This window comes from Nisaea sp. (assembly GCF_017640745.1).
Lineage (GTDB): Bacteria > Pseudomonadota > Alphaproteobacteria > Thalassobaculales > Thalassobaculaceae > Nisaea.
Genome location: NZ_JAEPQA010000002.1, coordinates 113,865 through 170,157 on the forward strand (window position 1 = coordinate 113,865; position 56,293 = coordinate 170,157).

Sequence of the window (56,293 nt, forward strand, 5' to 3'; positions counted from 1 at the left end):
GTCGCGAGCGCGATCAACTTCACCTCGCCGATCATCGTGACAGCCCTCGCGGTTCCCTTTCTCGGCGAGAAGGTCGGCTGGCGCCGCTGGGTCGCTGTGCTGGTCGGCTTCGGTGGCGCGCTGATTATCATCCGTCCGGGCGGCGCCGAGAGCCACTGGGCGATGCTCTGCGTGCTCGGGACGGCCTTCTTCTATGCCGTCTATCAGGTTCTCACGCGAAAATATGCGAGCAGCGACTCCGCCGAGACCTCGATCACATATATCGCGCTGATCGGCGCGTTGATCCCGAGTTTTATCCTTCCCTTCGACTACAAACTGCCGGACAACGCGCTCGATTACGGTCTATTCGCGCTGGTCGGTTTCCTCGGCGGGCTCGGGCATTTCTTCGTCATCAAGGCCTTCCGACTCGGCGAGGCCTCGCTGCTCTCGCCCTTCAACTACGGTCAACTCCTGATGGCGACGCTGCTGACCTACCTGCTGTTCGGAACCCTGCCGGACGCGATGACCTGGCTCGGCGCCGGGATCATCGTCGTCAGCGGGCTCTATATCACCTACCGGGAAGCCAAGCGTACGCGCACGCCAGGCGTGGCGACAGAGGCGGCGGCGGCGCGTTGAATCAGAGGCCCAGCTTCGTTTTCAGCCGGCCGGCGACCCGGTCCATCAGAGGCTTCCAGTCGAGGCCTTCTTCGGCGGTTCGCCGGTGGATGTGGATGCTTGGCCAGAACGGTACCTGATCGGTTCCGAGGAACGTCCAGTTCGCCGCATGAACCATGGCTTCGGCGGGTTTGCCGAGTGCTCCCGCGAGGCTCATCAGCAAATTGTTCGGAACGACGACTGCATCGAGTGCAGCCATCAGCGCGACGGTGTCGTCGATGTCATTCGTCAGATCGAGACCGTCCGGTCGGATGATTTCGACCGCGTTCGCTTTCTCCATACCGGCGACTTCGTCTTCGGAATGATCATATTGCAGCGTGACGAAACGCACGCCGGCAAGCCGGAGGACGGCTGCAAGGTTCTCCGGTCCGGGATAATAGACCGTACTCAAGTTGCGGCCGGCGCGGGACCGCCAGGAAAGGCCGAGATAGGGCGGTGGACCGAATTTTTCGAGTTCCATGCGCCAGTGAGTGACACGCTCCGGATCGGGCTTGAGAAAGCCGGCGCCGGCGGGGAAGTTCTCGAGCGATTTGCGGAACAGGCCAGGCAGGCTCCCCGCCATCACGAAACAGTCGGCTCCGGAGGCGGCCGTGATCTGACTGTAGTCGGCCGGAGACAGGCGATTTTCCGGTTTCCGCAGGCGGTCGAAAAAGCGGAAGTCCGGGAAGGACCGTTCGAACAGGGTGCGCAGCCGGTCCGTGCATTCTACGGTTATGCTGTCGAGATGGCCGGCGTCGAGCTCGGCCGCGAGATCGGCGAAGCAGCTGGCGAAGAGAACCTCGTCTCCGAGGCCCTGCTCAGCCGGCACGATTAGATTGCGGCCCGATTCCGGAGCGCCGCTCACCCAAATACGGGGAGGCAGGCCACGCCGCAATCTCGCGGTGGGGACAAGCCGCGCGTCATAGAGCCGCCAGCCATGCTCGAGTTTGCCGTCTGTGAGCAGATAAAGTCCGAGATTGAAGGCGATGACCGGATTGTCCGGCGCATGCCGGAAGGCCTGTCCCGCTTCCGCGGCCGCCTCGCTGTAACGGCCCGCGCGGTAGAGCGCCTGCGCATGGTTGGCGCGGCCGTCGGCATTTCTCGGATCCGACGTGACGGCGCGTCTGCCGCATAGCAGGGCGACGCCGGTTTGGTCGATCTCGAAAAAGACGGCGGAACGCGCGGCCCAGAGATTGGCCGCATCCGGGCTCAGAACCAGACCGGTGCGGGTCGCCCTATCTGCTTCGTCGTGCTTCGCCACGCGGCGGAGCAGGGTGGCGCGCTGCTCCCATTTGTACGGGTCGAGCGGCGTAAGCCGGGTGGCCTGCCGGTGCGCGGCCATGGCCTCGGCGTTGCGGCCGAGGCGGATGGCGGTGTTCGCCCGCTGCATCCAGACCTCGGCATTTGCGGCCGCGGCCGCCGTTGCCCGCCGGAAGCCGATGAGCGCCAGGGGGTCCTGGGTGCACCGGACGTGAAATGCGGCAAGGTTGAAGAGGGTGGAGGCGTTCGCGGGATCGAGAACCAGGGCTTTGCGGAAGGACAGGGTCGCTTCTGTCGCTTTGTCTTCCCGGGAGGCGCTGGCGACCGCAAAATATTCCCAGATTGCGGCATCGTCCGGCGTTTCCTCGAGCAGTGCGCGGTAGGCCGCAGCTGCGCCGGTGAGGTCGCCTTGTCTGTGAAGGGCCAGCGCCCGGTCGAGAGCGGGTCGCCGCATCAGCGCGCTCTCAGATAGCCAAGGGCGACGCGAACCGCGTCAATAGTCCTCTGCCAGGATGCGTCAACGGCTTTCGGAAAGCTGCGGATGCTTGGGAACCCCGGGAAGTGATCGGTGCCGTACTGCACGAAAAGCGGGACCGGATGAAACAGCCAGGTCGGCTTGCCAAGCGCGCCGCCGACCCAGCCGAGCGTGCTGCTTGGGCAGATCAGGATATCGGCGGCGGAGACGAGGGCGAGAATGTCGTCGAAATCGTCGGTCAGATCCAGGTCTGGCAGGATATGCGGGCCAAAACCCGTTTCCTTCGACAGGGCCTCGATCTCCTCTTCCCAGTCGTCGCCATACTGGATCGAGAAGACGTCGATGCCTGGTTCCCGCAGGACCGGCAGCCAGTCTGACAGCGCCGTGTAATGAATGTCGCGGAAGGCGGTGCGGTTGCGAGAGCGCCAGGCGAGCGCGACCTTGAGCCCGTCGCCCTTTCTCCCCATCGTCTCGCGGACCGTCCGGACGCGCTCCGGGTCGGCCTTCAGGTAGGGCTCGCCCGCAAAATCCCCGAGCGTCCGGCGGAAATGCAGCGCCAGGCTCCCGGCGTCGATGGCGTAGTCGACGGGGTGGTCCTTCGGCAGCCAATCGTATTTCTGTACCGGGCGGAAACCGTCACCCGCGCGCGCATAGGGATGCACCAGCGCTTCGGGGAAAGCGCGCCGGAGGACCGGGAGCAGACGCGCGTCGCATTCGACGACCAGCTCGGCGCCGGCAGCCATAACGTCGTGATAGATCGAGGCGTAGAGGATCTCGTCTCCTACTCCTTCCTCGGCGCAGATCAGCAGACGTTTGCCCGCCAGCGGTTCCCCCTGCCAGCTCGGCGGCAGACCAAGTCTGCGCACACGGTCGGGTGCCTTGTGCCGCCATTCCCGTTCCCGCCAGCCTTCCTCGAGGCGTCCGGCGGCGAGCAGGCGGATCGCATGCCGCAGATGGATCTGCGGCTCATCAGGTGCGAGACGCAATGCGGCTTCGGAATGTTTCAGCGATGTCTCGATGTCGCCGGAAAAATAAGCGAGTTCCGCCAGACCCGTCTCCGGGGCGGCGTAGCCGGGGGCGAGAAGAATGGCGCGGTTGAACCAACGCCGTGCCGCGTCGTAGTCGAGCCGGTTGAATTGAAGGAAGCCGGTGCTGTTTGCCGCCTCGGCCAGTGCCGGCGCGAGGAGCAGTGCACGCTTCAGAGCCTTGTCGGCCTCGTCAAGCGCGCCCCGGTCCATCAGCGTGGTTGCGAGATTGGCGTGGGTTTCCGGGCTGAGCGGCGCGAGCCGGACTGCGGTCCGGTGCGCGGCCTCCGCCTCCTCGACCAACCCGTCCTGACGAAGGGCGTTGCCGAGATTCATATGTCCGTTCGCGTGTTGCGGAGCCTTTTCGATGGCGCTCCGGAGCAGGCCTATGGCTTCCGCGACGGCGCCGCGTTCCTGGAGCAGGGCGCCGAGATTTGCCAGCGCATCGACGAATCCCGGCTCCTTCGCCAGCGCTTTGCGATATGCGGTCTCGGCGTCTTCCGGTTTGCCGAGAGCTTTCAGAATTTGGCCGAGATTGCTGAGGAACTCCGGGCGGCCGGGCGCGATCTCGATTGCGGCCTCCACCAGTCGGCGTCCCGCCTCGTGCTGCCCCCCCTGATGCATCAGGACACCGAAGAGATGGAGCGCGTCCGGCTCTTTCGGGTTCTGTTGCAGGATCTTCTGATAGAGCGCGGCCGCTTCCGCAAGGTGGCCCTGCTGGTGATGCGCAAGCGCCGCTTGCATCAGGCTTTGGGTTTGCGGAAAAGACATGCTTCGATCGAGATCCGTCCTGTTTTGCGAGCAGGTTCAGGCCGTTACCGGCGCTTGGACAATGCCAATATAGCGGAAACGGGACGTGGCCCGATACGGTCTCACAGCGTTCTCACGGCGTCGGTAATGGCGCCCGTTACGGCTTCCCAGGATTGCGCAAGAGATCTGGTGAAGACACGGACGGTCGGAAAACCCGGATGCTTGCCGGTCCCCATCAATTCGAAATGCGGCTCGACGCCGAACTCCATGACCGGTCTGCCGAGCCCGGCGCCGACCCAGACAAGCGTTGTGCTCGGGCAGACGATAGCGTCGACGGCGACGCCGAGCGCGAGGATGTCCTCGAAATCGTCGGTCATGTCGACCCCCTCGAGCACGTGTAGCCGGGCGCCGAAGGCCTTCTGCGCGGCCGCGATTTCCTCCCGCCAGCCTCTTCCGTACTGCATCGAGACGACCTGAATAGCGGGATCGGTCAGAAGGGAGCGCCAGTCCGAGAGGCCGGTGTAGTAGAGATTACGGAACGGGGCGACCTCCTTGGAGCGCCAGCAGAAGCCGAGCTTCGGGCCGGGCGGTAGGGCGGCCAGGCGGTCCCGCATTTGCGCGACCCGTTCTGCATCGGCGGTGAGGTAGGGACGCTGATGCGCGTAGGACGCGACGTCGGGACGCAGGATCGAGGGAAGGCTGCCAGCGTCGATCGCATAGTCGACCGGGGGATCTTTCGGCAGCCAGTCGTAGCGGTGGACCGGGCGGAACCGGTCTCCCTCCCGCTTGTAGGCATGAACCGCACAGCCCGGGAACGATCGCCTGAAGACGGACAGCAGGCGCGGCGCGCACTCGATCACCACGGAGGCTCCGGCTGCGATGAGATCCGGGATCATGGAAGCATAAAGCAGCTCGTCGCCGACACCCTCTTCCGCGCATACCAGAATGCGTTTTCCGGCGAGAGGCTCGCCCTGCCAGCGCGGCGGCAATCCTTCCCGCCGGATACGGTCGGCGCGCTTCAGGCGCCACTCGAACTCCTGCCAGCCCTCGCGGACATGCCCTGCGGCCAGCAGGCGAAAGCCGTGCCGGACATGGATCTGCGGGTCGTCCGGCGTGAGCTCCAGGGCACGTTCCGAATGGCGAAGGCAGGCCTCAAGATCGTTCTCGAAGAAACAGACTTCGGCGAGCCCGGAATGCGGCGCTGCATAGAGCGGCTGGGCCGCGAGTGTGCGGCGGAACCAGTCCCGTGCGAGGTCGAGGTCGCGGATCGTGATCTGCAGGAAGGCGAAGCTGTTGGCGGCTTCGATCAGCGCAGGGGCAAGCAGCAGGCATTTTCTGAGCAGCGCGCTTGCCGCGTCGTGACGGCCGAGATCGATCAGGTTGCCGGAGTGGGCCAGCAGAGTGGCCGGATCAGCCGGTGTGAGACAGAGAAGGCGGGCATGGAGCTTTGCCGCTGCGACGACCTGGCCGCTGTCGCGCCGGGTGATTGCGAGATCCCGAAGCGCGTCCGGATTTGCAGGGGTGGCGATCAGTGCTGCGCGGAAGGCCTTGTCCGCCTCGGCCTCACGTCCGAGATGGAGCAGGATCCGCGCCTGGTTGCCGCGAAAATCGGTATGCAGCGGTGCGGTCGCCACAGCCGCGTTGACCAGTTTCAGTCCCTCGGCGGATTGCCCGGCCTGATGCAGGAGGAAGCCGAGCAGATGCAGCGCGTCGGGATGGCGCGGCGAGAGTTTCAGGACCTGTTGATAGAGCGGCGCCGCACCGACGAGATCGCCCGCCCGGTGTTTCTGCAGCGCCTCATGCAACAGGGTCTGCGGCATCGCCTCGGCCATGTCAGTCCGCGAAACCCTCGACCATCTCGCCTGCAAGCGGCTCGCCGCGCTTCAGGGCGCGGGTGGCGCGCTTGCCGAGCACCTGGCCGAGATATTTTGGCGGCAGGCCGTTCGCCGGGCGGATTGAGCGGACATTTGCTTCCGTCAGAACCTCGCCCGCGGCGACGTCGGCAACGACGTAGAGGCTGCGGCGCATTGCCAGCATTTCCTTCTCGGCGTCGGTCGGCCGGTAATTCGGTTTGCCCCTCGCGTCGAAGACGGCACGCAGGTTGCGGACCAGCACCGCCAGTTCCTCCGGCTCGAGCGAGAAGGCGGAATCGACCCCGCCGTCGGCCCGGCGCAGGGTGAAATGTTTTTCCACCAGCACGGCGCCCATCGCGACCGCCGCCTCGGCGACGACCGTGTCCATCGTGTGGTCCGAGAGGCCGATGGCGACGTCGAGGCGGCCGGCGAGATCGGGGATGGTGGCGAGGTTGGCCTGGTCGACCGGCGTCGGGTAGCCGCTGATGCAATGCAGGACGAGGATTTCCTCCGCTCCGGCGCCGCGGGCGGCGGCGACGGCCTCCTCGATTTCCTCGAAGCTTGCCATGCCGGTGGAGATGATCAGCGGTTTGCCGGTGCGTGCGCAGCGTTCGATCAGGTCGATATCGACGATCTCGGGCGAGGCGATCTTGTAGGCCGGGCAGTCGAGGCTCTTCAGCAGGTCGATGGCGGTCGGGTCGAATGGGGCTGAGAAGAGGGTGATGCCGATCTTGCGCGCGTGCGCGAAGAGCTCCTCGTGCCATTCCCAGGGGGTATGTGCCTCCTCGTAAAGCTCGAACAGCCGCCGTCCGGCCCAGAGCCCCTTCTCGATGACGAATTCCGGGCCGTCATGGTCGATGGTGATGGTGTCGGCGCGGTAGGTCTGGATCTTCACCGCATCCGCTCCGGCCGTCTTGGCGGCGTCGATCAGGGCGAGGGCGCGGCCGATCTCTCCATTGTGGTTACCGGACATCTCGGCGACCACGTAGGGCGGATGGTCCGGTCCGACCGGACGGCCGTCGATCTTGAAATCTTTCGCCATGGTTTCCGTGACAGCGGCTAGGGTTGCAGCCAGAATAGCTTTTTTTACCGGGGGATAGAAGGGATGGCCGCAGCGTGAGTCCGGGGATGCTTGCAATCCGCGCAGACGCCAATGCGCGGATCGGACTCGGCCATGCGATGCGCTGCTTCGCCCTCGCCGAGGGCTGGCGCGCGCGCGGCGGGGAGGCGGTGTTTTTCTCCGGCGACGTCTTGCCGGAGCAGCTTGCTGCGCGCCTCGAACAGGCGGGCATCGGGTTCCGCATTCTCGAAGACGCGGAGGCGGGACAGACCGTCGCTGCAGCGGTGCGGGATTGCGATGCGGTGTGGCTGGTGGCGGATGGACCATTTGCCGATGCCGGCTTCGTAGCGGCGGCGCGCGCCGCCGCACCCGTGTTGCTGATCGACGACGCGGCCGACAGGGACACCTATCCGGCGGACCTGCTGCTGAACCAGAACGTACAGGCCAACGATGCGAGTTACGCGGGACGCACCGCGGCCAGGGTTCTCGCCGGGCCGCGCTACGCGCTGATCCGGTCCGATCTGCGCCAGGATCTGGTGGAGCGCGAGATCTCGGAGGCCCCGAAGCGGATTCTCGCGCTCGTCGGCGGCGCGGACCCGAACGGCTATCTCGCCACCCTCGTCGAGGCAGGCGCCGCGGCGCTCGTCGAGGCGGGGATCGCGGGTGGTCAGGTCGATGCGGTCATCGGTCCGGCCAATGCCTGGCGGCCCGAGGCGCTGATTTCCGGCTCCGTTGTCTACCGTGTCGGCGTGCGGGATCTCGGCGCGCTGATCGCCACGGCGGATATCGTGCTCTCCTCTGCCGGCTCGACGGTCTGGGAACTCGCCCTGCACGGCACGCCGATGATCCTCGGTGCGAGCGTGCCGGTGGAAGAACCGGTCGGGGCCGGCATGGCGGCGGAGGGCGCGGCGCTGTATCTCGGCCGTCTCGCAGAATGTCCGCCCGAGCGGATCACCGCCGAGACGGTCCGTCTCCTGCAGGATGCCGAGGAGCGGAAAAAGCTTTCCCGGGCCGCGGCGGCACTGGTCGACGGCGAGGGCGTGGAGCGGGTTATAGATGCCATGCTGGAGATCGGCGGGGGAGGCGGCGCCACGTGAAGATCGTTGCCATCATACAGGCGCGGATGACCTCGACGCGGCTTCCCGGAAAGGTCCTGCGCGAGGTCTTGGGCAAGCCGTTGCTGGGCTATCAGGTCGAGCGGCTCAGGCGCTGCTGTACAATCGACGAGATCGTCCTGGCGACGACCGTGAACGCGACCGACGATCCGGTGGCAGCCTTTGCCGAAGCCGAAGGGCTGCGCTTCTGGCGTGGCTCGGAGGAGGACGTGCTCGCCCGCTTCGCCGGCGCGGCGGAAATGGCCGGGGCCGATATCGTCGTGCGGCTGACGGCGGATTGCCCGCTGGTCGATCCGGGTCTGGTCGACGAGGTGGTCCGGACCCTGACGGAAAGCGACCCGCCACTCGACTATGTCTCAAACGCCGGGAGCGGAACCCTGCCGGCCGGCCTCGATGCCGAGGTGATGCGGGCGGCAGCGCTTTTCGCCGCGCATGCGGAGGCGGTCGAGCGACAGGAGCGGGAACACGTGACGCCATTCATCTACAATCACCGGGAACGCTTCGCCTGCCGGATGTTGCGGCACGAGCCGCCGATCGAGGGACAGCGCTGGACCGTCGACCAGCCGGAGGATTTCGAACTGGTGCGCCGCATTCTCGAGGCGCTCTATCCGCAGAACCCGGCTTTCACCTACCGGGACGTGCTGGCGCTGCTCGCCGCGCATCCGGACTGGATCGAGATCAACCGCACGGTTTCCGCCAAGCCGAAACCGGTTAAGAATGAGGACGGCGCCTACCCGGACGAGGCATAAGGGCCGGACGAGAGATCAGGAGAGACCCGATGACCGACAGTTACCGCACCGAACAGGAAGCCTTCTGGGCCGGTGCGTTCGGCAATGCCTATATCGACCGCAACCGCGACGCGGCGATCCTCGCCTCGCGCACGGCGATGTTTACGCGCATCCTATCGCGGGCGGGCAGGGTCGGCTCCGTGGTCGAGTTCGGGGCCAATATCGGGCTCAACATGCTGGCGCTCCGCACGTTGCTGCCGGAGGCGAAACTCTCGGCCATCGAGATCAATCCTGAAGCGGTCAAGGCGCTGCAGACGCAGCCGGATCTGAACGTTCATCACGGCTCGATCCTTGACCCGCAGGTGAAGGAGCCTCACGACCTCTCCTTTACCTCCGGCGTGCTCATTCACATCAACCCGGACGAACTGCCGCGGGTCTACGACAACCTCTACGCGGCGAGCGGGCGCTACATCGCGGTCTCGGAATATTACAACCCGGCCCCGGTCGCGATTCCCTACCGGGGGCATGAGGACCGGCTCTTCAAGCGCGACTTCGCGGGAGATCTGATTGAGCGTTTCCCGGATCTGGCCTTGGTCGATTACGGCTTCATGTACCACCGGGACCCGAACTTCCCGGCGGACGACATGACATGGTTCCTGCTGGAGAAGCGGGGATAGGCTTTGATTGAAATGTGGTGCAAATTGCATTACATTTTGTTCGGAAGGAGCCGCCATGCTCGACTTTGAAAACGGTGACCCCGACAGCGAGAAGCAGACTCGGACGACGCAGATCCGGCACGGCGACAAGCTAGGCGACCTGATCGCGCGCGCGGCCGCCGCGTTGGCCGTCGACAAGTCGGTATTCCTGCGCGCGGCGATCGCCAAAGAGGCGGCGCGGGTGCTCGAAGCCGGGTCGCGCCACGCCCTTACCCCGAAGGATGCCGAGCTTTTCGCGGCCGCTCTCGACACGCCGCCGCCACCGACCCCGCGGGCGCTGGCCGCCGCAAAGGCTTACCGCACTCGCGTCGTGCATGCCGACTGAGGGCGGCGCACTCCGTATCGAGCTGTTCGACCCGGCGCGGCACGACCGCGCCGGTTTTTCATGCGGGGTGCAGCGTCTCGACAATTTCCTGAAGCTGACGGCGAAGAAGCAGCAGAAGGAGGACATGACGCGGGTCTATGTCGCGGTCGAGGATGGTCAGACGCGGATCCTCGGCTATCACGCGATCAATCTCGGGATGATGAACGCGGATGCGCTGAAAAAGCGGCCGCGCAGCGCGCCGGAGCATGGCGAGCTGCCGGTGCTGTTCCTTGGACAGGTCGCCGTGAGCGAGGTCGCTCAGGGGCAGGGGATCGGCTCGATCCTGATGCATCATGTTTTCGCGAAGGCCTGCGCCATCGCGGATCATGCAGGGTGTTTCGCCATTGTACTCGACGTCATGTCGGACGGTGGTGGAGAGGCCTTCGAACGGCGCAGAGGCTGGTACGCCGAATTCGGATTCCAACCCTTCGCGAGCAATCCCGCACGCATGTTCATGACGATGAAGCAGGTGCGGACATTGGTTGACTGAAACAGAAACGGCCCCTCGAAAGGGGCCGTTTCTCGCTCAGGTTTGATCTGTTTACTCCGCCGCCTCGATCCGGACTTCCTCTTCCGGTGCGGATGGCTTGCCGTTGATGATGAGCCGTCCGTCTTCCGCCGTCACCGTCACCTTGCTCCCGTCGGGCACCGTGCCCTCGAGGATCTGGTTTGCCAGCGGGTTCTGCAGCGAGCGCTGGATCACCCGCTTCAGCGGCCGGGCGCCGTAGACCGGGTCGTAGCCGGTGTCGGCGAGCCACTTCAGCGCGGCATCGTCCAGTTCCAGCGCGATGTTCCGGTCGTCCAGCAGCTGGCGCAGGCGGCCGAGCTGGATGTCGACGATGTGGGTCATGTTCGCGCGGTCGAGCCGCGAGAACAGCAGCACCTCGTCGAGACGGTTGAGGAATTCCGGCCGGAAGGCGCGGCGCACCACCTCCATCACCTTGTCGCGCACCGCATCCACCGGCTCACCGTCGGGCTGGCTGGCCAGGAACTCGGAGCCGAGGTTCGAGGTCAGGATGATCAGCGTGTTGCGGAAATCCACGGTCCGGCCCTGGCTGTCGGTCAGGCGGCCGTCATCCAGCACCTGCAGCAGGATATTGAAGATGTCCGGATGCGCCTTCTCGACCTCGTCGAACAGCACGACCTGATAGGGCCGGCGCCGCACCGCCTCGGTCAGCGCCCCGCCTTCCTCGTGGCCGACATAGCCCGGAGGGGCACCGATCAGGCGGCTGACCGAGTGCTTCTCCATGTATTCGGACATGTCGAGGCGGACCATCGCCTGCTCGTCGTCGAACAGGAACTCCGCCAGCGCCTTGGTGAGCTCCGTCTTGCCGACACCGGTCGGGCCGAGGAAGAGGAACGAGCCGATCGGACGGTTCGGATCCTGCAGCCCGGCACGGGCACGGCGCACGGCGTTGGAGACCGCGGCGACCGCCTCGTCCTGGCCGATGACCCGCTTGTGCAGGTTCTCTTCCATCTCGATAAGCTTCTCGCGCTCGCCCTCGAGCATCTTGTCGACGGGAATGCCGGTCCAGCGGGAGACCACCGACGCAATGTCGCGTTCCGTCACCTCTTCCTTCACCATCTTCTCCGCCGAGGCGTGCTCGGCATTCTGGATGGTGGCCTCGAGGTCCGGAATGACGCCGTACATCAGCTCGCCGGCCTTCTCGAAATTGCCCTCGCGCTTCGCGTTCTCGAGTTCGATGCGGGCCTTGTCGAGCTTCTCCTGAACCTTCTGCACGCCGACGACGACTTCCTTCTCGGACTGCCAGCGTTTGGTCAGTTCGCCGGAGGTCTTCTCAAGATCGGCCAATTCGCCCTCGAGCTTTTCCAGGCGCTCCTTGGAGGCCTTGTCGGTCTCCTTCTTCAACGCCTGCTGCTCAATCTTGAGCTGGATGATCTTTCGGTCGAGCTCGTCGATCTGCTCCGGCTTGCTGTCCACTTCCATGCGCCGGCGCGAGGCCGCCTCGTCGACCAGGTCGATCGCCTTGTCGGGCAGGAACCGGTCGGTGATGTAGCGGTTGGAGAGGTTCGCCGCCGAGACCAGAGCGCTATCGGTGATGCGCACGCCGTGATGCAGCTCGTACTTCTCCTTCAGGCCGCGCAGGATCGAGACCGTGTCGATCACGCTCGGCTCCTCGACGAAGACCGGCTGGAAGCGACGGGCGAGGGCCGCGTCCTTCTCGATATGCTTCCTGTACTCGTCCAGCGTGGTCGCGCCGACGCAGTGCAACTCGCCGCGGGCAAGCGCCGGCTTCAGCATGTTGGAGGCGTCCATCGCGCCTTCCGCCGCCCCGGCGCCGACCAGCGTGTGCAGCTCGTCGATGAAGAGGATGATGTCGCCCTCGGAATGGGAGACGTCCTGCAGCACGGACTTCAGCCGCTCCTCGAACTCGCCCCGGAACTTCGCGCCGGCGATCAGCGCGCCGAGATCCAGCGTCAGCAGCTTCTTCTGCTTCAGCGGCTCCGGCACGTCACCGTTCACGATGCGCTGGGCGAGGCCCTCGATGATCGCGGTCTTGCCGACGCCGGGCTCGCCGATCAGAACCGGGTTGTTCTTGGTGCGGCGGGAGAGGACCTGGATCGTGCGGCGGATTTCCTCGTCCCGGCCGATCACCGGATCGAGCTTGCCGTCGCGCGCGGCCTTGGTCATGTCCTGGGTGTATTTTTCCAGCGCGTCGTAGGCGTTTTCCGCCGTCGCGCTGTCGGCCTTGCGGCCCTTGCGGACTTCGTTGATGACCTGGTTGAGGGCCTGCGCCGTCACGCCGGCGTTCTTCAGAATACGGGAGGCGGCAGTGCCTTCGGCCATCGCCATGGCGAGCAGCATGCGCTCGACGGTGACGAAGCTGTCGCCGGCCTTCTCCGCGATTTCCTCCGACTGGGTCAGCAGGCGGGCGAATTCGGGGGCGAGATAGACCTGCCCCGCGCCGGTGCCTTCGACCTTCGGCAGCTTGCCGAGCTCGGCCTCGACCGCCGCGCGCGCCGCTTTCGCGTCGCCGCCGGCGCGCTCGATCAGGTTGGCGCACATGCCTTCCTTGTCGTCGAGCAGGACCTTCAGAAGATGTTCGGGGGTGAGGCGCTGGTGTCCCGCGCCGAGAGCCTGGGTCTGCGCCGATTGCAGGAAGCCGCGCATCCGCTCCGAGAGTTTTTCGAAATCCAACGGATATCTCCTTCGTACCGCAAGGTTTGCCGATACGGCCCCGAACACCCCGAACCGGCGGTGCTGAAGCCATTTTTCAGAAAGCCCCGGCGACCGTTAAGCATCGCCGATTACTCCCTGACTGGGAAGGTTCCATGACCCGAAAGCGGCGTCCGGAACCCGCATCACAGATATGGGGAGCCGCTTGCCCGCCGCAAGAGGCCGCGATCCGTGTTGACAGCCTTCCGAAGCCATTTATGGTGCGGTGCACTATGGGAAAAGTCAGCGCGATCTACAGATTCCCCGTCAAGGGCATGACCGGAGAGTCCCTGGAGAGCGTTCCGCTCGAGGCGGGGCGCATGCTCCCCAATGACCGTCGTTTCGGAATCCTCCATGGCGGAGCCGCCCGGCGCGCCGAGGCGGGCGACCGCGACTGGAAAGCGAAAGCCAATTTTCTTCAGCTTGCCCAGGTTGAGAAACTCGCCCAGCTCGAGGCCCGTTTCGACGACGGGAGCGAGATCCTGCAGATCTGGCGCAAGGGCCGCAACGTCTCCAGCGGTAAGCTCACCGACGTCAATGGACGGACGGTCCTGGAACAGTTCTTCGCCGCCTTCATGGCGAAGGAAAGCCGGGGCCAGCCGCGCATTGTCGAGAGCGGGGAGCAGCCCTATTCCGACGTGAAGGTACCGTTCGTCTCCATGATCAATCTGGAAAGCGTGCGCGATCTGGAACGCGTGGTCGGCCGCAAGGTCGATCCGCTGAGGTTCCGCGGCAATATCCTGATCGAGGGCGTGCCCGCCTGGGAGGAATTCACCTGGGTCGGCAGGAAGGTGCGGATCGGCGATGCGGAAGTGACGGTGGCCGAGCGGATCGGACGGTGCGCCGCGACCAATGTCGATCCGTCGACCGCGGAACGCGACCTGACCATCCCGCGCGACCTGCAGAACGGCTTCGGCCACACCGATTGCGGCATCTATGTCGATGTCACCGGCAGCGGGACCGTGAAGGTCGGGGATCCGGTCGAGCCGGTCTGAGCGGGATGCGAACCGTACCGACGTTGCGCGGTCTGAGGGCTGGGGACGCACCGGCTGTTGCTGCCCTGACGGTGCAGCTCGGCTATGAGCTCGATCCCGGGACGGCCGGAGACCGGATCGCATCGGTGCTGGATGCCGAAGGGCACCATGCCTTCGGCGCCTTCCTTGACGAGAAGCTGATCGGTTATCTGCATTGTTTCGACCGTCCGTCGATCGAGAAGGGGCGGGGGCTCGTCGTGCAGGCGCTGGTTGTTGACGAGACCGTCCGGGGAACGGGCGCCGGGCGCCTGCTGATGGCGGAGGCGGAGCGTCTCGCCTGCGAACTCGGCTGCACCGCCGTGTCGCTGTCGTCCGGCGAACGCCGAGCCGGAGCACACGCCTTTTACGAGCGGCTCGGCTATCGGAACTCGTCGGCCTCGCGGTTCTTCACCAAGATTCTCTGAGTCCAGACAAAGAAAAACCGGCCTACGTTGCCGCAGGCCGGTCTTCATCGACAATTTTTCGGTATCAGTCCTCGCCGGCAAGCGGCAGGGCCTGTTCCTCCGGAGCGGCAACCTTGCGCGGGCGGCCGCGCCGGCGGACCGGCTTCGGTTCTTCGCCCGCATCGGCCTGTTCGCCTTCCTCTGCGGCAGTGCCGGGGATCGCCTTCGGCAGCCCCGAATCGCTGGCGCCGAGCATGGCGCGAAGGGCGGCATCGTTGTCCGAACCGCTGGCTCCGGCTTCCGGAGCGCCGCCTCCGTTCCGGCGCCGGCGCGGCGGCCGTGCCGGCCGTTCCTGCTGCTGGTCGTCCTGCTCGGCCGCTTCGGCATCCTGACGCCGCTCGCTGCGAGTCCGGCGTGGCGACGACTGATCGTCGTCGGACCGATGCTGCTGCTGCTGAGGCTGCGGCTGGTCGTTCTGCTCGTCGCCGTCGTTGTCGCTGTCGCCACGCTGCTGGAAGTCCGGCTGGGAGCCGCTCTCCTGCTGTGCGGCGTTGCGGCGCGCCTCGTTCTCTTCATTGTACATGCTGTAGATGCGGAAATAGTGGTCCGCATGCTGGAAGAGGCTCTCCGCCAGCACCCGGTCTCCCGCCGTCGAGGCATCGCGGGCCAGCGTCAGGTATTTCTCGTAGACCTGATGCGCATTGCCGCGGATCCGCACATCGGGCCCGTTGCTGTCGAACGTTTGATTCCTGTTGGGGACATTCGGGCGGCGATTGTTGCCGCGACCCCGCCCACGCTTTGAATGGGGACCTTGTCTCATGGTCGATTACTTTGCCGTTGTGTAGGGGAGCCAAATTTGGCGCCCGAGCCAAAACACCGATCCACACCGCGTGTGTGATCGAAACATCCGGTCGCCATCGGACGGACTGTTTCCGAACCGATGCGCTGATTTCTTACCGGGATGGTTTCCAGCAACAGCGTCTGCCCCCTCGGCACCTGTTGCATGGGAAGAGACTAGCGGTTTGAGACAGCTATTCCAAGTTCTAAATCCCGCAATCCAAAAGGGCTTTTTCCCGGGGCGGATCAGGTTCGCCGCACCAGAATGCATCTTCGAATGCCTGCGAGATCATTCCGGAAACCGGTCACGACGAGTCCTGCCGACCGCATGAGGCGTGCGATGTCGTCACCCTGACCTTCACCGAATTCGAGCACGGCGACCCCCTTTTCGGAGAGGAGGGAATCCAAGCTTTCCGCGATGTTACGGTAGGCATCGAGCCCATCCATACCCCCGTCCAGCGCACCTCGCGGATCGTGGTCCCGCACTTCCGGTTGCAGCGAATCAATCTCCGATGTGGGGATGTAGGGAGGGTTCGAGAGCACGACATCGAACGGACCTGTCACGTTCGAACCCCAGGAAGAACAGATCATTCGTGCACGGTCGGAAAGAGATAGTTTCTGCGCGTTTCGGCTCGCCACGGCAATGCAGTCCGGATCGATATCTACCCCCGTGCCCGATGCGTTCGGATATTCGCTGAGGGCGGCGAGCAGCAGGCATCCGGTACCTGTTCCGAGATCCAGAATGCTTAGCGGTGCCGAGCGGTCCGGAAAGCGCTCCCGAAGTGCGTCGACGAGGGTTTCGCTGTCCGGACGCGGATCGAGGGTCGCTGGGGAGAGCTCGAATTCGAGGCTCCAGAACTCCCGGCTGCCGAGAATGCGGGATACCGGCTCTCCGGCGCTGCGCCGCTCCAGAAAGGCTTCGAAACGGGCGGCAGGCGCGGCCGGTACCGTCTCGTCTTCCCGGCCGTGCAGCCGTCCGCTCTCACCGAGCGCGAAGGCCAGAAGAAGGCGCGCGTCTAGGCGCGGCGAGTCGGCGCCGGCGGCGGAGAGCCGGCGCATCGCGCCGGTTATCAGCGCGCCGATCGTGGGGTCGGCTTCCGAGGCCATCAGGAAAGCGCCGCGAGGCGGGCCGCTTCGTCTTCTGCGGTCAGCGCATCGACCAGCTCGTCCAGCGCCTCTCCCGAGATCACCTTGTCGATCTTGTAGAGCGTCAGGTTGATCCGGTGGTCGGTGACCCGGCCCTGGGGGAAGTTGTAGGTCCGGATCCGTTCGGACCGGTCGCCGCTGCCGACCTGGCCCTTGCGGTCGGCCGCACGCTCGTCGGCGAGACGCTGGCGTTCGTGGTCGTAGAGCCGGGCGCGGAGGATCTTCATCGCCTTGGCGCGGTTCTTGTGCTGCGATTTCTCGTCCTGCTGCGAGACCACGATTCCGGACGGGATGTGGGTGATGCGGACGGCGCTTTCCGTCGTGTTCACGTGCTGGCCGCCGGCGCCGCTGGCGCGGAACACATCGACGCGGAGATCCTTCTCCTCGATCTCGAGATCGACATCCTCGGCTTCGGGCAGGACGGCAACGGTCGCGGCCGAGGTGTGAATGCGTCCGCCGGATTCCGTCACCGGCACGCGCTGTACCCGGTGCACGCCGGATTCGAATTTGAGCCGCGCGAAGACCGAGCGACCGCTGATCTCGGCGATGGCTTCCTTGTAGCCGCCGATATCGTTCTCCGAAATCTCCATGATCTCGAACTTCCAGCCTTTCTGGGCGGCGTAGCGCTGGTACATGCCGAAGAGATCGCTGGCAAACAGGGCGGCTTCGTCGCCGCCGGTTCCGGCGCGGACTTCGAGGATCGCGTTCTTCTCGTCCGCTTCGTCCTTCGGCAGCAGCAGGATCTGAACCTCATGCTCAAGCGCCGGAAGTTCTTTTTCCAGGCGCTCGATCTCCTCCGCCGCCATGTCTTCCATGTCGGGGTCCTCAAGCAGGCTCCGCGCGTCCTCGAGTTCCTTGCGCATTTCCTTCAGCTCGGTGACCTTCTCGGCCACGGGCGCGAGTTCGGACAGCTCGCGGGAGAGTTTCGCGATGTCCTGCGAGGCAACGCCGTCGCCGGAAGCGAGCATCGCTTCCAGTTCCTTGTGTCGGGCGAGCACGCGTTCGAGATTTGCCTGCAGGCTCACTCGTCTTCTCCTTGTTCTTCGTCGAGACCGAACAGCTCCACCAGCGTGGCGATGGTCCGGTCGTCCAGTGTCTCGGTGGCGGCGAGGCGCCGCAGGTGCTCCGACGGCGCATGCAGGATGCGCTTGAGGAGAAGCCGCGTCGCTTCCTCCGCGGTCAGGTTCGGCTGTTCCTCGTGCAGCGCCGTCCGCATCGCTTCCAGATGCTGCCGTATGCGCACGATGGCCGGCGCCGCGGTGCGCCCGCTCTGGTCCGAAAGGAACCGGGCAACAGCCGCAGCGACCAGCTCGCGGGCCCGGTCCGCCTCCGCCCGGCGCGCGTTCTTGCCTTCGGTGGCGGTGCGCTCCAGATCCTCAAGGTCGAAGAGGAAGGCTTCGTCGATCCGGTTGATTGCGGGATCGATATCCGGCGGCACCGAGAGATCGACCAGGAAGATCGGGCGATAGCGGCGCTTCTGCAAGGCGCTCTCGATCATTTCCGCGCTCAGCAGGGCGCGGCCTTCGCCGACGGCCGCGATCACGATGTCAGCTTCCGTGAGCGCGGAGGAGAGTTCCGCGAACGGCCGGAAATGCGCTTCGAGAGATTTCGCGGTCGCCTGTGCCCTGCGGTCGATCCGGTCGATTACAGTCACCGGTGTGCCGTGCCCGTCGCGCAGCTGCTCGGCAAGGATGAGCCCGAGCTCACCGGCGCCCAGAAGCAGGGCCTTCGTACTGTCGAGCGCGCCATGGACGTCCTTGGCGACGGCGAGGGCGGCGGCCGCGATGGAGACCGGACCTTCGGCGATGCGGGTTTCGCGGCGGACCTGCCGGGCGGCCTCGAAGGCGGCGCTCATGGTCGCGTCGATCAGCGGGCCGGAGGATTTCAGGCTGCGGGCGAGACGGTGACCGGCCCGCATCTGGCCGAGGATCTGGGGCTCGCCGATCACCTGGCTGTCGAGAGAGGCCGCGACCCTGAAGAGATGGGCGACGGCATCGCCGCCGACATGGCGATAGAGCAGGGGTTCCAGCAGCGCCGGGTCGAGTCCGACCGGGGCGCAGAGGATCTTCGCGATCACGCTGCGCGCTTCCTCGGGGTTGGGGAAGACGCCCGCGACCTCGACCCGGTCGCAGGTCGAGAGCGGCATCGCCTCCTCGACCCCGAAGACGCGGAGCGACCGCAGAACGACCGGCAGTTCCTCGTCGGCGACGAAGAGCTGCTCGCGGATCGCATCCGGACAGGTGCGGTGGTTGACGCCGACGACGGCGAAACGGTGCAGGTCCTGAAAGAGCGGGGAAGCGGGGCGGTCCGCCAAAACCGGGCCTCGCTAGACCTCGGCTTTGAGATGGTCCCCGATCTTGCCCAGCGCGATTTCGGTCTGGGTGCCTGAATCCAGGTCCCGGACGGTCGCGACGCCGTTTTCGAGTTCCGTCTCGCCGAGAATGACGGCGTGGCTGGCACCGAGTTTGTTGGCCCGCTTCATGCGTTTTCCAAGATTGCCCGAATAACCCATTTCGACAGCTATGCCGGCCTTGCGCAAGTCATGGCTGAGCTTGATCGCCGCGATGGCGGCTTCTTCGCCGACCGGGATCACCGCGACCGGGCGTGCGGGGGCTGCCGGTGCCTCGATCATCATCGCGATGCGCTCGATGCCCGCCGCCCAGCCGACGCCGGGGGTGGACGGGCCGCCCATCATCTCGACCAGACCGTCATAGCGCCCGCCGGCCATTACCGTGCCCTGCGCGCCGAGGCGGTCGGTCACGAACTCGTAGGCGGTGTGGCAATAGTAGTCGAGGCCGCGCACGAGCCGGTCGTTCTGCCGGTAGGGTACGCCGACGGCCTCGAGACCGGCCTTTACCGTACCGTAGAAGTCCTGGCTTGCCGCGTTCAGATAATCGCCGAAGGAGGGAGCGTTGGCGACGATCGCCCGATCGCCCTCGTCCTTGCTGTCGAGGATGCGCAGCGGGTTCACCTCGAGGCGGCGCAGGCTGTCCTCGGAGAGGCCGTCCTTGTGGCCGATCAGGTAGTCGACCAGCGCCGTACGGTAGGCCTCGCGGCTCTCGGTGTCGCCGAGCGTGTTCAGCTCAAGCACGACGCCGTCGAAAATCCCGAGCGCGTCGAGAATGTCGGCGCCGACAGTGATGACCTCGATATCGGCCTGCGGTGCCGGGACACCGAGCAGCTCCACGCCGATCTGGTGGAACTGGCGCTGGCGGCCCTTCTGCGGACGCTCGTAGCGGAACATCGGGCCCTGGTAGAACAGCTTCAGCGGCAGGTCCTGGGTCAGGCCGCCGGAGATCAGGGCGCGGGCTACGCCGGCGGTTCCCTCCGGGCGCAGGGTAATGGTCTCGCCGCCGCGGTCGGTGAAGCTGTACATCTCCTTCGAGACCACGTCCGAGGTCTCGCCGAGCGTGCGGGCGAAGACTTCGGTGAATTCGAAGATCGGCGTCTGGATCTCGCTGAAACCGTACCGGGCCGCGGTCGCGAGCGCGGTTTCCACAACATGGCGATGCCGCCGCGCGTCCTCGCCGAGCAGGTCGTGGGTGCCGCGAACGGGTTGCAGTTTCGCCATTGGTCCGGTCCTTTCAAACGCACCCGCGGCGAGATGCGCGCGGGCGGCTCGGTTTATGCCGCGAAATCGGCTCGGATTCAAACGGATGAGATGATTTCAGGCCCTGAATCCGCTTTCCCGGATCAGGAGGCTGCCGGAGAGACCGCGACGGCGGCCTGTTCGGCGGCCAGTTCCTTCTCGATCTCCGCCGCCTTCTCTTCGACCAGCGAGACCAGATGATCGACGATGCTCTCGTCTTTCAGGCGGTGGTGCGGCAGGCCGGCGATATAGACCTGGTGCGTGCCCTTGCCCCCGCCGGTGAAGCCGATATCGGTCTCTCGGGCCTCGCCCGGACCGTTCACCACGCAGCCGATCACCGAGAGGGTCATCGGCGTGGTGATGTGGGAGAGCCGCTGCTCGAGAACCTCGACGGTCTTGATGACGTCGAACTGCTGGCGGGCGCAGGACGGACAGGAAATCACGTTCACGCCGCGGTGGCGCAGGTTCAGCGACTTCAGGATGTCGAAGCCGACCTTCACCTCGTCCACGGGATCGGAGGAGAGGGAAACGCGGATCGTGTCGCCGATCCCGCTCCACAGCAGCATGCCCATGCCGATCGAGCTTTTCACCGAGCCGATGCGGAACCCGCCGGCTTCGGTGATGCCGAGATGCAGCGGGTAGTCGCAGGCGTCCGCGAGGCCCTGATAGGCGGCGACGGCAAGGAATACGTCGGAGGCCTTCACGCTGATCTTGGTCTCGAAGAAATCGTTGTCCTCGAGGATCTTCAGGTGGTCGAGCGCGCTTTCGACCATCGCCTCGGGGCAGGGCTCGCCGTATTTCTCCAGCAGGTGCTTCTCGAGGCTCCCGGCATTGACGCCGACGCGGATCGAGCAGCCGTGATCCTTGGCCGCCTTCACCACCTCGCGCACCCGGTCGGCGCTGCCGATATTGCCCGGATTGATGCGCAGGCAGGCGGCGCCCGCCTCGGCGGCCTCGATGGCCCGTTTGTAGTGGAAATGGATGTCGGCCACGATCGGCACCGGGCTCGCCTTGACGATCTCCGGCATCGCGGCGGTCGAGGCCTCGTCCGGGCAGGAGACGCGCACGATGTCGGCCCCGGCGTCGGCGCAGGCCTGGATCTGCGCGATCGTCGCCTTGGCGTCGGCGGTCAGTGTGTTCGTCATGGTCTGCACGGTGATCGGGGCATCGCCGCCGACCAGCACGTTTCCGACGCGGATCTGACGGGACTTGCGCCGGTGGATGTCGCGGTAGGGCCGCACGCTCATGGGATGTTCCGCTCGCTTTCTCAGGCTAACTGCGAGATGGCGTTCGGGGTCTTATAAAGCAAGCAGGCGCCGCGGGTAAACGGCGCCTTCATGACGTTTGCACCGTGATGCGGGATCAGTCGGCCGCGGTAAAGGTCAGCAGACTCTCGTCGAGCGGGATATTGCGGGCGATTTTCCCGAACGGGCCGAGGCTGGGAGCTTCGGCACCGTTGATGGAAATCTTCAGCGCGCCCGCATTGCCGGTGAACAGTTTGAGCCCGCTGCGCACCGGGACCTCATAGGCCTCGCCCTTGCGCAGGATGCGCGTCAGGAGCGGCGTTGCGTCTTCGCCGCGCACCTGCACCCAGCTGTCGTCCGTCGCGCTGATGACGATACGCGGACCCTCGTTCGATGCGGCCGGCGCCGGAGCCGGCTTGGAATCGATGGCGGCAGCCTCGGCATCAACGGCGGACTGCGACGTGCTGCGTGAAACATCCGGGACGGCAGGAATATCGGTTGCGGCTGCTACCGGCCCCGGGGCCGCCGCCGGAACGCTGGCGACCTCGGTCGGCGCACTCGCGGCCGGTGCCGCCGTCGGGGCCGTTTGCTCGGTCACGGTCGTGGTCGCGGTCGCTGCCGGGATCGGCGCGGTGACCGGTTCGCTCTCTGCCTTCGCAATCTCTGTTGCCGCGGGTTCCGTCGCCGCGGGCGCGGCCGAGGGAGTCTCCGTCTCGCTATCGGCCACCGAGGGTTCGAGCGTGTCGGATGTGTCTGTCCGGACCGGCGCGTTCGCGGTGGCGATTTCGGCCCGGGTCTCGGTCTCAGTCGCTTCCGTCGCGGACGGCGTCTCAGCTGCAGGCTCGGTCGCAACGGCAAGCTGTTGCGGCTGCGATGCCGGCGCTTCGGCGCTCGTCGTGTCAGGCTGCGCTGCGGTTGCCGCCGGGGCCTGAGCCGTCGTGGCAGCGGATGCCGCGCTCTCGGGCTCGGCAGTCTTGATTGCCGGTTCCTCGAGCAGAAAAGCGAGACGGTCCGGAATGCCCGGCGTCAGGTCGGAGACCGCCGTGTCCGTGGTTGAGAAATAGTACCAGCCGCCGTAGCTGAGCGCGGCGAGCAGGACGCCGACGAACATCAGCGCGCCGCCCGGAACCTTGCCTTCCGGAGCGGGAGAGGGGAAGGAGAGCTGCGTCGGTTCCTGCAGCTTCTTCGCTTCCGCCTTGAAATCGGCGATCAGCTTTTCGGCGTCGAGGCCGACCAGCTGGCTGTAGCTCCGCACATAGCCGATGGCATATGTGAGACCGGGCAGATTGTCGAAATCGCCCGTCTCCAGTGCCTGGAGGTAGCTGCGCTGGATGCGCAATTGCTGGGCGACGTCCTGCAGCGAGAGATCTCTCTCCGTACGGCCGCGTTGCAGCAGCATTCCAACCGTGGAACCGGATCCACCTTCGGATTTCGGTTCAGCAGCAGAGCTCAAGGTCTTGATTTTCTTGCCTTCGGCAACAATCGGCTTCGAGGCGACAAGTCTCGGCGCCGTCGGCTCGGGCGTGACGTTCACGGCTTTTGACTTATCGGCATCTTCGATGTGCCGGAGTCTTAACTTCGCCTTTGTGCTCATCTCATCCACGACCTAATTGCCCGCGAATATTTCATCCGCCCGACCACGCTATTTCTGGAGCGACTACTGAGTAAAACTCGCAGAGGCACCACGGAGTAACCAGGCTCTAAGTGCCAAGTTAGATTAAATTGTCTAATGAATCAACGTTCTATTCGAATTTTTCGAACTTAAGACTCAGGCGGGTATCTGATGATCCCGCGAAAACGCCTTGAGATGTTCCACAAGACGGCCTTCTCGTGATTTCAATAAATTAGACATAAATGTTTGCAGATCGGTGTAATTGATTGCTCTTACAGTCTCTTTTACCGGGCCGATAGAGGCCGAGGCCATGGAAAGACGGCGATAGCCTATACCGATCAGCGCCAGCGCCCCGATCCGCGACCCCGCCATCTCTCCACAGAGAGTCAATGGCTTATCCATTTCATTGCAGGCATCGGCGATCTGTTTCAAGAGTCTCAGGAAAGGCACGGAAACCGGATCGTAGCGATGCGTGACTCGCTGGTCTCCTCGGTCTGCCGCGAAGAAGAACTGCTGCAGGTCATTGCTTCCGACAGAAAGAAAATCGACCCGCTTCAAGATCTCGGGAAGTTGCCAGGCAAGCGACGGCACTTCGAGCATGCTTCCGAGGCGCAGGTTTCGCGGCAAGGGGTCTCCGTGGCGGACGGCGCGTTCGAGTTCGCGGTCGAGGATCGCCCGCGCGGCATCGAATTCCGCGACCGTGGAGACCATCGGAAACATCAGATCGACGGGCGCGCCGGCTGCGGCGCGGAAGATCGCGCGCAGCTGGTTTCTCAGCAGGCTCGGATGGTCGACCGAGATCCGGAGCGAACGCCAGCCGAGCGCCGGGTTGTCGCCCGGATCGTGGTCGAAGGCCTGGATATGCTTGTCTCCGCCGGCATCCAGAGTCCGGAAAGTGACCGGACGTCCGTTCGCCGCTTCCAGCACCCGCCGGTAGACGTCCGTCTGCTGCTCGACATCGGGAATGTCGCGCCGGACCATGAACGGGATCTCGGTGCGGTAGAGGCCGATGCCGGCGGCGCCCGTCGCGTCGAGCTGCTGCAGGTCGAACATCAGTCCGACATTGAGCAGAAGGGTGACGTCCACGCCGTCGAGGGTGCGCGCCGGCAGGTCGCGCAGGGCCTGATAGCGGGCCTTGGTTTCCGCGCGGGCCTTCAGGCCGGCATGGAAATATTCCTGCACGTCCTCGGTCGGCCGCAGCAGGACCTGATTGTTGTCTGCGTCGACGATCAGGCGGTCGCCCGGATTGACCTCGCTCAGCAGGCCGGGAATGTTTCCGAGAACCGGAATGTCGAGGGCGCGGGCCACGATCGCCACATGCGCGGTCGCGGAGCCTTCCTCAAGCACGAGGCCCGTCAGGTTGTGACGGTCATATTCCAGGAGTTCTGCCGGTCCCATGGAGCGGGCGACGACGACATAGGGCTGATCCTCGGCGATCGCCGCCGCGTCGCCGTTCTCCTCCTCGCCGGCAAGTCTCGAGAGCAGGCGGTTGGCGAGATCGTCGAAATCGGCGAGCCGCTCGCGGAGATAGGGGTTCTGCACCGAGCCGAGCCGCGCCCGCATGTCCGCGCGGGCGCGCTGCACGGCGGCCTCGGCGGTCAGGCCGTTGTCGATGGCGTCGTTCATCCGCGTCAGCCAGCCGCGGTCATGCGCGATCATTCGGAAGGTTTCGAGCACGTCTCGGTGTTCGCCGACCTCGGCTAGGTCCGGTGCCGCAAGCAGGGTATCGATGCGGTCGCGGACTTCCCGCATGGCGGTCTCGAGCCGCTCCTTCTCGACCGCCGGGTTGTCTGCGACGACGCGGCGGATGGCCGTGCTCTGCTGATGGAAGTAGGCGACGCCGATCCCGATGCCGGGCGCGACGGTCTGGCCGGCGAGTCTGAGCGGCGTGTCGTGCTTCGGCGCCTGATCGCCGAACACGCCGTTTGCGAGCAGTTCGGCCAGCACCATGGCGAAGGTCTCGAGGGTCTCGATCTCTTCGTCGGAATATTGCCGCCGGGAGCGGTTCTGCACCACGAGCACGCCGAGGACCCGGTCGGCGCGCATCACGGGCACGCCGGCGAGCGACTGGTAGATTTCCTCGCCGGTTTCCGGCCGGTAGGCGAATTTCGGGTGCGACTGCGCGTCGGAGAGGGCGATGGACTGGGCGCGCGCGGCGATGTCGCCGACGAGGCCCTCGCCGAAATGCATCAGGGTACGGTGGACCGCGTCCTTGTTGAGGCCCTCGGTGGCACAGAGTTCGAGCAGGTTGTCGGAGCGGCGGACATAGATCGAGCAGACCTCCGCCGCCATGTCGGCGGCGATGATCGAGGTGATGCTGTCGAGGCGGTCCTGCGGCGCACGTGCCTCCGCCATCACGTCGCGCAGGCGGCGCAACATGGAGCGGGAGTTGCGGCCGAAGCCGTTATGCTCGACCGCCGCCGTCATGGGGTCAGCTTGCCGGCGGCCCGTCGAGGCCGTAGGCGGTGTGCAGGGCACGGACCGCGAGTTCGGTATATTCGGCGGCGATCAGGACGCTGACCTTGATCTCCGAGGTCGAGATCACCTGGATATTGATCCCCTTGTCGGAGAGCGTCCGGAACATGGTCTTCGCGACGCCCGGCTGCGAGCGCATGCCGACACCGACGACGGAAACCTTCGCCACGTTCGGGTCCGCGTTGATCTCGCGGAAGCCGAGTTCGTCGCGCAGCTTCTCCAGCACCTGCTTGGCGCGCTCGAGGTCGGTCTTGCCGATGGTGAAGGTCATGTCCGTGGTGTTGCCGTCCTCGGTCACGTTCTGGACGATCATGTCCACGTTGACCGCCGCGTCGGCGAGGCTGCCGAAGATGGAGGCGGCGACGCCCGGACGGTCCGGCACGTGGCGCACGGTGACTTTTGCCTCTTCGGGGCTATAGGCGATGCCGCTGACGACATTCTGTTCCACGATCTCATCCTCATCACAGATCAGGGTGCCCGGAGCGTCGACGAAGCTCGACAGCACCTGCAGCCTGACATTGTTCCGCATGGCAAGAGCCACGGAACGCGTCTCCAGTACCTTGGCCCCCTGCGAGGCCAGTTCCAACATTTCCTCGTAGGTGATCTTTTCGATCTTCCGGGCCGAGGGCACGATCCGCGGGTTGGTCGTATAGACACCGTCCACGTCCGTGTAGATGTCGCAGCGGTCCGCGTTCAGCGCCGCCGCGAGAGCGACCGCCGTGGTGTCGGAGCCGCCGCGGCCCAACGTGGTGATCCGGTTGTCCGGGCCGATGCCTTGGAAACCGGCCAGCACGGCGACCTGACCCTGCTCGAAGCGCTTGATGATCTCTGCGGTCTCGATGCTCTCGATCCGCGCCTTGCTGTGCACGCCGTCGGTCTTGAACGGCAGCTGCCAGCCGAGCCAGGAGCGGGCGTTGATGCCGAGATTCTGCAGCGCCATCGCGAGAAGCCCGCTGGTCACCTGCTCGCCTGTGGCGACGATGGTGTCGTATTCCCGCGCGTCATGCAGCACGCTCATCTCGCGTGCATAGGCGACAAGCTGGTTGGTGACACCGGCCATGGCGGAAACGACGACAGCGACCTCGTGGCCCGCGTCGACTTCCTTCTTTACCCGGAGCGCTACATTTCTGATGCGCTCAATATCGGCGACCGACGTGCCGCCGAACTTTTGCACGATACGCGCCATTTCGTTCCGCTTTTCAGGAGTGTACCCCAATGCCCAATACCGGAACGCGAACATTCCTAACGGCCCCGGGCGAGGCTATACATACCGATACGCCGCATCCCGGGCAAGCGCGGGTTCCGGCACGGCATCGGAGCACCCATGATTGAAAAGAATATGGCCAGGAGCACGATCGATCCCGAGGACGTCCGGCGTTTCTCGGCGGTGGCGGACGAATGGTGGGACATGCGCGGGCCATTCGCGCCGCTGCACAAGTTCACGCCGGTTCGCCTCGAACTGATCCGCGAGTGGATGGGCGATCACTTTGCCCTGGATGACAAGGCCACGGCACCCTTCGCGGGTCTGAGGATGCTGGATATCGGCTGCGGCGGCGGTTTGCTGTCGGAGCCGCTGACCAGGCTGGGGGCCGCGATGACCGGAATCGACGCGGAGGAAAAAACCATCCGCACCGCGGCGGTGCACGCGGCCGGGGGCGGGCTCGAGATCGATTACCGGGTTTCGCTCGCGGAGACGCTGGCGGAGGAAATGCCGGAGGCTTTCGATGCGGTCGTCGCCTCGGAAGTGATCGAGCATGTCGCCGACCCGGCGTTGTTCGCCGCCTCGCTGGCACGGCTGGTGCGGCCGGGAGGCGCGGTCTTCGTCACCACCCTGAACAGGACCGGCAAGTCGCTGCTCTTCGGGAAGTTCGCGGCCGAGTATCTGTTGCGCTGGGTCCCGCCGGGGACCCACGACTGGCGGCAATTCCTGACCCCGGATGAACTGCGCGGTCTGCTGGCCGAGGCAGGGCTCAAAGTTGTGGAACAGACGGGCATCCGCTTCGACCCGCTGGCCGACAGCTTCTCGCGGTCTTCCGACCTTGCGATCAATTACGCGATCTTTGCGGTGAAACCGTCAGCGACCGCCTAGGCGTCGCCCTTCGGGATCCAGGGGATCGGCGCAAACTCGATCCCTTCCTCGCGCAGGGCCTGCGCCTCGGCGGGAGTGGTCTCGCCGTAGATGCCGTGCGGATCCTTTTCTCCGTAATGGATCTTGCGGGCCTCTTCGGCGAATTCCTTGCCTACATAGTCGAACTTGCTCTCGACCTCGGCCCGGAGCGCAATCAGCTTTTCGCGCATGGCGGCCATTTCCGGCGTCATCTGGCTGACGGCAGGAACGGATTGGCCGCCGGCTTTCGGGTCGGCCTTTTTTTTCGAGCTTGCGACGTTCGGTGCCATCAGGGCTTTGGAAACGGAGGCCGAGCCGCAAGTCGGGCAGCTCAGCAGGCCCGCTTCCGCCTGCTTGTCGAAGGCGGCGCTGTTCGGAAACCAAGCGTCGAAGCTGTGATCGGTATCGCAACGCAGTCGATATTTGATCATCCAACAGATCCAGTCATGTCCTGTCAGTATGAAATAGCATGTGGTCGAAATAGTGTAATAATTGCTAATTAGCCAGTGTGTCGTTGCGCGGGGGACACATTATGAGCGAGACGGACGGCAGAACGCTGGGGCAACGCGACGCCGCGCATCATCTGCATCCCTTCACCGACAATCGGGAACTGGAAGCCTCCGGCGGCGCCACCGTGATCGAGCGCGGCGAGGGCTGCTATCTCTGGGACGATCAGGGGCACCGCTATCTCGACGCGCTCGCCGGTCTCTGGTGCGTCAATGTCGGCTACGGTCGCAAGGAACTCGCCGACGTGGCAGCCCGGCAGATGGAGCGGCTGGCCTACTACAACACCTTCTTCAACACCACGACCGGGCCGACGGCGAAGCTGGCGGAGACCCTTGCGGCGCTGATGCCGGGGCATCTCAATACCGTGCTCTTTGCCAATTCGGGTTCCGAGGTCTGCGACAGCGCGATCCGGCTCGCCCGCTTCTACTGGCAGAAGGTCGGCAAGCCTCGGAAGCGGATCGTGATCGGTCGGGAGGAGGGCTATCACGGTTCGACGCTGGCGGCGCTGAGTGCCGGCGGCATCGGCGCGATGCATGCCCAAGGCGGAACCGGCCTGCCGGATTTCGCCCATATCGAGGCGCCCTACCGCTTTCTGCACGGCCACGACATGCCGGAAGCGGCCTTCGCCGCGCAGGCGGCGCAGGCGCTTGAGAAAAAGATCGGGGAACTTGGCGCGGAGAATGTCGCGCTGTTCATCTGCGAACCGATACAGGGCGCAGGCGGCCTGATCTTTCCGCCGGAAGGGTATCTCGCCGAAGTGCAGCGGATTTGCCAGAAGCATGACGTGCTGTTCGCGCTCGACGAGGTGATCAGCGCCTTCGGCCGGCGCGGCGCCAGGTCGGCCGCCGAGCTGTTCGGTCTGAGCCCGGATTTCGTGACCCTGGCCAAGGGGCTTTCGTCCGGTTACCAGCCGATCTCTGCCCTGATGGTCTCGGATCCGATCGCGGAGGTCCTGCGGGACGCGGAGGGCGGTCTCGCACACGGCTTTACATATTCGGGCCATCCCGTCGCGGCGGCGGTCGCACTGGAGAATCTCGCAATCCTGAAACGCGAGCGGCTGGTCGAGCGGGTGCGGGACGATATCGGCCCCTATTTCTGCTCCGCGCTTGCCCGGCTCGCGGAGCATCCGCTGGTCGGCGAGGTGCGCGGGCTCGGGCTGCTGGGGGCGGTGGAGCTGATTCAGGACAAGGCGCGGCATCAGTTCTTCGATCCGCCGGGCGTTGTCGCCGCAGTGTGTCGCGAGAACCTCAAGGCGCGCGGCATCATCGTGCGGGCCGTCCGGGATACGCTGCTGATCGCGCCGCCCTTCGTCGTCACGAGAGAACAGGTCGACGACATCGTCGACACGCTGGAGGCGGCGCTGGAGGACATCCGGCACGAGCTCGGCATTATAGCCGAGGACCAGAAACTGGCCGAAGCGGTGCATGAGGCGGACAAGCCGCTTGCCGGACGGGTCGCGCTGGTGACCGGAGCCTCGCGCGGGATCGGCGCCGAGGTCGCAAGGACCTTCGCGCGGGCGGGAGCGACCGTCGTGACCGTTGCCAGGGATGCTGAAGCGCTGGAGGCACGGAGGGCGGAGATCGAATCCGAAGGCGGCCGGGCGGTTCCGGTGGCCGTGGATCTGTCGCGGTCTGACGGCACGGCGGAAGCGGCTCTCATGGCCGAGATCGAGCGGCAGGGCGGGCAGCTCGATATTCTGGTTCTGAATGCGGCGCTGCTTGGTGAGCTGGAACCTCTTGCGGCTCTCAACTCAAAAGTCTGGGACGAGGTGATCGCCGTCAATCTGACGGCGCCGTTCCGGCTTCTGCGGCTGTTGCACCCGTTCCTCGCCTTCTCGGATGCGGGACGCTGCATTTTCGTTACCTCCGGTGCGGCGCGCGGAGCGCATGCGGACTGGAGTGCCTACGCGGCAAGCAAGGCCGGGCTCGAGGCGATGATGCGGGCCTATGCCGCCGAGAACCGGAAATTCGGGCTCAAGATCAATGCGGTCGATCCGGGCGCGATGCCGACCGGAATGCGCGCCTCTGCCTTTCCCGACGAAGATCCCCGCTCCGTCACGCCGGTCGAGGCAGCCGGCCCGGTCTTTCTCCGCCTTGCCGTCCCGGAATGCAGTTACTCCGGCGCGATCGTTCCTGTCGTCGCATCCGCAGAGGCTGCACAATGAGCTCGGTCAGTACCGCCGCAGGCCCGATGGCCAAGCCGTCCGAATGGGTCGTGCGCTTTGCCGAACGGGTTCCGCTGGAGGCGGAAGTTCTCGATGTGGCGTGCGGCGCCGGCCGGCACGGTCGCTATTTCCGGGCACGCGGGAATCCGGTCGTCCTTCTGGATCAGGATATTTCGCGCGTCGCCGACATGGCGGCGGATGCGCGTGTCGAACTCGTCGCCTCGGACCTTGAGGCCGGGAGGCCGTGGCCGCTGAAAAGCCGGACCTTCGGCTGCGTGGTCGTCACCAACTATCTCTACCGACCGGCGATGCGCGACATCATCGCGGCGGTCGCACCCGGCGGGATCCTCATTTACGAGACCTTCGCGCTGGGGAACGAGGCCTACGGGCGGCCCTCGAATCCGGACTTTCTGCTGCACCGGGAGGAGCTGCTGATCCTCTGCCGACCGGAGCTGCGGGTGGTGGCGTTCGAGGACGTGACGGTGAGCACGCCGCGTCCCGCCTGTATCCAGAGGATCGCCGCCGTCAGGGACGCGGCCGAACGCCCGGCCTTCTGACGCAGGCGCCTTCGACCGGCCTGCCGGCCCGATATCCATAATTGAAAAACATTTTCGGACCGGAAGTCACATTGCAGTCGGGTTCCTTGTCACATACGATCTGGTGCTGCGTCTCAAGGGATGCAGCCGGATCCGCGGCTCTGCAATTGTCATCAAGACAGTCTGTCCGTGGAACGAAAACGAATCGGGGAGCTGGCAAAAGACGGCCTGGAGTAGCGAAAAATCGTCTTCGACCGTCCATAGCCACGGCGCATGGCAACGCCGAAGGAGGGGCTCATGATCTTGGATTTCAGGCCAGAACGGCGTGCAGGATCTATTGAACGGGTGGACTCGGTTTTGCGGGGATTGAGAGCCTACTGGGAGTTCTCGCGTACCGACGCATCGCTGCCGCTATCGGAGAATCTTTTTCTGTCGGATCTGGTCGACGAGATGCCGCACGTGGTTCTCGCCTATCAGGACAGGCAACGCTTTCAGGTTGAATTTGCGGGTGAGGCGGCGGCCGATCTGCTCGGCGGAAACCCGATCGGCGCAACGACGGCTCCGAAAGGCGGTCTCCCGCCGGCCGTGGCCCGTTGCATCCGGCGGTCCGCGGAGGATCGCGAGCCGGTACTTTCGACAGCGGCAGGAATCCGCATCATCTGTCTGCCCTTCGGCGGGGCGGGTGGTGAGGTCGAGCTTGTCCTCGCCGGCCTCGCCGAAGTGACTGTCCTTCAGAACAGCGGAACGGTCGTCTCTCTCATGCGCTGACGCCGGGGCGGGGCCCCGGATATCAGGCGCGGTTCAGATCTTGCCGTGGCACTGCTTGTATTTCTTGCCGGAGCCGCATGGGCAGGCCGCGTTGCGCGGTACCTTGCCCCAGGTGGCGGGGTCGTTCGGATCGATCGCTGCGGCGCCTTGCCGGCTGCGGACCATGGTTTCCCCGTCGGCAGCCTCGCCATCGCCCTGCAGTGCCGGATCCTCGCGGCCCTCGTGCATTTCGCGCGCGGCCCGTTCGGCGGCCATCCGCGCCTCCATCTCCTCGGGTGAAGCCTGGACGCGGATCTCGAGATGCGAGAGCACGCCGGTCACGGTCTGCCGCAGACCGGTCAGCATGCCGTCGAACAGGTTGAAGGCCTCGCGCTTGTATTCGTTCAGCGGATCCTTCTGCGCATAGGCGCGCAGGTTGATGCCTTGGCGCAGATGGTCGAGCGAGAGCAGATGCTCCTTCCACTGCTGATCGAGGATCTGCAGCAGCAGGCTTTTTTCCGCCATGCGCATGACTTCGGGCCCGTAATTCGCGGCCTTCTGCGCCATGGCATTGTCTGAGGCCTTGGTGATGCGCTCCAGGATCTCCTGGTCCGCGATACCTTCCTCGTCCGCCCAGTCCTTGACCGGCAGGTCGAGCGCGAGCAGGCGGAGGCATTCCTCGTGCAGGGCCGGAATGTCCCACTGTTCGGAATAGGCGCCTTCCGGAATGCAGCGCGAGACCACGTCCTCGATCACCTCGTGGCGCATGTCGGCGACCGTGGCCGCGACTTCCGGCGCGCGCATGATGTCCTTGCGCTGCTCGAAGATCACCTTGCGCTGGTCGTTCATGACGTCGTCATACTTGAGCAGCTGCTTGCGGATCTCGAAGTTCCGCGCCTCGACCTTCTGCTGCGCCTTTTCCAGCGCCTTGTTGATCCAGCTGTGGACGATCGCCTCGCCCTTCTCCAGGCCGAGCTTCTGCAGCATGCCGTCCATGCGCTCGGACCCGAAGATGCGCATCAGGTCGTCTTCCAGCGAGAGGAAGAACTTGGACGCGCCCGGATCGCCCTGACGGCCGGAACGGCCGCGCAGCTGGTTGTCGATCCGTCGGCTCTCGTGCCGCTCGGTGCCGATCACGTAGAGACCGCCGGCATCGAGAACCTGTTTCTTCGCGGCCTCGACCTCGCCGCGGATGGTCTCTGCCTTGGCCGGATCCGGATCTTCGCCGAGTTCCAGCATGATCCGCATGTCGGCATTGCCGCCGAGCTGGATATCGGTACCGCGGCCGGCCATGTTGGTGGCAACGGTGACGGCGCCGGGCTGACCCGCCTGTGCGATGATGGTGGCTTCCTGCTCGTGGAAGCGCGCGTTCAGCACCTGATGCGGGATCTTGCGCTTCTTCATCAGCTCCGCGAGCAGTTCGGACTTCTCGATGGAGACGGTGCCGACCAGCACCGGCTGGCCCTTGCCCCGGCACTCCTCGATCGTGTCGATGATCGCGTCCCACTTCTCTTCCGCGGTCCGGTAGACCTCGTCGTCATGGTCTTTGCGGGCGATGTCGACGTTGGTCGGGATCTCGACGACCTCGAGCTTGTAGATCTCCGCAAACTCGGTCGCCTCGGTCATCGCCGTGCCGGTCATGCCGGCGAGCTTCGGATAGAGGCGGAAATAATTCTGGAAGGTGATCGAGGCGAGCGTCTGGTTCTCGTTCTGGATCGTGACGCCTTCCTTAGCCTCGAGCGCCTGGTGCAGGCCCTCGGAATAGCGTCGTCCTTCCATAGCGCGGCCGGTGAACTCGTCGATGATGACGACCTTGTCGTCCTTGACGATGTAGTCCGTGTCCTTGGCGAAGAGATGGTGTGCGCGGAGCGCCTGGTTGGCGTGATGCACCAGCGAGACGTTGGCGATGTCGTAAAGACCGCCTTCCTGCAGCATGCCGGCGCCGCGCAGCAGTTCCTCGATATGTTCCTGGCCAGCCTCGGTGAAGGCGACGGTGCGCTGCTTCTCATCCTTTTCGTAATCCTCGGGCACGAGGTGCGGGATCACGGCATTCATCGCGGTATAGGTCGCAGAGCTGTCCTCGGCCGGGCCGGAGATGATCAGCGGCGTGCGCGCCTCGTCGATCAGGATCGAGTCGACTTCGTCGACGATGGCGAAGTTGAAGTCGCGCTGGACCATGTCCTCCAGGCGGAACTTCATATTGTCGCGCAGATAGTCGAAACCGAACTCGTTGTTGGTCCCGTAGGTGACGTCGGCGGCGTAGGCGGCCTTGCGCTCGGCATCCGTCAGCCCGTGCACGATGCAGCCGGTCGAGAGTCCGAGGAACTCGTAGACCTGTCCCATCCATCCGGCGTCGCGCTTGGCGAGGTAGTCGTTCACCGTGACGACATGGACGCCCTTGCCCTCGATCGCGTTCAGATAGACCGCGAGGGTGGCGACAAGGGTCTTGCCTTCGCCGGTCTTCATTTCGGAGATGCGGCCCTGGTGCAGCACCATGCCGCCGAGCAGCTGGACATCGAAATGCCGCTGCCCGAGCGTTCGCTTGGCCGCCTCGCGGACGGTTGCGAAGGCTTCGGGCAGGATGTCGTCGAGGGATTCGCCGGCCTTCAGCCGCTCCCGGAACGCGTCGGTCCTGGCCGCGAGCGCCGCATCGTCGAGTGCCGCGATTTCCGGCTCGAGGGCGTTGATCTCGTCAACGGTCTTTTGCAGGCGTTTGAGTGTCCGCTCGTTTTCCGAGCCGAAGATGGCCTTGGCGAGTGCGCCGAACATGCCGACCTCTGATTTGGAAACAGGTGTCCGGGTCTAGACCGGGTGGCTGACAGATAGGGGGTCGCGCAATTCCTGTCAACGCGGCCTGGGTTCCTGCGTCACTTCAGCCGACCTTAGCCCTGAGGGTTCAAGCCTGTTTGCTGCTGTCGGTCGCGAGAAGCTGGTTTCTGTCTCCTTGTCTTGACCAGTGTAATTTTTTGGAGTGTGACTACGATTGGATCTCATCGGCCGGAAACGGAGAGAAAAGCGAATGCCCATTCCTCAGTTTAAAGAGGACGGAGTCGTCAAATTCGACGACCCTTTCTTCGTTCGCCAGTTCAGCCATGTCTTCCCGGACGATTTCTATGCTCGGCTGAGCGACGAATTTCCTGTTCCGGACGAACATTGGGGAGAACAAGGTGGGCTCGATCGCAAGATTGCAACGAGCTCATCGGACGATGGCTTTTTCGACGTCGCCAGGCAGTCCAGGGCCTGGTCGGAATTTATAAGAGGCACGCTGAATCGAGAATTCGCGCGTAACGTGGGCCGGCTCGTGTACCCCGGACTTAAGCGGTACAAGGAGATGTCGAAAATTCCGCCACGATTGCCGCGTGACTTCTCCGAGAGGCTTTCCGAAGAAAGCAGGTTCCTGGACCTCATCGACGAAAGAATGACGCTGGGACTGCAATTCGCACGCCTCGCCAATGGTCAGTTCAATTCGCCCCATTCAGATACGGTCAGCAAGATCGCCACCATTCTTTTCTATTTCCCGCAGGAAGGCTGGCGGAATGAGTATGGCGGCGGTACGCATTTCTTCCGGTTTCGCGATGAACGGAAACCCGATTGGTTTGACCCGAACATGAATAGGGTTCCCCGCGAAAACCTGGACCAGTTCTGGAAGGATACCGAAGCTTTTTTCGTCTCGAACTACGCACCAAACACAGCATGTCTGTTCTGCAAATCTGTGGACTCTTTCCATGCCATCGGGCGCATTCGCGCCCCGGAAGGCCTTTCTCGCCGTGCCGTGGTAATGACGTTGCGCTATCGCGAGGAAGGCGAGGAAAACTCTTGGGAAGCCGTCGAAGCAAGAGCCGAGGCAATGACAGCCTAGCCGGTTTGGTGTCCGATGGTTTGCGGAAGTGGCCGCGACAAGTGTTTCGGGAGGCTCGGGTTTGAAGGCCGGACGACTGGAAGAATTCTGGAAAATGCGGCCGGTCCGCAAGATCGTGATGAACGGCGTCGAAATATTCTTCGACTGCTCATCTAAAGTCGCGGATTTCAGGGCGAGGACGTTGCTGTCCAAGGAACCCGGAACGATCCGCTGGCTCGACAGGCTTTCGCCTGACGACGTCCTCTATGACGTTGGAGCGAATGTAGGCACCTACAGCATCTATGCGGCTAAAATGCGTGGCGTCCGGTGCTATTCGATCGAGCCCGATGCCCGAAACTTTGCGCTGTTATGCAGCAATGTCATGTTGAACGGTCTTAGCGGAAAGGTAATGCCATATTGCCTTGGGGCACTGGATCGAACCGGCCCGAGCGTCCTCTTCGCGAGGAATCGAGAAGCCGGTAGCAGCGGGCATTCGGTCGGAGAGGCTCTGGATGAAGCGCTTAATCCGGTAGAACCTGATTTTCGTCAGGGAATCTATGCCATTCGCCTGGAAGACTTCGCTGCGAGCGACACCGTGGAGACTCCGACTGTCATCAAGATCGATGTGGATGGACTGGAACACCTCGTCCTGTCCGGCCTTGGAAGAGTGCTTGATGATACTCGCTTGCGAGGCATCAATATCGAACTGGCGGACGATATTGATGAGCACCGTAAGCTCAGGCTCAGTCTGCAGGAAGCGGGTTTTCGCGAAGATGATGAATTGGGTTTTGTGCATCGCAATGGTGTGAACCGCAATATCTTCTTCAGCCGCTGATCCCGCATGCGCGCCGCGCGCGGCAATAATTTCTCAGTCTGAAGCGAATGGGAAACTTAGTTCGCAGTAGGTTGAAGCATTGAAACTATCATTAATTTCGATTAAAATTTTTTGCGTCATGTAAGTGTTGATGAAGTTACGTTGCCTAGAAAGGGTGGACGGATGGTTGACCGGATCACCGGATATACGTCCGGCGTGGTCGCCCCGACGACAGTGCGGACAAACCGCCCGGTCGCCGGAGAGGCGCTGAATCAGCGCGTCACGCCCCGTCGCGAGGAGCGGCGCTCGGGCGATCAGTCTTCCCGGCAGGACCAGAAGCAATCGGACGACGACAGCGTCGAGATCCGTCTGTCGGGCACTGCGCCGGGGCCGCAAGCGTCCTATGCCGCCAGGGCTTATGCCGGTGCCACACAGGGCCCTGCGCCGCAAAGCAATGAAGATGTCCTGATTTCCCGCTCGACCGCCGTTTTACTCGCAGAGGACCTGACCAGCCTGATCCGGCGGGCCGTCACCAATGTCGGTCTTGTGGTGCATGGCCTTATGAAGGTGCCGGACAATGCGGCGCACGATGTCGAGCGGCGGTTTCATATCGCCGCCCTGGGCGCGGTGCGTCCGGCACGGGAACGCTATGTCCGCCAGGGCGGGGCTCCAGACCGGCTGCCAAACGGCCTCGCCTTCAAGAATATCTCGGCGCGCTATGATGAGCTGCGCGGCACGGCCGAGATTTCCATCGGCGAGGCGGAGTTTCTCGACCGGATCGATTTCAGCGCCACCGGTGTGGTGTTCGACGTACGCGGCGAGGCGGCGGTACATGAGCCGAAGCCCGGTGTCTTCGTCGATACCGGGGACCATGGCGCGCTGATCGCCAGCCGCATCATCGAAACCGTGCGCCGGGATCTGCCGTTGTTCGGCGGCAGCGACGATACCGAGGGCGCGATCGTCCTGATCCGCGCCGACAACAGCGACTTCAGCGATCATCGCTCGCCTGCGGAGTGGCTGGGGTTCGACCTGATCCTTCCCTTCCAAAAGACATGAGCCGCCACGGTTGCGAATGGCGTCTTGCCGCTCCACAGGCGATCTGATAGGCCTGCTTCAGACCGTGCGGCGGGTGCGCGCCGTGCCCGAGATTTCCCGAGAGCGCGGGCGGTGCCCGGCGAAAGGCACAGACATGATCCTGACTTGCTTCCCGCGTGCTGCGCGTTCCGCGAAGGCGGTGCTGATACCGGCGGCCCTTGGCGTGTTTGCGGCCTTTGTTCCGCCGGCCGCCGCGCAGCAGTCCGGCGCCGCCGCCAAGACCGTTCCGGCGGACCAGGCGGCCATCGATCCGGCTACGACAATCGTCGCGACGATCAACGGTGAGCCGATTTATCTTGCCGAGATCCTGGCGCAAATCCAGCAGCTGCCGCAGCAGTACCAGCAGGCGCCGATGGAGCAGATCTATCCGCCGATGCTCGATCGCGCGATCGATGCGCGCCTGATCGCGAATGCGGCACGCGAGGCCGGGCTGCAGGATCGCGACGACGTGAAGGCGCGGGTCGCGCAGGCCGAAAACGAGATTATTTCTGAAGTCTTCCTGACCGAGAAAATCTCGACCCAGATGGATGATGCGGCGCTCCGCAAACGTTACGAAGAGTCTCTCGCGACCTCGACGGAGACCGGCGAGGAGGTAAAGGCGCGCCATATCCTCCTGACCACCGAAGCCGAAGCCCGCGAGGTGATCGCGGAACTGAAGAAGGGTGCCGACTTCGCCGAGTTGGCGAAGGAGAAGTCCACCGGTCCGTCCGGCAGCAATGGCGGCGACCTCGGCTATTTCACCAAAGAGGCCATGGTTCCTCCGTTTTCGGAGGCCGCCTTCGCGCTGAAACCGGGCGAGGTTACGGAAGATCCGGTCAAGACCCAGTTCGGCTGGCATGTCATCAAGGTCGAGGACCGGCGCGCGATCGAGCCGCCGAGCTTCGAGCAGGTACAGCCGCAGATCGCGCAGGAAATGACCCGCGAGATCCTTCAGGAGACGGTCGAGGCGCTGCGTGACGGCGTCGAGATCAAGCGCTTCGGGCCGGACGGCTCGGAGCTCCAGTAACAGTCGCGTCGCAAGGGATCTTCGCGCCATGTCCGATCAGGTTTCACCGCTCGCGCCGGAGAGTTTTCCGGAGCTTCCCGCAATCGCCGGTGTGCGGACCGCCGCCGTCATGGCCGGGATCAAGTACAGGAACCGCCCCGATGTGCTCGTGGCCGAACTCGCCGAGGGAACCACGGTCGCCGGGGCGCTGACCCGGTCTACGACGCCTGGAGCGCCCGTCGCCTGGTGCCGCGAGATCCTGCCGAAGGGCAGCGGGCGCGCGCTCGTGGTCAATTCGGGCAACGCGAACGTCTTCACCGGCGAAGCCGGCAAGGCCGCGGTCCGGGAGACCGCCTCGGCGGTCGCGGCGCTTCTGTCCTGTGCGCCGGACGAGGTCTTTGTCGCCTCGACCGGCGTGATCGGCGAGCTCCTGGCGCACGACAAGATCGTTGCGAAGCTGCCGGAAGCGAAGGAAGCCCTCAAGGAAGGTGCCTGGGATGCGGCCGCCACGGCGATCCGGACCACGGACACTTTTGCCAAGGGCGCGGGCGCGACGACGGAGATCGGCGGCAAGGCGGTGAAGATCGCCGGCATCGCCAAGGGCTCCGGCATGGTGCAGCCGAACATGGCAACCATGCTGAGCTTTGTCTTCACCGACGCGGCGATCCCGGCCGATATTCTGCAGGCAGTGCTGACACCGGCCGTGGACCGGACCTTCAACTCGATCACGGTCGACAGCGACACCTCGACCAGCGACACGCTGCTGCTGTTTGCGACCGGCAAGGCCGGTAACGCGGCGCCGTCCTCGGCTGACGATCCGGCTCTTGACGCGTTCAAGGCGGCGCTGGAAGGGGTGCTGAAGGAACTGGCGCTGCTCGTGGTCCGCGACGGCGAAGGGGCGCAGAAACTGATAGAAGTGCGCGTGACCGGCGCAGATAACGATCTCTCGGCGCGCAAGATCGCCCTCTCGATCGCGAACTCGCCCCTGGTCAAGACGGCGATCGCCGGCGAGGACGCGAACTGGGGCCGCGTGGTGATGGCGGTCGGCAAGTCCGAGCAGCCGATCAATATCTCGAAGATCCGCATCGGTTTCGGCGGCACGGATATCGCCGTCAACGGCAAGCGCGACCCGAACTATAACGAGGCACCTGTCGCGGCGCATTTGAAGGGCCGGGAGATCGGGATCGACGTCGATGTGGGGGTCGGCTCCGGCAAATCCACGGTCTGGACCTGCGATCTGACGCACGGCTATATCAGCATCAACGCGGATTACCGCAGCTGAGGCTGCCGTCATGGAAACGGTGACAACGGAACGGCTGGCGTTCAGGGCGCCAGCCTTCTCGGACGGCGATGCGCTTTATGCGCAGATGAACGATTTCGACATCATCAAGTACCTCACCTCGGTGCCTTGGCCGTACAAGCGCGCCGATGCGGACGCCTACATAGAGCGGGCCCGGTCCGGCCGCGCCGAAGGCAAGGGGCATTACTTCCTGGTGATCGAAAGGGCGTCTGAGGCCATCGTCGGCACGATCGACCTGCGCTTCGATCCCGAAAAGACGGCGCATTTCGGCTACTGGTTCGCCAAGTCCTCCTGGGGGCGCGGCTATGCCAGCGAGGCGCTCGCCGCGATCCTGGAATTCGGCTTTGGAACGTTGGGGCTTGAGAACATCTGGGGTGCGGCGATGCCGGAGAATCCGGCCTCGATCCGGGTGATGGAGAAATGCGGGTTGAGGAACGCGGGCATGATCGAGGTCCCGAGGCCCAATTTCGGAGACAGGGTGGACATGGTGAAGCTCGACATGCGGCGCGCCGACTGGCTGGCCCGCTCCGGCAAGGTGCCGGCATGAGCGGCGGCGCACACAAGCCGGTTATCTTCGTGGTCGCCGCGGCGCTGATCGACGCGGACGGCCGGGTGCTTCTGGCGCAGCGCCCGGAAGGCAAGTCGATGGCCGGGCTCTGGGAGTTTCCGGGCGGCAAGGTCGATGCGGGCGAGAGCCCCGAGGCGGCGCTGATCCGCGAGCTGCAGGAAGAGCTTTCCATCGATACGAAGGAAAGCTGCCTCGCGCCCTTCACCTTCGCTTCGCACGCCTACGAGGATTTTCACCTCATGATGCCGCTTTATCTCTGCCGGCGCTGGTGGGGCGACGTGCGCCCGCGTGAGGGGCAGGCGGTCAAGTGGGTCCGGCCGATGCGTCTTGCCGATTACCCGATGCCGCCTGCCGACGTCCCGCTGGTGGCGATGCTGCGCGACTTCCTCTGAGGCGATTCAGCCGCGGCCGACGAACGGCATCTTGGTCGCCATGACGGTCATGAACTGCACGTTCGCGTCGAGCGGCAGGCTCGCCATGTAGAGCACCGAACTGGCGACATGCGCGACGTCCATCCGCGGCTCGATCTTCATCGATCCGTCGGCCTGCGGCACACCCACACCCTCCACCATGCGCTCGGTCATCGGGGTGGCGGCGTTGCCGATATCGATCTGGCTGCAGACGATGTCGAACGGCCGTCCGTCGAGCGAGATCGACTTGGTGAGGCCGGTGATCGCATGCTTTGTCGAGGTATAGGGCGCCGAATTGGGGCGCGGTGTGTGTGCCGAAATCGAGCCGTTATTGATGATCCGCCCGCCCTGCGGCTTCTGCTGTTTCATCATCTTCATGGCGCGCTGGGCGCAGAGGAAGGAGCCGGTCAGGTTGACGTCGACGACGGCCTGCCACTGCTCGGTCGTAAGCTCGTCCATCGGGATGGCGGGCGTGCCCATCCCGGCATTGTTGAAGAGCAGGTCGAGCCGTCCGAAGGTCTTCTGCACCGCATCGAACAGCGCATCGACATCCGCCGCCTTGCCGACATCGGTCGGAACAGCGAGCATCGCGCCGCCGCCGGTCTTCGCCATGGCGGCGGTTTCCTCAAGCGCGTCCAGCCGCCGGCCCGCCAGCGCGACATTGTAGCCCGCGCCCTGCAGCGCCAGCGCGACGGCCCGTCCGACACCCGATCCGGCGCCGGTAACGATTGCGGTCTTGCCGTTTCCCGACATTCTATCCTCCCCGTGGAACTCCGTTGGTGCCGGGGAGTGTGTCGTGCCGCCGCCTGCTTGGCACGCGGAAAATCGAAAAGAGAGCCGTCTCAGCTCGGATCGGGTTTGCGCTCGTCGCTCGGAATTTCTGGAAGGAACGGACTGACCTGAAGCGCCGGATCCTGTCTGGACCGGCCAGGAACAGCGATATCCGCTTCCCGGTAGAGCCGGTCCCGGGTTTCGTCGATCTTCTTCGAGAGATAGCGGGTGTCGGCTGCCGTCATCTCAAGCCGCCGGTTCTGCAATTCGGCCCAGATGTTATGCACTTCCTCGATCGACTCCTTGGTTGCCGGCAGCTTCTCGAGCTGCGCCGAAGTCTTCTCGATCCACTCGATGGATCTGGTCCGCGTCGCCTGCGCCTCGAGGATCAGGACCGCCAGCCTGTCGATGATGTAGTTCGTCTGGTCGGTCGGCTGCTCGCGGCAATAGGGGATCAGCCGTTTCAGATAGTCGAAATCCTGCTGGGTCAGCTGGAACAGCTTCTTGCCGAAATAGGTGAACTCGAGATTCTCCACCGACATGCCGCCTTCGATCCGGGCCAGGATGTTCACCGGTGCGTTGCCGCCCGGAATCTTGGCGCAGTCGGCATCGTTCAGGCCCTCGGGCACCGCCGGTTCCTGATCCTGCGTGCGGTCCTGCGCGGCAACCGGTACCGGCTGGAGCGACGTCGACGCCAGCGCGGCAAGCAGCGCGACCGAAGCCAGACCGATCGATTTCCCGAACCCGTTCATTGGAACGTCACCCTTTCTGACGCGCGGAATTGATTTCTGCCCATGCTACCCATCACACTCGATCCGTCGCACCTTCTTGCGGCCATGCAATCCCCATGCCCGGAGTGTTCAATGAGCCTTCCCGCTTCCGTCACCGCCACCGAGCGGGTCTATGAGACATGGCGTGCCGAAAAGCCTGCGGCAACCGGAAAGCGCGGCGCGGTCGCCTCGCAGAACGTCGAGGCGGCGGCGGTCGGGCAGGCGATGCTGGAGGCGGGCGGCAATGCGATGGACGCGGCGATCGCGACCGCCTTCGCGCTTACCGTCGCGGAACCCTGGATGAGCGGCCTCGGTGGCGGCGGTTTCATCACGCTCTATTCGGCGAAGGAAAAGGCGGTCCGCGTCGTCGATTTCGCCATGAAGTCCCCGAAGGGGCTCGATCCGGCGACCTATGCGCTCGCCAAGGGCACAGGCGCCGATCTGTTCGGCTGGCCTGCAGTGGTGGAGGACCGGAACGTCAACGGGCCGCACTCCATTGCTGTCCCGGGGACGGTGGCGGGCTATGCCCTCGCGCTGGAGAAATACGGCAGCAAGAGCCTCGCGGAGATCGTCGCGCCGTCGGCGGCGCTGGCCCGGCGCGGGCACCGGGTGACCTGGTGGACGACGCTGATGTGCGGGGCGGACATGCCGGCGCTCCGGAAATATCCGAGCAGCGCCGAGATCTGGCTGCCGAACGGCTGCCCGCCGGCGATGGACGCGAACCCGACACCGAAATTCATTCCGATGGGCAAGCTCGCCGACACGCTCGAGGAACTGGCGCAGGACGGTGCTGAAAGCTTCTATCGCGGAAAAATCGCGGAACGGATCGCGAAGGATGCGGCACGTTTCGGCTCGACCCTCTCGATGGCCGATCTCGAGGCCTACGAGGCGGAGATCCAGGAGCCGATCTCGATGACGCGGGGCGGCGCGACCTATCACGTTCCTGCCGGGCTCACCGCCGGACCGAGCTTTGCCGACGCATTGAAGGATCTGCCCGACTTTTCCGGCGCGACGCCGGACGCGGCGACCTATGCGGCTTATGCCAAGACGCTGAAGGCAGCCTACGAATATCGGATGGAGAATCTTGGTCATGCGGGCGACCACGGCGACCGGAGCTGCACCAGCCATATCGCGGCGGCCGATGCCGAGGGCAATATCGTGATGATCACGACGACCCTGCTTTCCCGTTTTGGCAGTCGCCTGCTGTTCCCGGAGACCGGGGTCATGATGAATAACGGCATCAACTGGTTCGACCCGCGCCCGGGACGACCGAATTCGCTGACACCGGACACAAAGCCGCTCTGCAACATGGTGCCGGCGGTGGTGACAAAGGACGGAAAGCCCTGGTTCGGCTTCGGCGCCTCCGGCGGGCGCAAGATCATGCCGGCGGTGTTCCAGCTCTGCTCCTTCGTGAACGATTTCGGCATGGACCTCGCCACCGCGCTGGACACGCCGCGTGTCGATCTCGGCGCGATCGACACGATCTATGCCGATGCCCGTCTCGACCAAGCGACGATGGCGGCGCTGAAGCAGGTCGCGCCGACCGAGAGCTGGCCGCCGACCACCTATCCGATTATGTATGCCTGCCCGCTCGGCGCGACGGTCGGACCGGACGGGCCCTCGGCGGCGGCCCATCCGATGACGCCGCTCGCGGGCGCGCTTGCGGTCTAGCGCCCCAGCCGCCACATTCCCCCATTCGAGGTGCATTCCGCACCTTTGCCGGAGACCGGGGAATGGCTGATCGCAAAGCGCTCGCGCGCCTCAGGATCGCGGAGCGGCAGGGGCTCAAGCTGGCCATCCTCTGCCGGACAGCCGCCGTTGCGGTCGGAATGGTCTGGCTGATCGTCGGCTGGAACCTGGCCGGGGCGAGCCCGAGCCCGCTTTCGTTGACCGCGCTCGGTCTGTTCGCCGCCATCGGAATCGCGAGCTATGCCGTGATCGGCACCCGGTTCGAGCACTGGTGGCTGAAATACGTCCTTTATGCCGTCGATATCCTCGGAATCTGTGCGTTTTTCGTCATCATCCCGGTAAGCTATTCGGCTCCGGAACTGCCGCAGATCCTCGCCTTCCGCTCTTTCGGGATCTATTTCCTCTTCCCGATGATCGCGATGGCCACGCTGACCCTTTCCTGGCGCCTGGTCGCCTGGTCGGGACTGGTCGCTTTCGTCGGCTGGTGGGGGATATTCGCCATCGCCATCTCCGGCATGGAGCGGCGGCTGTCCTGGGGCGACCTGCCGGCGGACGAAACAGCGGAGCAGTTTCTCTCGGTGTTCCTTTCGCCGGATTTCGTCGGCTACGGAAACCGGATCCAGGAGACCGGCCTGCTGCTGATCGCCTCGCTGATCCTCGCCTTCGCCGTCTTCCGCGCCCGCCGGGTCTTCCTCGCACAGGTGACCGCCGAGATCGCCCGGGAGCAGATGGTGCGGACCTTCGGCCGCTTCGTTCCCGAGACCATCGCCGAGCGGCTCGCGGCCGATCGCGGCGTTCTCAAGCCGCAGGTCCGTCACGGCGTCGCGCTGGTGCTCGATATCCAGGATTTCACCGATTATGCGGACGGACGCGATCCGGCGGATGTGATCAAGACCCTCGGAACCTTCCTCGCCGACGCTGCGGACGCGATCTCCGCGCGCGAAGGCGTCGTCATCAGCTTCACCGGCGACGGATTGCTGGCCGCCTTCAACACACCGCTCGAGATCAAGGATCCGGAACGGGCGGCGCTCGACGCGTCGTCGGATCTGCTGGCGGCGGCCGAGAAGAACGGTTTCCGCGTCCGGATCGGGCTTGCCGCAGGCCCGATCGCGACCGGCCGCGTCGGGTCGGACCGGCGTCAGGCCTTCACGATCTACGGCGACACGGTGAACCGCGCGGCCCGCTTCGAGGTTCTGGCGAAGGAAGTCGGCGCGGCGGTGCTCGCCGATGCTGGCGTGGCGGAGAAATCGAAACCGGAGGACCGGCTGAAGCCGCTCGGCGAGTACCGGGTCAGGGGCTTCGAGGCACCGCTTCCGGTCTGGTCGAAGGAGCTTGTGGCCCTGCCGGGGCAGCCGGACTAGGCGCCGCTCAAGCTTTCGCTTGAACCTGCGCTTCCTCCGCCGCCGCGAAGGGCGCGCCGAACGATTCTGTCGTGTAACGGAAGACCCGAATCCCGTCCGACCAGTAATCCATCGGCAGGCCGGCCTTGCGCTTCAGGTTGCGGATGAAATCCTCCGATTTCGGCAGCCCTTCCCAGACGCTCGGCAGGAAGAGGCCGCGCCGGTTGCCCTCCTGCAGGATCAGCCCGTCGACATCCGGACGCGCTTTCGCGATCAGGTCCTTCTCGCCGTTGAAGGCGAGGGGGCGCGGGGTGGAGAGGATGGAGACGTGGATATCCGCACTCTGCAGCTCTTCCATCGTCAGCGGCGGGAAACGGGGGTCGCCGAAGCCGGCCTTGTAGGCATTGGTGATGACGTCGAGCAGCAGCGGCTGGTGCGCGATCACGCTGCCGATGCAGCCGCGGAGCTTGCCCACGATATTCACCGTGACGAAGCTCGCCCGCATGGCCGTCAGGCTCGGGGAAAGGTTCTTTCCGAGCTGTGCTTCCGGCGGGCGGCCGTTCTCGGCGCCGAAGCGGAGCGAGAAGCGCGCCGCCTCGATCAGTTGTTCGCGGTCGGCGGAGGGCAGGCGGGCGCTGCCGGCGAATTCCATCGCTGCCGCGCCGTAGCCGACCACGCGGTCCTTACCACCGCGGGTGTCACCGGAATTGCGCGTGTCGAGCCCGGTGATCCGGAGATCGTGCCGCCGGGCGAGGGCGAGCGCGCCGGCGATGGCGCGGTGGCCGCAGGCGCCCTTGCCGTCGATCTCCTCCAGTTTCAGCAGCTCGATACGCCGCATGGTCTCGCGGTCGAGCTTGCGGGCGGTGTCGTAGTCGAGGAAATGCGAGAGATCGGAGGAGACCGAGATCAGTGTTTCCGGTCCGCCCCAGACCGCGTCGAGGGCGCGGGCGACCTGTTCCGGCGAGGCCTCGCCGACGAGGATCGGCACGATCTCGATATCGCCCAGGACCTGCTGCAGAAAGGGGACGTGGACCTCGAGGCTGTGTTCGCCCTCGAATACCCGGTCCGAAACGTGGAAATCGGGGTGAGTGAGCAGCTCCCGGAGAGCGTCCCAAGCGACCGGCACGGTGCCGAGCGGCGTCGCCCAGGCATCGGCGCTGGTGGTCGCGAGGCCGCGGAAGCCGACCCGGTGCGCCGGGCCGATGATCACCACACGGCGGATCGTGCCGCGGCGCCTGGAGAGCGGCTTGAACGCTGTGCCGGCGATCGGGCCGGAGAAGACATAGCCCGCATGCGGCGCGATCACGACCTTCGCCTCCGGGACCGGCGTGTCGGCGGCGCTCGTCAGGCAGCTCGCAACGATGTTCTCCAGCGCGTCCGGTGCGTCCGGATAGAAGGCGCCGGCAACATGCGGGGCCCGCACGCTCGGTGCGGTTTCAATGATCTGTTCCATTTCTTGAATATAGGCACGGACCGCGGCGAGCGGGAGGGTCAAAGCGCAAGGATGTATTGTGCCAGCAGCAGGGTCGCCGGCATCGAGACGAAGGCGATCGCCGTCTGGATCGTGACGATCCCCGCCATCGCCGGGGCGTCGCCACCCATCGCGCGGGCGAGCGTATAGGCGGAGGCCGCCGTCGGCGAGGCGCCGAACAGCATGGCGGCGAGGAAAAGGTCGGGATCCAGGCCGATGGCGAGCCCGGCCAGCACGATCCCGGCCGGGAAGACCACCATCTTGCCGAAGACGGCGACGAAGGTGCTCCGCAGATCCGCCGCCATCGCCCGGATGCGGATATTGGCACCGACGCAGAGCAGCACGATGGGCAGGGCCGCCGCGCCGAGGATCGTCGTCATCTTGGTGACGACGGGAATGGTCTCGAGCCCGAGCCCGTTGCAGACGAAGCCGAGCCCGACCGCGATCAGCAGCGGGTTGCGCGCGAGATCCTTCAGGACCGCGGCGAAAAGATTGCCGCCGTCCCGTTTCGCCAGCGTGACGGCCATGATGCTGACCACGGCGATATTGGTGACCGGGATCAGCAGCGCCGTCACCAGCGCCGCCTTGCCCAGCACCTCGCCGCCGAACACCTGCTCGCCGACGGCGAGCGCGATGAAGGTGTTGTGCCGGGCGCAGCCTTGCAGGATCGAGGTCCAGAGCGGTTTCTCGGTGCGGAAGAGCGGCTGCACCAGCAGAGAGAACAGGATCGCCGCGCCGAAACCCGCATAGATCGCGATCGCCAGCTCGCCGAGTTCGCCGCCGGAGAAATCCAGCCCGGCGATCTTGTTGAACAGCAGGCAGGGAAAGAGGACCCAGTAGACCAGCTTGTCGTTCAGGTTCCAGAACTCGAAGCTCGGAATGCCGCCGCGCCGCAGCAGGTGGCCGAGCACGATCAGCAGGAAGATCGGCGCGATGGGCAGGATCAGGGTGGCGAACAAGCGGGCCTCGAGTGGTCGCGGGACGGGCGGGATCGGAGTATAAAGACAGAAGAAGCGGGCGCGAACCCGCGAGGGAGAGATCTGGTGAGTGAGACTGTCACCGACGCGGCGCCGAGCCTCGCCGAGAGCGCGCCGCCGGAGCTAAAGGGTAAGGGCCCGGTTGTCGAGACCGATTTCTGGAGCATGCTCCCCGACGGGCGGGTGCAGTGCGAGCTCTGCCCGCGCTACTGCAAGCTGAAAGAGGGAGCGCGCGGGCTTTGCTTCGTGCGGGCGCGGCAGAACGACCGCATCGTGCTGACCACCTACGGCCGCTCTTCCGGCTTCTGCGTCGATCCGATCGAGAAGAAGCCGCTGAACCATTTCCTCCCCGGTACGCCGGTGCTCTCTTTCGGCACGGCGGGATGCAATCTCGCCTGCAATTTCTGCCAGAACCACGATATCTCGAAGAGCCGGGAGATGGACCGGATGCAGGCCGAGGCGCAGCCGGAGACCATCGCGCGGGCCGCTGCCAAGCTCGGCTGCCGTTCCGTGGCCTTCACCTACAACGACCCGATCATCTTCCATGAATATGCCGACGACGTCGCCATCGCCTGCCGCGAGGCCGGGGTGAAGAACGTGGCGGTGACGGCGGGCTACCTGACGGACAAGGCGCGCCCGGCCTTCTTCCGCCACATGGACGCCGCCAATGTCGACCTGAAGGCCTTTACGGAAGACTTCTACAAACAGGTCACCAAGAGCGAACTCGGCCCGGTGCTCGACACGCTGGTCTATCTTCGCGAGGAGACCGACGTCTGGTTCGAGATCACCAACCTGATCATCCCCGGCGAGAACGACAGCGAGCGGGAGCTGGACGAGATGACGGGCTGGGTGGTCGAGAAGCTCGGCCCCGACGTGCCGATGCATTTCTCCGCCTTCCATCCCGACTACCGGATGATGGACAAGGAGCGCACCCCCTTCGACACGCTCGCCCGCGCGCGGCGCATCGCGCTCCGCAACGGGGTGCGCTACGCCTATACCGGCAACGTCCACGATCTCGGCCGCCAGAGCACCTATTGCAGCGGCTGCGGCGAACGGGTGATCGGCCGCGACTGGTACGTGCTCTCGGACTGGAAGCTCGACGCGAAGGGCTGCTGCACGAGTTGCGGCACGAAGATGGCGGGCGTGTTCGAGGAGAAGCCTGGGACCTGGGGGCAGAAGCGGCTACCGGTGGATATCGGGGCGTTCGCCTAGCCGATCAGCCCGCGCGCGGTTTCCGTCAGTTTTGCGAGGCTCGTTTCCAGCGTCTCGCCCGCCGTGTCGACGCTCGCTTCCGCGCGGTTATAGAGCGGGGCGCGGGCTTCCAGGATGGCGCGGAGATCGGTCATCGCTTCGCGGTTCTGTTCCATCGGCCGCATGTCGCCCTGCTCGACGACCCGCTGCATGTGCTCTTCCGGGCTGGCCTGCAGCCAGATCGTATGCGCCCGGCGCAGCAGCATGGTGTAGGTCTCGGGATTGGCGACGATGCCGCCGCCGGTGGAAATCACCGCCTCGTCGTAATCCGACAGGATCTGGTTCAGGCAGCGGTTCTCGTAGCGCCGGAAGGCGGGCTGGCCGGAGAGCGAGAGCAGTTCGCCGATGCTGGCGCCGTAATCCTTCTCGATGACCCGGTTGAGCTCGATGAAGGGGAAGCCGAGCTTCTCCGCGAGCGCGCGGCCGAGCGTGGTCTTGCCGGCCCCGCGCAGGCCGATCAGGGCGATGCGGCGGCCGCGGGTGCTGCTGCCGGCGAAACGGCGGTCCAGCAGCCGGGCGGCTTCGGACAGCTCGTCCGCATCCAGCGGCGCGAGCAGGGAGAGGATTTCCGTCATCGCCGGATCGGTCCCGCCATGCGGGTCTGCGAGTTCCATCACCGCCATGTCCATGGCGTCGGCGATCTGATGCAGCACGGCGACAGAGGGATTTCCGCGACCGCTCTCGAGCTGGGCGAGATAGCGCTCCGAGACGCCGCTGTCGCGCGCGAGGATCTTCCGCGACATGCCGCGCTTGGCCCGGGCCGCGCGTACACGGTCGCCGAGGCGGACGAGATAATCCTCGATCCCGAGCGCGCTGCGGCGCGGCGGCACTGTCTCGCTATGCTGTCTCTGCCTCATGGGCTCCGGGTCGACCTTTGCTCGTCTGTCGGGTGCGTGTCATAAACCGATAGTACCTGAATTATCATTCTTTGCTCCATGCCGTAACATGAATTATAGTGCGTGTCTGATTTAGGTCACTTTATCGAACCGCGGACCGGGCTAGAAGGAGTGGTGGAAGCATGACGGTGAAAATTCTCGTTGCCACGCAAGGCGGTACGGCGGATCTCTGCGCGCAGGAAATCGTCGATACCCTGGCGGATCGCGGTATCGATGCCGAAGCGACGCTGATGGGCGATTTCGGTCCGGAAGTGTTCGACGAGGGCGGGCAGTTCATCATCTGCACCTCGACCTACGGCTATGGAGAGATCCCGGACAACGGCACGGAATTCTACGAGGCGCTGGTCGCGAACAAGCCCGATCTGTCGCGCGTCAGCTTCGCGGTCTTCGGTCTCGGCGACATGACCTACGAGGACACCTTCAATTTCGCCGGCCAGAAATTCGACACCATTCTCGCAGAGTGCGGCGCGGAGCGCGTGATCGAACGGCATATCCACGACGCCAACTCCGGCAATCTTGCCGAGGACGAGGCGATCGAGTGGATCGAGGGCTGGATCTCCGTCATGGAGGCCAAGGCGGCCGCCTGATCTCCTCGGGCGGAACAATTTAAAAGCTGAAGAAACGGAGCGCCGGGAAACGGCGCCCAGCAAGTCATGGCCTCGCGGGAGGCCGAACTGGGAGGGACATATGGCGGAAAACGCCGGGGCGGCGCGTTTCTACAACGCGGCCGAGGATCTGATCGGCCGTAATCTCGCGGCCGGGCGGGGGGACAAGGTTGCCGTCATCGACGGCAGCGGCAGCTATACCTACAAACAACTCTCCGACCGGGTGGAGCGGTTCGCCAATGCGCTCCGGGCTGCGGGCATCCGGCGCGAGCAGCGGGTGGTTCTCGCCCTGCATGATACGATCGATTTCCCGACCGCCTTTCTCGGCGCGATCCGTGCCGGAGTCATTCCGGTGCCGGTCAATACAAGGCTGGCGGCGCGCGACTATGCCTTCATCCTCGAGGATTCCCGCGCAGAGGCGCTGTTTGTTTCCGCCAATCTGAAAGACGGCGTTCTTGCCGAGGCGAAAGCCCCGCAGCTTGTGGTGGTCTCCGGCGGGGATGCCGGCGGGCAAACCGGCTTCGCGGATTTCCTGGCGACGCCCGGCAGCGACACCGCGCCGGCGGAGACGGTGCCGGACGACATGTGCTTCTGGCTCTATACCTCCGGTACGACTGGCATGCCGAAAGGCGCCGTGCATCTTCATTCACACCTCCTCGCCACGGCCGACCTCTACGCCGTCCCGACCCTCGGGATCTCCGAGAGCGATACCGTCTATTCCGCCGCGAAACTGTTCTTCGCCTACGGGCTCGGCAATGCGCTGACCTTTCCCTTCGCAGTCGGGGCGACGACGATCCTGCTCGAAGGGCCGCCGGACCCCGCGTCGGTCTCGCGCATTCTGCGCGAACAGAAACCGACCATCTTCTTCGGTGTGCCGACGCTCTACGGCATGCTGCTCGCCTCCAAGGACCTGCCGGGCGAAGGCGAGCACGCGATGCGGCTCTGCGTGTCCGCCGGCGAGGCCCTGCCGGAAGAGTTGCTGAACCGCTGGCGCAAGCGCGTCGGCCCGGAAATCCTTGACGGGCTCGGCAGCACGGAGATGCTGCACATCTTCCTCTCTAACCGGGCGGGCGAGGTTTATCCCGGCAGTTCCGGCAAGGCGGTGCCTGGGTACGAGCTCCGGCTCGTCAATGACGAGGGCGGGCTCTGCGCACCTGGTGAGATGGGGATTCTGGAAGTTTCCGGTCCGACCTCGGCGATCATGTACTGGAACCAGCGCGCCAAGAGCGTCGACACCTTCCGCGGTCCCTGGACGCGGACCGGTGACAAGTACGTCGCGGACGAGCACGGCGTCTATACCTATTGCGGCCGTAATGACGACATGATGAAGGTCGGCGGGATCTATGTCTCGCCCTTCGAGGTCGAAGGGGCACTGCTGAAGCACGAGGCGGTGCTGGAGGCGGCCGTGGTCGGCCATCCCGACCATGACGGCCTGATCAAGCCGAAAGCCTATGTGGTGCTCGTCGAAGGCATGACCGAGAGCGCGGAACTGACCGAAAGCCTGACGGCGTTCGTCAAGGCCGACCTGGCAGCCTACAAGTATCCGCGCTGGATCGTCTTCACCGAAACGCTGCCGAAAACGGCGACGGGCAAGATCCAGCGCTTCAAGCTCCGGGAAACCGCCTGAACGGGCGGTTCCCCGGTCCGGTGATCGGGATCAGTGCTTCGGGGCCGGCTTGATGGTGGGCTCGAAGCTGACCTTTTTCTGCATCACGGCATGCAGGTCGAACAGCGTCGCGATACCGCGGCCGACCATCTTCAGGGCTTCGTGGACGGCCTTGGACCGTTCCGCCCGGCCGGCGGCCATGTAGCGTTCGATATCGGCGTGATTGATGATCTGACGTTCGATCTTTGGGCTCTTCGCAGTCATTACAGTGCTCCTGTCTAAAGGCGCGCCCGGTTGTTGTTGCTGCTTGGCTTCTGCGTTTCCCACGATCGGAATGTAACCGAACGGGTTCCGGGTTTCCATGTTGCATTGCAGCAAAGATGGCATGCGAAATCGGAATGTTTCAGATATAAAGCATTCGCGTTCTGCATGAGTGCCGCAAGCGGTCCGGAGGGCCTAGCAGCTGCAGTTCGGGCAGCGTCCGTTGATCGCAATGCGGCTCATGTTCTCGCGCCATTCGAAGTGTTTCCGGACGAGAGCGGAGAAGCCGGAGAGAACCGCCCAGAAAGCTTCGGAGCGTTCCCGCTTGCCGGCGGCGATGCCGGAGGCGATTTCGGCGTTAGTCGGAGTTCTCAGCTCGGATCGGGTCATCTCTTTTCTCCATGAACCGGTGATGAGAAGAAGATAATCGTTCCTTCGAGGGAGAGAATTAACTATTCAGCCATCAAATTAGTGCAATTTATGCATCAATAAAAAGGCCGAGAGAACTTTTATGGCCAATTTTTCTATATTTTGTGCGGTGATCGGTCGATTTGGTCTCGAAAAGTGAACAGTCATTGCCCGGTGGATTTCTCCCCGGTGTCCGGTCTTTGACCTGCCGGAGCGAGAGTCAGGCCGCGATCCGCCGCAACGCAGCCATTCGGAAGCGCGTTTTGCATCGACAAAAAACGCCGAAGGCCCTAAAAACCGCCGCACTGTTCGGCCGGTGAGGCTTCCCGCACCGGCAGGACCCATTCGAGCCGGTACGGCTTCCTGTGCCGGCAGGAACAGAAAGGAGCTCTTCGATGAGCACTTCCGACACGGCCGTTTTCGGCCGCACCGGGCTGATCGCCGGCATGACCGCCATGGGCATCGTCGTCCTGGTCTCCAACATCGCGGTCAATTACCCGATCAACGACTGGCTGACCTGGGGCGCGCTGACCTACCCGATCGCCTTCCTGGTGACCGATCTTGTGAACCGCATCTTCGGTCCGGGCCCGGCCCGCAAGGTCGTCTATGCCGGCTTCGCGCTCGGCGTCGCCCTGTCGCTCTGGTTCGCCGACCAGCGCATCGCGCTCGCCTCCGGCACCGCGTTCCTGACCGCGCAGCTGCTCGACATCTGGGTCTTCGACAAGTTGCGCCGGCAGAGCTGGTGGAAGGCGCCGCTGGTTTCTTCGCTGCTGTCCTCGGCGCTCGATACCGCGCTCTTCTTCTCCCTCGCCTTCTACGCCACGGGCCTGCCCTGGGTGACCTGGGCGATCGGCGATTACGGCGCGAAGCTTGCCATGGCGGCGGTGCTGCTGGTTCCCTTCCGGGCCTTCATCGCCGTCCTGCCGCAGCGCTTCCAGCGGAATGAGCCGGCGGCGGACGTCGCCGGGTAACCAGTGCCCATGCGCCTCGACCTGTTCGATTACGAGCTGCCGCAGCATTTCATCGCGACCCGCCCGGCGGAACCGCGGGACAGTGCGCGGCTGCTCGATCTGTCGGGGGAGGGGATCGTGGACCGCTCGATCGCCGATTTCCCGGACCTGCTCCGGCCGGGCGACATCCTTGTCTATAACGACACGAGGGTGATCCCGGCCCGGCTTGTCGGCCGGCGCGGCGCGGCGCGGATCGAGGCGACGCTGCACAAGGCGGAGGCGGACGGAAGCTGGGCCGCCTTCGTGCGCCCGGCGAAGCGCTGCCGCGTTGGCGACACAGTCCTCTTCGAGGGCGAGTTGGAAGCCGAGGTGATCGAAAAGCGCGACGGCGGCGAGACCGTTTTCCGCTTTCCCGAGACCGGCGCCGCGCTGATCGAGACCCTGAAGCGCGTTGGCTCCATGCCGCTGCCGCCCTACATCAAGCGGGACGAGGCGGAGAGCGTTGACGACGATACGTCCTACCAGACCATGTTCGCGTCCCGCGACGGCGCGGTCGCGGCCCCGACCGCCGGCCTGCATTTCACCGACCGGCTGATCGAACGGATTGACGCTGCCGGGGTGGAGCGTTGCGCGCTGACCCTGCATGTCGGTGCCGGAACCTTCATGCCGGTGAAGGTCGAGGATACCGACGACCACAAGATGCATTTCGAGTGGGGCGAGATTAGCGCCGAGGTGGCGGAGCGGATCAACCGGGCGCGCGCCGCGGGCGGGCGTGTGGTCGCCGTCGGCACCACCAGCCTCCGTCTGCTCGAGAGCGCGGCGCGCGAAGACGGAACGCTTTCGCCCTTTTCCGGCGAGACCGGTCTTTTCATCACGCCGGGCTATCGCTTCAAGATCGTCGACCTGCTGCTGACCAACTTCCACCTGCCGAAATCGACCCTGCTGATGCTGGTCTCGGCGCTGGTGGGGCGAGAGCGGATCCTCGCCGCCTATGAACATGCCAAGGCGGAGGGCTATCGCTTCTTCTCCTATGGCGATGCCTGTCTCCTGAAACGCACGGACCTTGCGCCATGACCGTCGGATACGAACTGATCACCAAGGACGGCGCCGCCCGGCGCGGCCGCCTGACCACGGCGCACGGCACCATCGAGACGCCGGCCTTCATGCCCGTCGGAACGGCCGCGACGGTGAAATGCATGCTGCCGGACTCGGTGAAGGCGACGGGTGCCGAAATCCTGCTCGGCAACACCTACCACCTGATGCTGCGCCCGGGCGCGGAGCGGGTCGAGAAGCTTGGCGGGCTGCACAAATTCATGAACTGGTCCGGGCCGATCCTGACGGACTCGGGCGGTTTCCAGGTCATGTCCCTTTCCAAGCTGCGCAAGATCACCGAGCAGGGCGTGACCTTCCAGAGCCATGTCGATGGCAAGTCGCACGAGCTGACGCCGGAAAGCTCGATGAGGATCCAGCACCAGCTCGATTCCAACATCACCATGTGCTTCGACGAATGCACGCCCTACCCGGTGGAGAAGAAGGAGGCGGCGGAGTCCATGCGGCTCTCCATGCGCTGGGCGCAACGCTCGCGCGATGCCTTCGTGGACCGGGTCGGCTACGGGCTGTTCGGGATCGTGCAGGGCAGTGTGTTCGAGGATCTCCGGCACGAATCCATCGAAGCGCTGACGAAGATCGGTTTCGACGGCTATGCGGTCGGCGGCCTCGCCGTCGGCGAGGGGCAGGAGATGATGTTCTCCACGCTCGATTTCACCACCCCGAACATGCCCGAGGATAAGCCGCGCTACCTGATGGGCGTTGGCAAGCCGGACGATCTGGTCGGCGCGGTCGAGCGCGGCATCGACATGTTCGACTGCGTGCTGCCGACCCGTTGCGGTCGCACCGGACAGGCCTTCACAAGGCGCGGCACCGTGAATATCCGCAATGCCCGCCATGCCGAGGATCCGCGTCCGCTCGACCCCGGCTGTTCCTGTCCCTGCTGTAAGGATTACTCCCGCGCCTACCTGCATCACCTCTTCAAGACCGGCGAGGTTCTGGGCCTGATGCTGCTGACATGGCACAATCTCGCTTACTTCCAGGAAGTGATGGCCGGGCTCCGGTCCGCCATCGAGTCGGGACGGTTGAAGGACCATGCAGCCGCCTTCCGGGCCGAGCAGGCACTGGGCGATATCGAACCTCTCTGACGGAGCGCGGATGGAGCCGGAACGGCGGATCAAACCAGAGCAGCGCATCAAGGACGAGGCGGCCGCCATCGGGTTTTCCGCTGTCGGCATCACCTCCGCCGAGGTTGGCACCCGCGAACAGGACCGGCTCCGCGAGTTCGTCTCGAACGGCGAACATGGCGACATGGCCTGGATGGAAACCCATCTGGAGCGCCGCATCGCGCCGAAGGCGATCTGGGAAGGTGCGCGCTCGGTCGTCGTGCTGACCCAGAATTACGGCCCCGATCACGATCCGATGGAGAACCTCGCGGCGGCGGATCGTGCGAACATCTCCGTCTATGCCCGCAACAAGGACTATCACGACCTCATCAAGAAGCGCCTGAAGCGCCTCGCTCGCTGGATGGTCGAGCAATATGGCTGCGAGGTGAAGGTCTTCGTCGACACCGCGCCGGTGTTGGAGAAACCGCTCGCCGCGCAAGCCGGGCTCGGCTGGCAGGGCAAGCACACCAACATGGTCTCGCGCGAACACGGCTCCTGGGTCTTCCTCGGCGAGGTCTTCACCGACATGGAGCTGGC

General features: G+C 64.8%; 51 protein-coding genes (2 of these 51 only partly in view). 28 read left to right on the forward strand and 23 right to left on the reverse strand.

Annotated elements, in window-relative coordinates; translation table 11 throughout:
- Nucleotides 1-615 carry the 3' portion of a DMT family transporter gene (locus JJ959_RS02430; RefSeq protein ID WP_292879672.1) on the forward strand. It extends 321 nt beyond the left edge of the window, so the window shows 615 of its 936 coding nt (coding positions 322-936); the start codon falls outside the window, past its left edge; it ends in the stop codon at nt 613-615.
- A gap of 1 nt (nt 616) precedes the next feature.
- Here JJ959_RS02430 and JJ959_RS02435 read toward each other — a convergent pair whose 3' ends face one another.
- From JJ959_RS02435 to pseI, 4 genes are all read right to left on the reverse strand, one after another.
- Nucleotides 617-2,347, reverse strand: coding sequence for a tetratricopeptide repeat protein (locus JJ959_RS02435; RefSeq protein ID WP_292879673.1), 1,731 nt, complete (start codon nt 2,345-2,347; stop codon nt 617-619).
- Nucleotides 2,347-4,164, reverse strand: a complete 1,818-nt coding sequence (locus tag JJ959_RS02440; protein ID WP_292879674.1) for a tetratricopeptide repeat protein — start codon at nt 4,162-4,164, stop codon at nt 2,347-2,349. The genes JJ959_RS02435 and JJ959_RS02440 overlap by 1 nt, the downstream gene beginning before the upstream one ends.
- Nucleotides 4,165-4,265: 101 nt before the next feature.
- Complete coding sequence (locus JJ959_RS02445) at nt 4,266-5,975, reverse strand: tetratricopeptide repeat protein (RefSeq protein ID WP_292879675.1); 1,710 nt, start codon at nt 5,973-5,975, stop codon at nt 4,266-4,268.
- A gap of 1 nt (nt 5,976) precedes the next feature.
- The gene (pseI, locus tag JJ959_RS02450) at nt 5,977-7,038 is read right to left on the reverse strand and encodes a pseudaminic acid synthase (protein WP_292879676.1); all 1,062 of its coding nucleotides are present in this window, start codon (nt 7,036-7,038) and stop codon (nt 5,977-5,979) included.
- Nucleotides 7,039-7,124: 86 nt separating this feature from the next.
- Between pseI and JJ959_RS02455 the strand changes: the two genes are divergently transcribed.
- Genes JJ959_RS02455 through JJ959_RS02475 form a run of 5 tightly spaced genes read left to right on the forward strand, consistent with a single transcriptional unit; the run spans nt 7,125 to nt 10,469 of the window.
- Nucleotides 7,125-8,153 carry a hypothetical protein gene (locus JJ959_RS02455; RefSeq protein ID WP_292879677.1) on the forward strand — a complete coding sequence of 343 codons (1,029 nt, stop codon included), beginning with the start codon at nt 7,125-7,127 and terminating at the stop codon, nt 8,151-8,153.
- The gene (locus JJ959_RS02460) at nt 8,150-8,920 is read left to right on the forward strand and encodes a glycosyltransferase family protein (protein WP_292879678.1); all 771 of its coding nucleotides are present in this window, start codon (nt 8,150-8,152) and stop codon (nt 8,918-8,920) included. The genes JJ959_RS02455 and JJ959_RS02460 overlap by 4 nt, the downstream gene beginning before the upstream one ends.
- A gap of 29 nt (nt 8,921-8,949) precedes the next feature.
- The gene (locus JJ959_RS02465) at nt 8,950-9,576 is read left to right on the forward strand and encodes a pseudaminic acid biosynthesis-associated methylase (RefSeq protein WP_292879679.1); all 627 of its coding nucleotides are present in this window, start codon (nt 8,950-8,952) and stop codon (nt 9,574-9,576) included.
- Between the two features lie 55 nt (nt 9,577-9,631).
- Nucleotides 9,632-9,940 (forward strand): DUF1778 domain-containing protein, encoded by a 309-nt coding sequence (locus JJ959_RS02470; RefSeq protein ID WP_292879680.1) that lies wholly within the window; start codon nt 9,632-9,634, stop codon nt 9,938-9,940.
- On the forward strand, nt 9,930-10,469 hold the full coding sequence (locus JJ959_RS02475) for a GNAT family N-acetyltransferase (RefSeq protein ID WP_292879681.1): 540 nt from the start codon (nt 9,930-9,932) through the stop codon (nt 10,467-10,469). The genes JJ959_RS02470 and JJ959_RS02475 overlap by 11 nt, the downstream gene beginning before the upstream one ends.
- 51 nt (nt 10,470-10,520) lie before the next feature.
- On the opposite strand, the gene clpB is transcribed toward JJ959_RS02475, so the two are convergent.
- Nucleotides 10,521-13,139 (reverse strand): ATP-dependent chaperone ClpB, encoded by a 2,619-nt coding sequence (gene clpB, locus JJ959_RS02480; protein ID WP_292879682.1) that lies wholly within the window; start codon nt 13,137-13,139, stop codon nt 10,521-10,523.
- A gap of 251 nt (nt 13,140-13,390) precedes the next feature.
- On the opposite strand from clpB, the gene JJ959_RS02485 reads away from it, so the two are divergent.
- Together JJ959_RS02485 and JJ959_RS02490 are read left to right on the forward strand one after the other, a co-directional pair.
- A complete protein-coding gene (locus JJ959_RS02485) occupies nt 13,391-14,152 on the forward strand; it encodes an MOSC domain-containing protein (RefSeq protein WP_292879683.1) in 762 nt (253 codons plus the stop codon).
- A gap of 5 nt (nt 14,153-14,157) precedes the next feature.
- Nucleotides 14,158-14,595: a GNAT family N-acetyltransferase gene (locus JJ959_RS02490; protein ID WP_292879684.1), complete on the forward strand. Its 438-nt coding sequence runs from the start codon at nt 14,158-14,160 to the stop codon at nt 14,593-14,595.
- A gap of 64 nt (nt 14,596-14,659) precedes the next feature.
- Here JJ959_RS02490 and JJ959_RS02495 read toward each other — a convergent pair whose 3' ends face one another.
- The 9 genes from JJ959_RS02495 to JJ959_RS02535 all read right to left on the reverse strand — a co-directional run bounded on the left by JJ959_RS02495 (nt 14,660) and on the right by JJ959_RS02535 (nt 26,663).
- Nucleotides 14,660-15,394, reverse strand: coding sequence for a DUF4167 domain-containing protein (locus JJ959_RS02495; protein WP_292879685.1), 735 nt, complete (start codon nt 15,392-15,394; stop codon nt 14,660-14,662).
- A 263-nt stretch (nt 15,395-15,657) separates the two neighbouring features.
- Nucleotides 15,658-16,518 carry a peptide chain release factor N(5)-glutamine methyltransferase gene (gene prmC, locus JJ959_RS02500; RefSeq protein ID WP_292879686.1) on the reverse strand — a complete coding sequence of 287 codons (861 nt, stop codon included), beginning with the start codon at nt 16,516-16,518 and terminating at the stop codon, nt 15,658-15,660.
- On the reverse strand, nt 16,518-17,582 hold the full coding sequence (gene prfA, locus JJ959_RS02505) for a peptide chain release factor 1 (RefSeq protein ID WP_292879687.1): 1,065 nt from the start codon (nt 17,580-17,582) through the stop codon (nt 16,518-16,520). The genes prmC and prfA overlap by 1 nt, the downstream gene beginning before the upstream one ends.
- The gene (gene hemA / locus JJ959_RS02510; RefSeq protein ID WP_292879688.1) at nt 17,579-18,871 is read right to left on the reverse strand and encodes a glutamyl-tRNA reductase; all 1,293 of its coding nucleotides are present in this window, start codon (nt 18,869-18,871) and stop codon (nt 17,579-17,581) included. The genes prfA and hemA overlap by 4 nt, the downstream gene beginning before the upstream one ends.
- Nucleotides 18,872-18,883: 12 nt before the next feature.
- Nucleotides 18,884-20,128: a histidine--tRNA ligase gene (gene hisS / locus JJ959_RS02515; protein ID WP_292879689.1), complete on the reverse strand. Its 1,245-nt coding sequence runs from the start codon at nt 20,126-20,128 to the stop codon at nt 18,884-18,886.
- A gap of 122 nt (nt 20,129-20,250) precedes the next feature.
- On the reverse strand, nt 20,251-21,393 hold the full coding sequence (gene ispG, locus JJ959_RS02520) for a flavodoxin-dependent (E)-4-hydroxy-3-methylbut-2-enyl-diphosphate synthase (RefSeq protein ID WP_292879690.1): 1,143 nt from the start codon (nt 21,391-21,393) through the stop codon (nt 20,251-20,253).
- A 115-nt stretch (nt 21,394-21,508) separates the two neighbouring features.
- Nucleotides 21,509-22,984 (reverse strand): RodZ domain-containing protein, encoded by a 1,476-nt coding sequence (locus JJ959_RS02525; RefSeq protein ID WP_292879818.1) that lies wholly within the window; start codon nt 22,982-22,984, stop codon nt 21,509-21,511.
- Nucleotides 22,985-23,158: 174 nt separating this feature from the next.
- Entirely contained in the window at nt 23,159-25,429 is a 2,271-nt protein-coding gene (gene ptsP, locus JJ959_RS02530) for a phosphoenolpyruvate--protein phosphotransferase (protein WP_292879691.1), read from the reverse strand.
- A 4-nt stretch (nt 25,430-25,433) separates the two neighbouring features.
- The gene (locus JJ959_RS02535; RefSeq protein WP_292879692.1) at nt 25,434-26,663 is read right to left on the reverse strand and encodes an aspartate kinase; all 1,230 of its coding nucleotides are present in this window, start codon (nt 26,661-26,663) and stop codon (nt 25,434-25,436) included.
- A 138-nt stretch (nt 26,664-26,801) separates the two neighbouring features.
- Here JJ959_RS02535 and ubiG point away from each other — a divergent pair, with 138 nt between their 5' ends.
- Nucleotides 26,802-27,566 (forward strand): bifunctional 2-polyprenyl-6-hydroxyphenol methylase/3-demethylubiquinol 3-O-methyltransferase UbiG, encoded by a 765-nt coding sequence (ubiG, locus tag JJ959_RS02540; RefSeq protein WP_292879693.1) that lies wholly within the window; start codon nt 26,802-26,804, stop codon nt 27,564-27,566.
- Here ubiG and JJ959_RS02545 read toward each other — a convergent pair.
- A complete protein-coding gene (locus tag JJ959_RS02545) occupies nt 27,563-28,015 on the reverse strand; it encodes a DUF1178 family protein (protein ID WP_292879694.1) in 453 nt (150 codons plus the stop codon). The genes ubiG and JJ959_RS02545 overlap by 4 nt on opposite strands.
- Before the next feature lie 101 nt (nt 28,016-28,116).
- On the opposite strand from JJ959_RS02545, the gene JJ959_RS02550 reads away from it, so the two are divergent.
- From JJ959_RS02550 to JJ959_RS02560, 3 genes are all read left to right on the forward strand, one after another.
- Nucleotides 28,117-30,255: an aminotransferase gene (locus tag JJ959_RS02550; protein WP_292879695.1), complete on the forward strand. Its 2,139-nt coding sequence runs from the start codon at nt 28,117-28,119 to the stop codon at nt 30,253-30,255.
- Nucleotides 30,252-30,812, forward strand: coding sequence for a class I SAM-dependent methyltransferase (locus tag JJ959_RS02555; protein WP_292879696.1), 561 nt, complete (start codon nt 30,252-30,254; stop codon nt 30,810-30,812). Before JJ959_RS02550 ends, JJ959_RS02555 begins: the two co-directional genes overlap by 4 nt.
- Nucleotides 30,813-31,136: 324 nt before the next feature.
- On the forward strand, nt 31,137-31,559 hold the full coding sequence (locus JJ959_RS02560; protein WP_292879697.1) for a hypothetical protein: 423 nt from the start codon (nt 31,137-31,139) through the stop codon (nt 31,557-31,559).
- A 33-nt stretch (nt 31,560-31,592) separates the two neighbouring features.
- Here the strand turns inward: JJ959_RS02560 and secA are convergent, their stop codons facing one another.
- Nucleotides 31,593-34,307 (reverse strand): preprotein translocase subunit SecA, encoded by a 2,715-nt coding sequence (secA, locus tag JJ959_RS02565; RefSeq protein ID WP_292879698.1) that lies wholly within the window; start codon nt 34,305-34,307, stop codon nt 31,593-31,595.
- Nucleotides 34,308-34,557: 250 nt separating this feature from the next.
- Here secA and JJ959_RS02570 point away from each other — a divergent pair, with 250 nt between their 5' ends.
- The 7 genes from JJ959_RS02570 to JJ959_RS02600 all read left to right on the forward strand — a co-directional run bounded on the left by JJ959_RS02570 (nt 34,558) and on the right by JJ959_RS02600 (nt 40,530).
- Complete coding sequence (locus JJ959_RS02570) at nt 34,558-35,397, forward strand: hypothetical protein (protein ID WP_292879699.1); 840 nt, start codon at nt 34,558-34,560, stop codon at nt 35,395-35,397.
- A gap of 61 nt (nt 35,398-35,458) precedes the next feature.
- A complete protein-coding gene (locus tag JJ959_RS02575) occupies nt 35,459-36,211 on the forward strand; it encodes an FkbM family methyltransferase (RefSeq protein WP_292879700.1) in 753 nt (250 codons plus the stop codon).
- 162 nt (nt 36,212-36,373) lie between these two features.
- Complete coding sequence (locus JJ959_RS02580) at nt 36,374-37,246, forward strand: hypothetical protein (protein WP_292879701.1); 873 nt, start codon at nt 36,374-36,376, stop codon at nt 37,244-37,246.
- A 133-nt stretch (nt 37,247-37,379) separates the two neighbouring features.
- Nucleotides 37,380-38,291 carry a peptidylprolyl isomerase gene (locus JJ959_RS02585; protein WP_292879702.1) on the forward strand — a complete coding sequence of 304 codons (912 nt, stop codon included), beginning with the start codon at nt 37,380-37,382 and terminating at the stop codon, nt 38,289-38,291.
- Between the two features lie 28 nt (nt 38,292-38,319).
- Complete coding sequence (gene argJ, locus JJ959_RS02590; protein WP_292879703.1) at nt 38,320-39,552, forward strand: bifunctional glutamate N-acetyltransferase/amino-acid acetyltransferase ArgJ; 1,233 nt, start codon at nt 38,320-38,322, stop codon at nt 39,550-39,552.
- A 10-nt stretch (nt 39,553-39,562) separates the two neighbouring features.
- A complete protein-coding gene (locus JJ959_RS02595; protein WP_292879704.1) occupies nt 39,563-40,117 on the forward strand; it encodes a GNAT family N-acetyltransferase in 555 nt (184 codons plus the stop codon).
- Entirely contained in the window at nt 40,114-40,530 is a 417-nt protein-coding gene (locus tag JJ959_RS02600) for a (deoxy)nucleoside triphosphate pyrophosphohydrolase (RefSeq protein ID WP_292879705.1), read from the forward strand. Before JJ959_RS02595 ends, JJ959_RS02600 begins: the two co-directional genes overlap by 4 nt.
- Before the next feature lie 6 nt (nt 40,531-40,536).
- Here JJ959_RS02600 and JJ959_RS02605 read toward each other — a convergent pair whose 3' ends face one another.
- Together JJ959_RS02605 and JJ959_RS02610 are read right to left on the reverse strand one after the other, a co-directional pair.
- Nucleotides 40,537-41,301, reverse strand: a complete 765-nt coding sequence (locus tag JJ959_RS02605; RefSeq protein WP_292879706.1) for an SDR family oxidoreductase — start codon at nt 41,299-41,301, stop codon at nt 40,537-40,539.
- 89 nt (nt 41,302-41,390) lie between these two features.
- Nucleotides 41,391-42,071, reverse strand: coding sequence for a hypothetical protein (locus JJ959_RS02610; protein ID WP_292879707.1), 681 nt, complete (start codon nt 42,069-42,071; stop codon nt 41,391-41,393).
- Between the two features lie 111 nt (nt 42,072-42,182).
- Between JJ959_RS02610 and JJ959_RS02615 the strand changes: the two genes are divergently transcribed.
- Together JJ959_RS02615 and JJ959_RS02620 are read left to right on the forward strand one after the other, a co-directional pair.
- A complete protein-coding gene (locus JJ959_RS02615) occupies nt 42,183-43,760 on the forward strand; it encodes a gamma-glutamyltransferase (RefSeq protein ID WP_292879708.1) in 1,578 nt (525 codons plus the stop codon).
- A gap of 62 nt (nt 43,761-43,822) precedes the next feature.
- Nucleotides 43,823-45,139: an adenylate/guanylate cyclase domain-containing protein gene (locus tag JJ959_RS02620; RefSeq protein WP_292879709.1), complete on the forward strand. Its 1,317-nt coding sequence runs from the start codon at nt 43,823-43,825 to the stop codon at nt 45,137-45,139.
- A gap of 7 nt (nt 45,140-45,146) precedes the next feature.
- Here the strand turns inward: JJ959_RS02620 and amrB are convergent, their stop codons facing one another.
- Together amrB and JJ959_RS02630 are read right to left on the reverse strand one after the other, a co-directional pair.
- The gene (amrB, locus tag JJ959_RS02625) at nt 45,147-46,571 is read right to left on the reverse strand and encodes an AmmeMemoRadiSam system protein B (protein WP_292879710.1); all 1,425 of its coding nucleotides are present in this window, start codon (nt 46,569-46,571) and stop codon (nt 45,147-45,149) included.
- A gap of 38 nt (nt 46,572-46,609) precedes the next feature.
- Nucleotides 46,610-47,548 (reverse strand): AEC family transporter, encoded by a 939-nt coding sequence (locus JJ959_RS02630; protein ID WP_292879711.1) that lies wholly within the window; start codon nt 47,546-47,548, stop codon nt 46,610-46,612.
- Between the two features lie 84 nt (nt 47,549-47,632).
- Between JJ959_RS02630 and amrS the strand changes: the two genes are divergently transcribed.
- A complete protein-coding gene (gene amrS / locus JJ959_RS02635; RefSeq protein WP_292879712.1) occupies nt 47,633-48,778 on the forward strand; it encodes an AmmeMemoRadiSam system radical SAM enzyme in 1,146 nt (381 codons plus the stop codon).
- Here the strand turns inward: amrS and JJ959_RS02640 are convergent.
- Nucleotides 48,775-49,674, reverse strand: a complete 900-nt coding sequence (locus tag JJ959_RS02640) for a helix-turn-helix transcriptional regulator (RefSeq protein ID WP_292879713.1) — start codon at nt 49,672-49,674, stop codon at nt 48,775-48,777. The two genes, amrS and JJ959_RS02640, sit on opposite strands and share 4 nt — an antisense overlap.
- A 161-nt stretch (nt 49,675-49,835) precedes the next feature.
- On the opposite strand from JJ959_RS02640, the gene JJ959_RS02645 reads away from it, so the two are divergent.
- Together JJ959_RS02645 and JJ959_RS02650 are read left to right on the forward strand one after the other, a co-directional pair.
- Nucleotides 49,836-50,300 (forward strand): flavodoxin domain-containing protein, encoded by a 465-nt coding sequence (locus JJ959_RS02645; RefSeq protein ID WP_193183381.1) that lies wholly within the window; start codon nt 49,836-49,838, stop codon nt 50,298-50,300.
- A gap of 100 nt (nt 50,301-50,400) precedes the next feature.
- The gene (locus tag JJ959_RS02650) at nt 50,401-51,945 is read left to right on the forward strand and encodes a benzoate-CoA ligase family protein (RefSeq protein ID WP_292879714.1); all 1,545 of its coding nucleotides are present in this window, start codon (nt 50,401-50,403) and stop codon (nt 51,943-51,945) included.
- A 30-nt stretch (nt 51,946-51,975) separates the two neighbouring features.
- Here JJ959_RS02650 and JJ959_RS02655 read toward each other — a convergent pair whose 3' ends face one another.
- Nucleotides 51,976-52,188, reverse strand: coding sequence for an RSP_7527 family protein (locus JJ959_RS02655; RefSeq protein ID WP_292879715.1), 213 nt, complete (start codon nt 52,186-52,188; stop codon nt 51,976-51,978).
- Between the two features lie 192 nt (nt 52,189-52,380).
- Nucleotides 52,381-52,575 carry a hypothetical protein gene (locus tag JJ959_RS02660; RefSeq protein ID WP_292879716.1) on the reverse strand — a complete coding sequence of 65 codons (195 nt, stop codon included), beginning with the start codon at nt 52,573-52,575 and terminating at the stop codon, nt 52,381-52,383.
- A 413-nt stretch (nt 52,576-52,988) separates the two neighbouring features.
- Between JJ959_RS02660 and JJ959_RS02665 the strand changes: the two genes are divergently transcribed.
- The 4 genes in view from JJ959_RS02665 to queG are tightly spaced (at most 10 nt apart) and all read left to right on the forward strand, a layout consistent with a single transcriptional unit that may run on beyond the window.
- Nucleotides 52,989-53,564 (forward strand): queuosine precursor transporter, encoded by a 576-nt coding sequence (locus JJ959_RS02665; protein WP_292879717.1) that lies wholly within the window; start codon nt 52,989-52,991, stop codon nt 53,562-53,564.
- A gap of 9 nt (nt 53,565-53,573) precedes the next feature.
- A complete protein-coding gene (queA, locus tag JJ959_RS02670) occupies nt 53,574-54,617 on the forward strand; it encodes a tRNA preQ1(34) S-adenosylmethionine ribosyltransferase-isomerase QueA (RefSeq protein ID WP_292879718.1) in 1,044 nt (347 codons plus the stop codon).
- Nucleotides 54,614-55,738, forward strand: a complete 1,125-nt coding sequence (tgt, locus tag JJ959_RS02675) for a tRNA guanosine(34) transglycosylase Tgt (RefSeq protein ID WP_292879719.1) — start codon at nt 54,614-54,616, stop codon at nt 55,736-55,738. Before queA ends, tgt begins: the two co-directional genes overlap by 4 nt.
- A gap of 10 nt (nt 55,739-55,748) precedes the next feature.
- On the forward strand, nt 55,749-56,293 hold the 5' end (the start) of the coding sequence (gene queG / locus JJ959_RS02680; RefSeq protein WP_292879720.1) for a tRNA epoxyqueuosine(34) reductase QueG. 598 nt of this gene lie beyond the right edge of the window; 545 of the gene's 1,143 nt are visible here — the first part of the coding sequence; the start codon lies at nt 55,749-55,751; its stop codon lies off the right edge, out of view.

Bases quoted from the DNA above. Each gene is read 5' to 3' on its own strand.
- JJ959_RS02435 (WP_292879673.1), bottom strand. From the start codon at position 2,347: ATGCGGCGACCCGCTCTCGACCGGGCGCTGGCCCTTCACAGACAAGGC.
- JJ959_RS02440 (WP_292879674.1), bottom strand. From the start codon at position 4,164: ATGTCTTTTCCGCAAACCCAAAGCCTGATGCAAGCGGCGCTTGCGCAT.
- JJ959_RS02445 (WP_292879675.1), bottom strand. From the start codon at position 5,975: ATGGCCGAGGCGATGCCGCAGACCCTGTTGCATGAGGCGCTGCAGAAA.
- pseI (WP_292879676.1), bottom strand. From the start codon at position 7,038: ATGGCGAAAGATTTCAAGATCGACGGCCGTCCGGTCGGACCGGACCAT.
- JJ959_RS02455 (WP_292879677.1), top strand. From the start codon at position 7,125: ATGCTTGCAATCCGCGCAGACGCCAATGCGCGGATCGGACTCGGCCAT.
- JJ959_RS02465 (WP_292879679.1), top strand. From the start codon at position 8,950: ATGACCGACAGTTACCGCACCGAACAGGAAGCCTTCTGGGCCGGTGCG.
- JJ959_RS02470 (WP_292879680.1), top strand. From the start codon at position 9,632: ATGCTCGACTTTGAAAACGGTGACCCCGACAGCGAGAAGCAGACTCGG.
- JJ959_RS02475 (WP_292879681.1), top strand. From the start codon at position 9,930: ATGCCGACTGAGGGCGGCGCACTCCGTATCGAGCTGTTCGACCCGGCG.
- JJ959_RS02485 (WP_292879683.1), top strand. From the start codon at position 13,391: ATGGGAAAAGTCAGCGCGATCTACAGATTCCCCGTCAAGGGCATGACC.
- JJ959_RS02490 (WP_292879684.1), top strand. From the start codon at position 14,158: ATGCGAACCGTACCGACGTTGCGCGGTCTGAGGGCTGGGGACGCACCG.
- JJ959_RS02495 (WP_292879685.1), bottom strand. From the start codon at position 15,394: ATGAGACAAGGTCCCCATTCAAAGCGTGGGCGGGGTCGCGGCAACAAT.
- prmC (WP_292879686.1), bottom strand. From the start codon at position 16,518: ATGGCCTCGGAAGCCGACCCCACGATCGGCGCGCTGATAACCGGCGCG.
- hisS (WP_292879689.1), bottom strand. From the start codon at position 20,128: ATGGCGAAACTGCAACCCGTTCGCGGCACCCACGACCTGCTCGGCGAG.
- ispG (WP_292879690.1), bottom strand. From the start codon at position 21,393: ATGAGCGTGCGGCCCTACCGCGACATCCACCGGCGCAAGTCCCGTCAG.
- JJ959_RS02525 (WP_292879818.1), bottom strand. From the start codon at position 22,984: ATGAGCACAAAGGCGAAGTTAAGACTCCGGCACATCGAAGATGCCGAT.
- ptsP (WP_292879691.1), bottom strand. From the start codon at position 25,429: ATGACGGCGGCGGTCGAGCATAACGGCTTCGGCCGCAACTCCCGCTCC.
- JJ959_RS02535 (WP_292879692.1), bottom strand. From the start codon at position 26,663: ATGGCGCGTATCGTGCAAAAGTTCGGCGGCACGTCGGTCGCCGATATT.
- ubiG (WP_292879693.1), top strand. From the start codon at position 26,802: ATGATTGAAAAGAATATGGCCAGGAGCACGATCGATCCCGAGGACGTC.
- JJ959_RS02545 (WP_292879694.1), bottom strand. From the start codon at position 28,015: ATGATCAAATATCGACTGCGTTGCGATACCGATCACAGCTTCGACGCT.
- JJ959_RS02550 (WP_292879695.1), top strand. From the start codon at position 28,117: ATGAGCGAGACGGACGGCAGAACGCTGGGGCAACGCGACGCCGCGCAT.
- JJ959_RS02555 (WP_292879696.1), top strand. From the start codon at position 30,252: ATGAGCTCGGTCAGTACCGCCGCAGGCCCGATGGCCAAGCCGTCCGAA.
- secA (WP_292879698.1), bottom strand. From the start codon at position 34,307: ATGTTCGGCGCACTCGCCAAGGCCATCTTCGGCTCGGAAAACGAGCGG.
- JJ959_RS02570 (WP_292879699.1), top strand. From the start codon at position 34,558: ATGCCCATTCCTCAGTTTAAAGAGGACGGAGTCGTCAAATTCGACGAC.
- JJ959_RS02580 (WP_292879701.1), top strand. From the start codon at position 36,374: ATGGTTGACCGGATCACCGGATATACGTCCGGCGTGGTCGCCCCGACG.
- JJ959_RS02585 (WP_292879702.1), top strand. From the start codon at position 37,380: ATGATCCTGACTTGCTTCCCGCGTGCTGCGCGTTCCGCGAAGGCGGTG.
- argJ (WP_292879703.1), top strand. From the start codon at position 38,320: ATGTCCGATCAGGTTTCACCGCTCGCGCCGGAGAGTTTTCCGGAGCTT.
- JJ959_RS02595 (WP_292879704.1), top strand. From the start codon at position 39,563: ATGGAAACGGTGACAACGGAACGGCTGGCGTTCAGGGCGCCAGCCTTC.
- JJ959_RS02600 (WP_292879705.1), top strand. From the start codon at position 40,114: ATGAGCGGCGGCGCACACAAGCCGGTTATCTTCGTGGTCGCCGCGGCG.
- JJ959_RS02605 (WP_292879706.1), bottom strand. From the start codon at position 41,301: ATGTCGGGAAACGGCAAGACCGCAATCGTTACCGGCGCCGGATCGGGT.
- JJ959_RS02610 (WP_292879707.1), bottom strand. From the start codon at position 42,071: ATGAACGGGTTCGGGAAATCGATCGGTCTGGCTTCGGTCGCGCTGCTT.
- JJ959_RS02615 (WP_292879708.1), top strand. From the start codon at position 42,183: ATGAGCCTTCCCGCTTCCGTCACCGCCACCGAGCGGGTCTATGAGACA.
- JJ959_RS02620 (WP_292879709.1), top strand. From the start codon at position 43,823: ATGGCTGATCGCAAAGCGCTCGCGCGCCTCAGGATCGCGGAGCGGCAG.
- amrB (WP_292879710.1), bottom strand. From the start codon at position 46,571: ATGGAACAGATCATTGAAACCGCACCGAGCGTGCGGGCCCCGCATGTT.
- JJ959_RS02640 (WP_292879713.1), bottom strand. From the start codon at position 49,674: ATGAGGCAGAGACAGCATAGCGAGACAGTGCCGCCGCGCCGCAGCGCG.
- JJ959_RS02645 (WP_193183381.1), top strand. From the start codon at position 49,836: ATGACGGTGAAAATTCTCGTTGCCACGCAAGGCGGTACGGCGGATCTC.
- JJ959_RS02650 (WP_292879714.1), top strand. From the start codon at position 50,401: ATGGCGGAAAACGCCGGGGCGGCGCGTTTCTACAACGCGGCCGAGGAT.
- JJ959_RS02655 (WP_292879715.1), bottom strand. From the start codon at position 52,188: ATGACTGCGAAGAGCCCAAAGATCGAACGTCAGATCATCAATCACGCC.
- JJ959_RS02660 (WP_292879716.1), bottom strand. From the start codon at position 52,575: ATGACCCGATCCGAGCTGAGAACTCCGACTAACGCCGAAATCGCCTCC.
- JJ959_RS02665 (WP_292879717.1), top strand. From the start codon at position 52,989: ATGAGCACTTCCGACACGGCCGTTTTCGGCCGCACCGGGCTGATCGCC.
- queA (WP_292879718.1), top strand. From the start codon at position 53,574: ATGCGCCTCGACCTGTTCGATTACGAGCTGCCGCAGCATTTCATCGCG.
- tgt (WP_292879719.1), top strand. From the start codon at position 54,614: ATGACCGTCGGATACGAACTGATCACCAAGGACGGCGCCGCCCGGCGC.